Consider the following 57424-nt stretch of genomic DNA (forward strand, 5'->3'; position numbering starts at 1 on the left):
TGCCGGCCGCCGTGGCGAATTTGCACGCCGATCATTGGGACAAGGCCGCCCGCGCCATCATGACCACCGACACCTTCGCCAAAGGCGCATCGACGGTCGTCGAGATCGCCGGCCGGCCCGTCACCATCACCGGCATATCCAAGGGCGCCGGCATGATTCAGCCCAACATGGCTACGATGCTGGGCTTTATTGCTACAGATGCAAATATCGAGCAAACCCTGCTGCAAGAATGTTTATCGAATGCCGCGGAACTGTCTTTCAACCGCATTACGGTCGACGGCGATACCTCGACGAACGACGCCTGCGTGTTATTGGCCAGTGCCTGTAGCGATGCGCCGGAAATTACAGCGGACACTCCGGAATACGCCGTTTTTGCGGATGCGGTCACCCGCATTTGTAAGCGCTTGGCCGAACTGATCATTCGCGACGGCGAAGGCGCCACCAAGTTGATCCGGATTGCGGTGGAGCAAGCGTTAGATAACAACGAAGCCGTGCGGGTGGCCAAAACCATCGCTCATTCGCCGCTGGTGAAAACCGCCTTTTTCGCCAGCGACCCGAACTGGGGGCGCATCCTGGCGGCGGTGGGCAGAGCCGGCGTGGAAAACATGGCATTGGATAAAATCGAAATTTATCTGGGTACCGTATGCATCGTCGAAAACGGCGCCCGCTCGCCCGCTTATACCGAGCAGGACGGACAGCGCGTCATGAACCAAGCCGAAATTACCGTTACGGTGCGTTTGGGCCGCGGTGCCGCCCGCGAAGAAGTCTTAACCTGCGACTTTTCCTACGATTATGTGCGCATCAATGCCGAGTACCGTACCTAAATGACCGTAAACTCGGCCGTGCATGTTGCCGTCGGCGTGATCCGCGACGGCAACGGCAACATTCTGCTGACCCAACGCGCCAAACATGCCCACCAGGGCGGGCTATGGGAGTTTCCGGGCGGTAAACTGGAAGCGGACGAAACCGTCATTCAAGCCCTGCGGCGCGAATTACGGGAAGAGGTGGGCATAACGGTACGCACCGCCAAACCCTTGATTAAAATCAATCACCGCTATCCGGATTTACAGGTGTTGCTGGATGTCTGGCAGGTGTTCGAGTTTGCCGGCGCCGCCACGGCCCTCGAAGGCCAAGCCATGCGCTGGGTTGCGCCGCACCGGTTAAGCGATTACGCGTTTCCGGCCGCCAATGCGCCGATTATTACCGCCTCCCGCCTGCCCGACCGCTATGCGATTCTGGAAGGCCGCAATACGAAGCAAGTGTTGGCCAATCTCGACCGCATCATCGGCAACCGGGTTGATTTGCTGCAATTGCGGCTTAAAACGTTGCCCGCGGCGGAAATCTCCGCCGTTTATGCCGCCGTCCTGGCAAAATGCAGGGCACGCGGCATACAGGTATTGCTGAACTCCGATCTCACGTTGAGCGATCAAGCCGCCGACGGCCTGCATCTCAGCAGCCGGGCCTTGCTTGCCTGCCGATCCAGACCGGCAAACTATCCGTGGGTGGCGGCCTCTTGCCATAATTTGGCGGAACTGCGGCATGCCGAACATATCGGCGCGGATTTCGCGGTCTTGGCACCGGTTTTACCGACTTCTACGCATCCCGCCGCTCAGGCGTTGGGCTGGGAAACCATGGCGGGCCTGATAGCGCAAGTCAATCTGCCTGTATTCGCCTTGGGCGGTCTGAACCTGGATGACATGGACAGAGTGCTGCATGCCGGCGCTCAGGGTATTGCCGGTATTAGCGCTTTTTTGAGTTAGTTTTTCGGCTCTACTCGTCGCCGCCGAGCAAATCGGCATCAAAGTCCGTCAAAATCGGCTGGCCGGGAATTTTATGCGCTTCGGTGGCCCAATCGCCCAAATCGATCAATTTGCAGCGCTGGCTGCAAAACGGCTTGAACGGCTGCTCCGCCACCCAGGGCACGGGGGCTTTGCAGGTCGGACAGGCGACGATGGCGGTAGCCGGTTTGCTCATTACACCGCGCAACGGGACAAGGTAAAAGAAATATCCGCCTGTGTTTGGGTCGGCCGGTTTTCGTCATTCGACGGCATCATAAAACGGATGCTGAAGCGGTGTTTACCGCCGCTGATCTCGGCAAAACAAGCCACCGACGCCGGCACGCCTACCCGTAGCAACTGCACCGGATGGGTTTTATCCAAGGCCAGTTGAAAAAAGCCGGCCTGGGCAATTTCTTGTTTCGGCACGCTGCTTTGGCGGATAAAGCCCAAAATCAGATCGATAGCGATGCGGATATCCGCAAACGGCTGCGTCCATTGCTGAAAATCTTTTTGCTGTACGGCCCGGTCTTGTTCCAGCCAATAATGGAACGCCGGCAAATCGAACGAACAGGTGCCGCCGGGAATCGTGCTGCGCTGCGAAATGCTCTGAAACAAACCGCTTTCCATCACGCTGGCGCCGACTTTGCCGCTGGCATTATATAAATTCCGGCTGGCTTGGTTCAGCTCCAGCAGAATCGCCTGTAATTTTTGTTTATCGACATCCTGGCTGCTGCTCAACATCCCCAATACCTTGGCATGCCTATCCAGCTCCTTGATCAGTTCCGATTTTAAATCGCTGCGGCTGAATATGACCAAGACATCCAACAAGGTGTCGACAGCCGCGCGCTTATCGAAAACCGAATCCCCGGCCATGAAATGGCTGAGCTGTTGAAATAATTGCTCCAGGCGCATAAACACCCGAATTCGTTCGTTAAGAGGGAATTCGTAGGTCGTTTGTGTATTCAAGCCGATGTCGTCCCAGCGGTGGCTAATAAAAGATAGGAATTGTGCAGTCTTTTAACCTGTTCTGCAAGGCGCTCGGGGGCGGCGGTATTGTCAATCACATCATGCGCCAGCGCTAAACGCTGCTGGCGCGTGGCTTGCGCGGCGATGACCGCCATTGCCTGTTCCCGGCCGACCTTGTCCCGGCTCATGACGCGTTGAATTTGGACCTGTTCCGGGCAATCGACCAGCAGCATCCTATCCAGCGTATAGTTATTTTGCGTCTCCACCAGCAGCGGAATCACCAATAGGCAATATATCGCCCGCAAGCGGGTAATTTGGGCCTCCATTTCCTTAAAAATCAAGGGATGCATGATGGCGTCCAATTGCCGCTTATGCAGAGGATCGGAAAAAGCCAATTGCCGAAGCCTTGCCCGGTCGAGCGATCCGTCCGGATTGACGATCGCCGCGCCGAAAGCGGCCGCAAGCCGCGATAAGGCCGGCTGCCCGGGCTCCACCAACTGCCGGGCAATCACGTCGGTATCTATAATGGGCACGCTTAAGTCGGCAAACAACCGGCAAACGGTCGATTTTCCGCTGCCGATGCCGCCGGTTAAACCCACCTTCAGCATTAGCTACAACCCGGCGAAATTCAGATACAGACGGTTTAAATCGCTGCCCCAGATCAACGCCAGCCAACCGGCGGCGGCCAAGTAGGGACCGAACGGAATAGGCCGGCCGGCATCGCGTTGTCCGAACGCGATCATGGCGATACCGATAAGCGCGCCGACCAGGGAGGACAAGATAATGATCAAGGGTAAATACTGCCACCCCAACCACGCGCCCAGCAAAGCCAAAAGCTTAAAATCGCCGAAGCCCATGCCTTCCTTGCCCGTCAGCAGTTTAAACAGGCGGTAAACGCTCCAAAGGCTCAAATAACCGGCCACGGCCCCGATAATACTGGCATGCGCATCGGTATAAACGGAAAACAGACTTAAACACAAACCCAGCCACAAAACCGGCAAGGTGATCGAATCGGGCAGCAGCTGGTGATCGATATCGATGAAACTCAGCGCAATCAAACTCCAAGTCAGCACCAAACCGAACAGCATGGGCCAGCCATAACCGAAATGCCAGGCCACCAGCGCCGAACATAACCCGGTAAACGCTTCGATCAGCGGATAGCGCGGCGAAATAGGGGCCGCGCAATGTCCGCACTTCCCATGCAACCACAGGTAACTGAGTACCGGGATATTTTGATAGGCCCTGATCTCGGTCTTGCAAGCAGGGCACCGCGACCCCGGCCAGAGCAAATCGAAACGCTCGCCCTCGGGTTCCGCCGGCATTTGCAAATACGCCAGACAGTCGCGCCGCCAGCCGTTTTGCATCATGACCGGCAGCCGGTAAATCACCACATTCAAGAAACTGCCTATCATCAACCCCAATATTGAGGTCAACACGATGAGCAAAACGGGCGACTGCTGCAAGGTCGTTAGTAACATATTCAATTTAAAAAACAATGATTGAGCATTAATGCCGGGCAACCGGGCCCGGAATCGGGAGAATTGCTGTCTAGCCGACGGCGGCGCCGAGCTTGAAGATCGGCAGATACATCGCCACGATCAAGCCGCCCACCAAGACCCCCAGCACCGCCATAATGAGCGGCTCCATCAGGCTGCTGAGGTTATCGACCAGGTTATCGACCTCTTCCTCGTAAAAATCGGCTACCTTGTCCAGCATGCTGTCGATGGAACCGGATTCTTCGCCGATAGCCACCATTTGCACCACCATATTGGGGAACAAGCCGGTCTGAATCATGGAAAATTGCAGCTGTTGGCCGGTGGCGACATCGTCGCGCATTTTCATCACGCCGTCGTAAAACAGGATGTTTCCGCAGGCGCCCGCCACGGATACCAAGGCTTCCACCAACGGCACGCCGGCGGCCGACATGGTGGACAGGGTACGGGCAAAACGGGCTATGGCGGATTTTTCCAGAATCATGCCGACTACCGGAATTTTCAGCAAAGTCCTGTCCAAAAAGTGGTTAAACGGCCGCGAGCGTTTTTTGAAATAACCGAAGGTATAGCCTACGCCGCCAAGCACGCCGACCACGGCCCACCACCATTCCTGCACCCATTCCGACAAACTGATGACGAACTTGGTGAAAGCCGGCAAATCGGCGCCGAAACCTTTAAACAAATCCTCGAACACCGGCACCACGAAAATCAGCAAAATAGCCGTGACGATGAAGGCCACAACCAACACCGCAATCGGATAAGTCAGGGCTTTTTTGACCTTTTTCCGAATGGATTCGGTTTTCTCCTTGTAAGTGGCGATTTTGTCCAGCAAACCTTCCAACACCCCGGCCTGCTCGCCGGCGTTTACCAAATTGCAGAATAAATCGTCGAAATAGATAGGCCTTTTTCCCAACGCTTGGGCCAAGGTATCGCCGCCTTCGATATCGGCCTTAACCCCCAGCAGCAACTCCGCCATACTGGCATTGTCGTGGCCCTTGCCGATAATGTCGAAGGATTGCACCAACGGCACGCCCGCTTCCAACATGGTTGCCAATTGCCTCGCAAAAACGGCGATATCGCCGGTGCTGATTTTTTGAACTTTTTTGCCGAACAGCGGCTTGGGCTTGGGTTTGATCTTTACCACCCGGACGCCCATTTTCCTTAATTCGGTACGGGCGACAGCCTCGCTTTTGGCGCTGATCAGGCCGCCGGTTTTCTTACTCTGCTTATCGAGACCTTCCCAGAGAAAGTCGATTTGGTCTGTTTCTTTGGCCATGGTTTATTCCTTGGTGACGCGGTCAACTTCTTCCAGCGACGTGATCCCCAGGCGCACCTTTAACAAACCTGACGCCCTCAGGTCGTTAATGCCTTCGGATTTCGCCAGTTCCGCCATTTGCATGGCATTGCCGCCGCTTAAAATCAGTGCCCGCATTTTTTCGCTGATAGGTAAGACTTGATAAATACCTACCCGCCCCTTGTAGCCGTTGTTGCAATGTTCGCAGCCCACCGGTTCGTAGACTTTGAATGTGCCGATGTCTTCTTGGCTATAGCCCGCGGACAGCAATACGCTATCCGGAAAGTCGGCCTCTTTTTTACAATATTCGCAAAGCCGCCGCGCCAACCGCTGCGCCATGATCAAATTCACCGCCGAGACGATATTGAACGGTTCTATGCCCATTTGCATCAAGCGGTTGATGGTTTGCGGCGCATCGTTGGTGTGCAGCGTCGACAACACCAAGTGACCGGTTTGCGCGGCTTTTACCGCAATGCTGGCCGTCTCGAGGTCCCGTATCTCGCCCACCATGATAATGTCGGGGTCTTGCCGCAAGAAAGCGCGCAAGGCCTCGGCAAACGTCAGACCGGCCTTGGGGTTGACGTTAACCTGATTAATGCCTTCCACGGTAATTTCCACCGGATCCTCGGCCGTCGAGATGTTCCGTTCTATGCTGTTCAGAATGTTCAAACCGGTATATAAGGATACCGTTTTACCGCTACCGGTCGGCCCGGTCACCAGCACCATGCCGTAAGGCCGATGAATGGCGGATAAAAACAGTTTTTGCTGTACTTCTTCAAACCCCAATTTTTCAATGCCGATCTGGGCGCTGGAGGGGTCGAGAATCCGCATCACCACCTTTTCGCCGAACAGGGTCGGGCAGGTGTTTACCCGGAAATCGATGGCGCGATTTTTGGACAACTGCATCTTGATCCGGCCGTCCTGCGGCACCCGCCGTTCGGCGATGTCCATTTTGGACATCACCTTGATCCGGGAAATAATCCGGTTGGCGATGCCTACCGGCGGGCTGGCAATCTCCGACAATATACCGTCGGTACGGAAGCGGATGCGGAATTTTTTTTCGAACGGCTCCAAATGGATGTCCGAAACGCCTTTTTTAATCGAATCCAGCAGAATTTTGTTGACGAAGCGGACGATAGGCGCGTCGTCCACATCGGAGGTGACTTCTTCCGCCGGCCTTTCCTCGCCGCCGGAAATGTCGATATTGTCCAGATCCTCATCCAGCAGATTGCCCATGGACGTATCGACGGCTTCCAATGCCGCATCGATGGCCTTGATGAGTTTTTCCTCTTCCACCAGAATATTTTCGGTATTCAGCCGGGTATGAAATTTTATTTCATCCAAGGCCTGAAAATTAGTGGGGTCGGCGGTAGCGATAAACAGGCGGTTGCCGCGCTTGAATAAAGGCAAGGCATGGTGCTGGCGAATCAGTTTTTCGCTCACCAGCTTGATGGGGACGCCGCTTAAATCCACCGCATCCAGATCCAGCAGCGGCACCCCAAATTCAGCCGACGCCAAATTCGCCACGGTGCGGCTGTCCACCTGCTTGTTTTTGACCAAATAGCTGACAAAAGGCAGTTTATTTTTTTTGGCTTCCTCTACAGCGGCCGTTGCGGCCTCCTCCGTCAGCACGCCTTGCTGAATAAGGCATTTGGCCAAACCGCTAAAATGTATATTGGAAGGTGCTGTCGCCATGTGAAGTAATTTCTTTTAGTTATGCTGCAACTATAGATGAATTAAGGATTTTGTCCATACGCTTTAAGCGTAGACGGCGACACCCTGGCGCGCTTAATTCAACAATTGCATGATGAGCCGTTTGATGGACTGAGGCTCGAACGGTTTGTCTAAAACGGCCGAAACCCCCGCGTTCTCGATCGCGGCCAGACGATTTTGATTTTGTTCGCTGGTGACCATTAAAATCGGCACGGTCGAAATCTGCTCGGCATCGCCGCGTATCGCATTGACCAACTGCAGGCCATCCATCTCCGGCATATTAAAATCCGTGACTATCAGGTCGAAGAAATGCTCCTGAAACAACGCCAGGGCCTGTTTGCCGTCGTTGGCGCAGGTGATGCGCTCGATCCCGATATTATTCAATACCCGTTGAATGTATTTACGGGAAAACTCGCTATCGTCGACCAATAGGACGTGCAGTTCCTCCACATCGAGATGTTCGAGAGCGGCCTTTTCCGGATGCAAGTAATCCAGCGATGCGCACAGCGCCGTATCGAGAGCCTGCTGCGTAAACGGTTTGGGCAAAATCGCTATCGCCCCCGCTTGACGAATGGGCTCCAGGTATTGAATGTTGGTTTCGCTGGAAATCAATAAAAAAGCCATGTCATAGGATTCGCCGTCCTTACGGATGCTATGAATCAAGTCGACGCCCGTCATGTCGGGCAAATACATGCTGCTGATAATCAGATCCGGCTTGGCTTTTTTAAGCCGCGCCAGCATTTCGCCGCCGCTGGACACAAACGTCACCGCATGAATACCGCTGGCTTGCAAGTGCTGGTTAATGATGATCTGCTGAGTATGGGAGGGTTCTACTAGAAACACCTCCAGGGCGGCAATTCCGTTCTCATTCATACGTTAATGATGTTTCATCCGGTATAAGGTTAGTCCGATCTGTGCTTGTTTCGCAAAATGCTTGACCGCTGAAAAATCTTCGGCGGTCAACGCCTGATGTTCAAGCCCCCGGTCGCAATAAATCAAACCGATCGGCTTATTCTCCACCTGGATCGGAAACACAAAACATTCGTGCCGGCCAAACTGCGCTTCGATTTGACCGGTATAAAGCGCGCCGTGCTGGCCGGGCTTGAGCCAAAGCCCTTCATGATCGTACAAGGCATGAAATAGCAGATTACCCCCGGCATCCGTATTGTAGACGCGAATTTTTTCATTGGCATCGGACTTTTTCCAACCCAGGGAAATTTTTTCGTTTAGGGACTTTTTATCCGGCCCCAGCAACAGGAATACGGTTCTATCCATTTCCACTCCACGATACACCCCTTCCAACACCATCTCAAACAACACATTCAAATCGATGCTACCGCTGATATGCGCGGTAATATCCTGTAAAACCTGAAACTGAATTTGTTTTTTATCCGGTTGCGCCTCTTCCGGCATGGCAACAAACGGTTGGAGCCGCTCCGAACTGATATATTGCGACGCATCGTGGGCGCCGAATTGTTGGGCAATATCGACCGCCATCAAGGTATTGGCCCTGATTTTAGCCTTGATGCCGTCAAGGCTGCCGCCGCCGAGATGCTGCAATTTCCGCAAGCATCCCTCCATCTCTTCCGAGTCGATCCCGTGCCTGAGGGCCAGACAAATCCGGCTGCCCATGCACACGGTCTGGACCCGCTCATCCTGCGACTGCGGATGGCTGATGGCCTCATGAATCAGCCCGCCCAAATGCCAGGACTTACTGAGTTTCTTGCCCAAATCATTCAGGCAAAAACCCAGCACTTGCTTTTCGGCCTCCTCGCCTTCCAGACCGCTCGACGCCAATTTCTCATGCATGCCGGCGGTTTTCCGATTGCTGGAACACCAAAAAGCCACATGGCCGATATTATGCAGCAAGGCCGCCACGAACACCTCTTCGGGCGACTGGTCCCGTAAGGTAATGGCCAATTCGCGCGCTTGCACCGCCGCGTGAATAGCCTGGGCAATTTCCTTATTTGCCCGTTCCTTGTTGGCCGGCGACAAAATCGATTCGAAAAAAGAACAGGCCAGCGTCAGCTCGCGGATCATCTGCATCCCCAAAATCACAATGGCGCGCGACACGGTGCTGATCTTTTGCCGGGAGGGATTGTAGTACGGGCAATTGCCGACTTTCAGCAATTTGGCGGTAAGGCTGGGATCCTGCAAAATAATGGAAGCCAGTTCCATGGCCCCCTTCTTTCTATCGTCCATGGCGGAATAAATCTTTTGCGCGGTATTGGAAAAAATCGGCATTTCCTCTTCGCGCAACAGCTCGGCCCACGCCTCCAAACCCTGGGGTTGCATCTCGTTTAAAGCGCCCGCGTTCATTTACAGCGCTTTAATTTTGCCGTACTGCTCGTTGAGATTTTTCAACGACGACTGCAAGCTCGCCAGTTTCTCGCGCTCCTTGGCGATAACTTCCGGCGGTGCTTTATCGACGAATGCGGCGTTGTTCAGTTTGCCTTCGATGCGCGGTACTTCTTTCTCGATGCGCTGGATTTCTTTTTCCAGCCGCGCCAGTTCGGCATCTTTATCGATCAGACCGGCCATCGGGATCAGGATTTTCATGTCGCCGACCAGCGCAATCGCAGATTCCGGCGTATTGTCCGTTAGTCTCAACCAGGTAATGCTTTCCAATCGGCCCAGTTTCAGTAAGTAGCTTTCGGTGGCTTGCAGAGCTTCTTGGTCAGCCATGGAACCGTTTTGCAGCAACACATTTAAGGGCTTACCGGGCGCGATATTCATCTCGCCGCGAATCCGCCGAATACCAAGAATGAACTCCTTTACCCATTGGATTTGCTGTTCAGCGAAGAGGTCGATGGTTTTATCTGTCTCCATTTCCGGATAGGGTTGTAGCATGATGGTGGCGGCGGTGACGCCCGCCAGCGGTGCGACCCGTTGCCAGATTTCCTCGGTGATGAACGGCATAATCGGGTGCGCCAAACGCAGTACCGTTTCCAATACGCGTAACAGAGTTTGACGGGTGCCGCGTTGCAATAGCAAGTCATCGCTTTGCAAAGAGATTTTCGCCAATTCCAAATACCAGTCGCAGTATTCGTTCCAGGTGAATTCGTAGATGGCTTGCGCTGCCAAGTCGAAGCGGTAGGTTTTAATCGCGTCGTTGGTGGCGGCGATAGTGTGATTCAACTGCGCCAAAATCCATAAATCAGCTTTGCTGTATGTGCATTCCGCGCAATCGATACCGTTATCCTGCTCTTCGGTATTCATCAACACGTAGCGCGCCGCGTTCCACAATTTGTTGCAGAAGTTGCGGTAGCCTTCTGTACGTTGCAAGTCAAAGCGAATGTCGCGGCCGGTCGAGGCCAGCGAAGCGAAGGTAAAACGCAGCGCGTCGGTACCGTAGGACGAAATGCCGTCAGGGAATTGCTTGCGGGTGGCTTGCTCGATTTTTTTGGCCAGATGCGGCTGCATCATGCCGGAAATGCGTTTTTCCACCAAGGCTTCCAGATCGATACCGTCGATAATGTCGATAGGGTCCAGCACATTGCCCTTGGATTTGGACATTTTCTGGCCTTCGGCGTCGCGTACCAGGCCGTGGATATAGACTTCCTTGAACGGCACCTCGCCTTGAAACTTCAAGCCCATCATGATCATTCTGGCCACCCAGAAGAAAATGATGTCGAAGCCGGTCACCAGCACGCTGGTCGGGTAATGCGCGGCCAATTCCGGGGTTTTATCCGGCCAACCCAGCGTCGAAAACGGCCACAGCGCCGACGAGAACCAGGTGTCCAGCACGTCCTCGTCCTGGAATAGCGGGTAATCCGCCGCCAAACCGTGTTTTTCGCGGATTTCCGCTTCCGAGTGGCCAACATAAGTATTACCCAGATCGTCGTACCAAGCCGGAATCCGGTGACCCCACCAGATTTGCCGGGAGATGCACCAATCCTGAATGTTGCGCATCCATTCGAAATAGGTGTTTTTCCAGTTGTCCGGCACGAACTTGATGGCCCCGGTTTCCACGGCTTCAATGGCCGGCTTGGCCAGCGGGGCAATTTTGACATACCACTGGTTGGTCAAAAACGGCTCGATCACCGCGCCGGTACGGTCGCCGCGCGGCACCATCAATTTGTGGTCGGCGATTTTTTCCAGCAAGCCTTGCGCTTCCAGATCGGCAACGATTTTTTTACGGGCCTCGAAGCGGTCCAGACCGATATAGGCTTCCGGAACCAAACTAAAGCCGTCGTCGTTACCGCGCACGGCAGCGTCGACGGTAAAGATATTGATCAAGCCGCCGTGCGGCAAGTCGGCGATGGCCGAGATTTGTTTGTGCCGCGTCCAGACTTCGTAGTCGTTGAAGTCGTGGGCCGGGGTGATTTTTACAACACCGGTACCGAATTCCGGATCGACATACTCGTCGGCAATAATGGGAATCCGGCGGCCGGTCAGCGGCAGTTCGACGAATTCGCCCAGCAAATGCTTGTAGCGTTCGTCTTCCGGGTGAATCGCCACCGCCGCATCGCCCAGCATGGTTTCCGGCCGGGTGGTCGCCACCAAGATATGCCCGGAGCCGTTGGTCAGCGGATAACGCATATACCACATGGAGCCGTTTTCTTCTTCGGACAGCACTTCCAGGTCGGAGACGGCGGTGTGCAGCACCGGGTCCCAATTCACCAAACGTTTGCCGCGGTAAATCAGACCTTCTTCGTACAACTTGATGAACACTTCCTGCACCGCGGCCGACATGCCGTCGTCCATCGTGAAGCGTTCCTTTTCCCAATCCAGCGACGAACCCATGCGCCGCAACTGGCGGGTAATCGTACCGCCGGACTCTTCCTTCCATTCCCAGATTCTGTCGATAAACGCCTCGCGGCCGTAATCGTGGCGGGTTTTGCCGTCGGCGTTAATGATGCGTTCCACCACCATTTGGGTGGCGATACCGGCATGGTCGGTACCGGGTTGCCATAAGGCGTTATAGCCCTTCATCCGATGATAGCGGGTCAGCGCATCCATGATGGTGTCCTGAAACGCATGCCCCATGTGCAAACTGCCGGTGACGTTGGGCGGCGGAATCATGATGCAATAAGACGGCCCCCCGCGATTGGCCGCGAAATAGCCGCTGTCTTCCCAAAGTTGATACCAGCGTTGTTCGATTGCGTGCGGGGAATAGGTTTTGTCCATGTTCTATGTTTAATGCGCTTGGGTTTAAATTGAGGTTATTTTAACCGTAAAATGTCAGTAGAGAAGGATTATGGCCGGTTAGTCGCGAAGTCGATGAAGTTTTGCAAAACGTATATACTAGCCGAATATACACCGTTTTCAGGAGAGCAACCATGGCCACCGCCCGTATTTTTCAATCCGGTAACAGTCAAGCCCTACGTTTACCCAAGGAATTTCGTTTTAACAGCGACCGTGTGGAAATTTTCCGCCGCGGCGACGAAATCGTATTACGGGAAACGCCGGTTAGCGCGATCGCAATTTTCGATGCGCTGGCAGCGTTACCGGAGGACTTTATGCCAGATGGTCGAGAGGACCTGCCGCCGCAAGAACGCGAGTCGTTCTGATGCGCACACGTTATTTGCTCGATACCAATATCTGCATCTATATCGCCAAGCACAACCCTCCGGAAGTGCGGGAGCGGTTTGCTCGCCACTCCGCCAATGAGCTGGCGATGTCGGTCGTAACGCTGGGTGAGTTGATTTACGGTGCGGAGAAAAGCCAATCGAGGGAACGTGCTCTGGCAGTGATCCAAAATCTGACCAACCTAATCCCAATCCACAGCGTGCCGGAAGCCGCCGGTGAACACTACGGACAAATCCGCGCCGAGTTACAACGCCAAGGACAAATCATAGGCAACAACGACTTATGGCTGGCAGCTCATGCCCGGTCAGCGAATTGGATTCTGGTGACCAATAACGAACGAGAGTTTTTGAGAGTAGCTGGATTACAAGTGGAGAATTGGGTGGATGGTATTTGACTGATTTTTGCTTTTAAAATTGAGTCGCTATCGCGACCGGTTTGTTAGAAACATTTAGCCTGGATGGCGCATTTCTCCTGAACGCTGAAGTTAAAAACTGAAAATTGTTAGGCTTTCGCATAAAAGGCGGCACATGAAAAAAGTTCATTAGAAACTCTGATTAGCGATAGCGTAATCGGAGGAATGAAAGACTCCAAATTCGTGTGCATTTATGCTTTTTAGGGTAAATCGCAACTACCATATCGCCACCCAATCATGACTCTTCGCGAACTCACCCAACAATTCGCCTCGGAAGGCCGAATCGAAACCATCGTTTTACGTCCGGCGCGTGGCGAGCCAGCCGTTTTTGTCGATGAAGCGCGCGCGGAGCCGGGGCGAGGATTGCTTGGCGATAGACGGGCAAATACTGCGCGCTCCGGCAGGCAATCGACCAAGCGAGAACTGACTTTATTTCAGGCCGAGCATTTACCCGTTGCCGCCAACTGGTGTGGGCTTACGAAACTGGAGCCGACTCGTTTGCGACGTAATTTGGTAGTTTCGGGGCTTAATCTTATCGGTATGCGTTCACCGTTCCCGGATATGATGTTGGAATGGGCGGTGGGTGATGAAGTGATTATCGAAATCACCGGGCCTTGCGATCCGTGTTCGAAAATGGCTGCCGAATTGGGCTTGGGAAGTTACAACGCGTTGCGCGGCCACGGCGGCATGACGGCGCGAATCGTCTCCGGCGGCTTGATTCGTGTCGGTGACAGTGTGCGTTTAAATGCCATTCGGCAACTGGAACCCAAAATCGAATCACCCTGAACACAACGGAAAAACAATCAAGCCCGTTGCCGCTGCAATATCAAAGCGGTTTTGGTAAAGGCTTGCAATACCGGACCGGCGCCGGCAATCGCCACCGCATCCACCAGGCAATACCAAGCCGCCACGCCGCTGGGCGGGTTACCTTGCGGTAATTTCGAAGCGGGATCAATCGCGGCCCAGGCCCAAGTACCGGCACCGGTACCGACAATTTCCAGCCAGGATGTGATGAAAAATGCCCCCAAATACACCATGGGCGAGCGGCCTTTGAATAAGTAAATCAGAAACACGCCAAACAACACGGCGCCGATAATATCCTGCCGTTGCGACCAAGCGCTAATACCCCAGAACGCCCAGAAGCCGCAGACACTCACCACAAACACGGCAATACGCCGGGCATGGCGCATAAAAAAACCCGAACGCCCCAGTGCCACCGCCGTCAGGTAGACCAGACCGTGTCCGGCAGGCACGTATGCCGGCACATTCTCGAACCGGTAGATATAGCCTTTCATATAAATGGAGGCAAAATACTCGCCCACCACCGCAAATGCGACGGCAACCGCCACTTGGGTACGCACGTATTTGCATTCGCCGCGCAAAAAGGCGATCAAAAAAATCCAGCCGAAAAACGCCAATACGTATTGCATGAACCGCGGCGCAAAACCGTCGGTGGTCAAGCAAATCGTGGTGGTCACAAAAGTAAAGCCGGCGATAAAATAATCCCGCCGGTTATGCTCGGCGGCAACATTCGCAGGCGGAAAATGAGGCAGGGTAAAAAACGTCATCTGTGGTTTAGGTACAATTAAATAAATGCGTAAGCAACCGCAATATAACGCAGTGCCTTACCAAAAAAAATAGCGAGTATTGAAGAAAATAGCGACAGCCTCAGCCAGCCGGCGGCAAAACATAAACCGTCGCCCACGACGGGCAACCAGGAAAACAGTAGCGCCCAACTGCCCCACTGTCTGACTGTCCGCAAGGATTTACGCTGCTTGCCCGTCAACAAGGTTTCCGCGGGATATTTTTTTGCCGCCCACATCCCCAGCCACCAAGTGGTCAACGCCCCCAATGTGTTGCCGACCGTGGCGACCATCACCAGTTGCTCGACTGCATGCTGCCGGCTATTCACCAAATACGCCAATACCGCTTCCGAACCGCCGGGGGCTATGGTCGAGGATATGAATGCGCTGATGAACAACCCCGCCATGCCGAACGTCTCCAATTGCAATTTCTTTCTCCCATAAAAAAGCCCCTGAAACGCGGTGTTTCAGGGGCTTTAAATCGCTTAGTTTATTTATCGGGCAGCGGAATGGCTTTTTTGCTTGAAAGTTTTTTCAGCAATTTGCTTATGATATTTACCGCAAAACCGATGGCTTGGGAAATCCATTCGAATACCGTGGCGATAACTTCTCCCACGCTCATGCCTTTAAAGCGTTTTGCCAACAAAGGGGCAACCAAAACGCCGATGGCCAAACCCACCACGCTGACGCCCGACAGAAAAGAGTCGTCGGCCGCCGCGACGGTATCACCGCTCTGCGCTTTGGGCTGGGATGCCGAGGCCTCCAACGCCGCGGCCGCAACTCTGGCCGCCGCTTCTTGGGCCTCGAACGCTTCGGCCGAGAACGGTTTGCCGCTGTAATCGTCGGGAAAAACGCTGGCCGTCAGCCCTGGAATGCTGGGCAAATCTTCGGAGCCTTTACCCACTTTCAACTGAGCCTTCATACCCTTTTCCATATGCTGGGCAATATCGCAATGCACCAGATAGGTTTTATCGCCGGGCGGCAAAATCAGCGTACCGGACACACTGCCCGGGCCGCTGACTTCCAGGTGAAACATGCCTTTCGGATACAGATACTTGGGCAAACCATGCATCATCCATTGATGGCGGATTTCGTCATCGTTGATAAAATGCACGGTCAATTTCGTGCACGGTTCGAATTGATATTCCTGCTGATCGAAGGCCCACATGGTGCCGGGAAATTTTTCGGAATATTTATGCCCTGCATGCACCGTAAGTTCCTTGGTGCCCGCAATTTTGTCGCAGCCGCCGGGTAAAGTATCCGTGTTTTGCCCCATCACCATGCCGCCATCCATGTCCATCAAGTGGCCGTCGCCATGGTTCATCATGTTTTTGTGCTCCTGAAACTCTTTCGCGGAAACACCTGAAACAGAAAGCGCACAAACCAGGGCGGCAATCGATACTGTTTTGACCATTAGAGCAATTCCTCTATAACAAAGTCGAAATTTAAAAAATCATGAACAACATGCCGACAGACGGGCGCGGGATGCGGAAAAGGCAAATCGTTCATCCTGTCCGCATGTAATGACAGGATGAACGCCGATAAGTTTAAAGCTCTTTCGCTTTACCCATCAATTCATCCACTTTTCGTTTGAAGCCGGCATGAGACAAATAGGTGATGTAAAGACCCGCGAACAACACCAATGCGTATAAGCCATAGCTACCTTTACTGGTAGGTTGACCGCCGCCGGCCTTAAAGCTCATATGGGCATCCAGACGCTCGCCGCTGTCTTGGAGCAAAGTAATATGGATCAGATATTTACCGGCTTCCGGCACGCCGTTATCCAAATTCAAAATCACGGTGCCCGATTTGTGTTTTTTGGGCTCTTGATAGAAAACCCGAGTGCCTTCCGGCTCTTTGGTGACTTCAAACTCAATGGCTCTATCGCGGTAGCGCTGATCCTGATAATCGAATACCAGCTGGATCAATGAATCGGTGTCGGGAATATTGCCGCAGAATTCTTCCGCCGGATAGGCTTTGGGTTGGTAGGCGGTGTAATGAATCCAATGATCTTTTTCCAGTTCGAACTTACACTGGTCGGTATCCGTACCGGCCGCACCGCCATGCGCCCAGGCCGACGCGGAAAAAATCAGCCCGACGAGAGCAAAAAGACTATTTCTGAAAATACGCGTTGTTTTCATGTTTACCCTTCCCGTTGTTAATAATTTTATTATTATTCATGCCGTTAAGCATGATGCGATTTAGGATTGCGATCCTTAAACCTAGGACCGCAATCCCGCCAAAATCGGCTTTAACTCTAGCACATCGTCCATAGCAAATAAAGGTATTACTTATATGGCATTCCGCGCCCGCCCGCTTAACGGAATTTTTTTTGTCATCGGCAAAAGACAATCCTTATAATGTGGGAATGCTCTTTTTACTGCCCATAAGCCGGCATCTCCGAGGGCTCCCCTATCCGAGTTATCACAAAAAATATGTCCAAATTAATCGACTCTCCCGAATGGAACGCCGCCAAACAACATCACCAGGAAATTGCCGGCCAATTTTGCATGAAAGAGGCTTTTGCCAAAGACCCTCACCGCTTCGATAAGTTCTCCGTCACCTTTAACGACTTACTGTTCGATTATTCGAAAAACCTGATTACAGAGCAAACCATGCCTTTGCTGATCGATTTGGCAAACCGGGCCGAACTGCGCACCAAAACCGAAGCCATGTTTTCAGGGTCGATTATCAACACCACCGAAAAAAGGGCGGTATTGCACACAGCCTTAAGAAACCGCGGCAACAGCCCGGTGCTGTTTCGCGGCCAGGATGTGATGCCGGAAATCAATAAAGTTCTGGCAAAAATGCGGATTTTCACCGAACAAGTACGCTCCGGAGCCTGGACGGGCTTTACCGGCAAACGGATTACCGACATCGTCAATATCGGCATCGGCGGTTCCGACCTGGGCCCGAAAATGGTCGATACAGCCCTGGCGCCTTACGGCATGGAAGGCTTGAAAGCGCATTTCGTATCCAATGTCGATCAAACCGACATTGTCGAAACCTTAAAGCCTCTCAACCCCGAAACCACCCTGTTCCTGATTTCCTCGAAGACCTTTACCACTCAGGAAACCATGACCAACGCCCGTTCGGCGCGCAACTGGTTTTTGAATACGGCGAAAGCCCCCGCTCACATGTCGCAGCATTTCATCGCCATCTCCACCAACGAGGAAAAGGTCAAGGAATTCGGCATCGACCCCGGCAACATGTTCGAATTTTGGGACTGGGTGGGCGGACGCTACTCGCTGTGGTCGGTGATCGGCATGTCCATCGCCCTGTATATCGGCATGGATAATTTCGAGGAATTGTTGACGGGCGCCCATCTGGCGGACGAGCACTTCCGGCATGCGCCGTTCGAGGAAAATATCCCCGTCATCATGGGTTTGCTGGGCATTTGGTACAACAACTTTTTCGAGGCCGAAACTTACGCCATTCTGCCGTACGCACAATCGTTAAAGTATTTCGCCGATTATTTTCAACAAGGCGACATGGAAAGCAACGGCAAAAGCGCCACCATCAACGGCGAAAAGGTCGATTACAACACCGGACCGATTATCTGGGGCCAACCCGGTACCAATGGCCAGCATGCGTTTTTTCAGCTGATCCACCAGGGCACCAAATTGATTCCCGGCGACTTTCTGGCCGCGGCGCAAAGCCAGTACGATTTGCCGGACCATCACGACATTTTGATTTCCAACTTTCTGGCGCAAGCGGAAGCCCTGATGCGCGGCAAAACCGAAGCGGAAGTCAGACAGGATTTAAGCCACCAGCCCGAACTGGACGACGCCCTGATTGCGTCGAAAATTTTCGAAGGCAACAAGCCCTCGAATTCGTTTCTGTTCAAAAAACTGACCCCCAGAACCTTGGGCACATTGATTGCATTTTATGAGCACAAAATCTTCGTGCAAGGCGTGATCTGGAACATCAATTCCTTTGACCAGATGGGAGTGGAACTCGGTAAAGTGCTGGCCAAGGCCATTTTGCCGGAACTGAAAAACGAAGACGAAATCAACAGCCACGATAGTTCCACCAATGGTTTGATCAACACTTATAAAAAACTGCGCAAGGCGTGATCCGTTTTGTCCATTTGGATTGCGCGCCGTAACGCACGCACAAAAAACCCGGCCGAGCCGGGTTTTTAAATGCATTTTAAGCGAATGCTTAAGCCTTTTTACGGCGGGTCATCGGACCCAGCACACCCGCCAAACCGGCGCCGAACATCCATACCGCGGCAGGCAAAGGCACCACATGCACTTGGCTGTTGACATAATTCACATCAACCAAGGCACCACCCGGTAAAGTAAAGCCAGTATCATCAAAAGCGGGATTCCCGATGCTAATCGTTGTTTCCGAGCCCACGGCACCCAAAATGCCGAAGGTGAACGAGGCGATGGCAAAAGAATTTCCGGCATCGCCCGCCGTTAATTTACTTAGAAAAACGTAATCAATACTGCCTGAATTTTCATCGCTGACAAAAGCGCTATCCCATGGCGGATTGGCAACCGTACTACCGACATAACTCAAGACCAATGGATTCCAATTTAGCGAAAAGGCGGCCCCGTCAGGTCCTTGGGTAAAATTATATCCCCTTAGATCCAATGTCAACGTGTCGCCCTCGCTCGCGTTGATAACATTGCCTTGGCTGAACATCACGGTATTCGGCGCTAAAACGGTAGCCGAAACAGGGCCTGCAAACATCACAAGGATGACCAAGCCACTCACAATCGAAACAGGCTTCTTAAAAATTTCGTTCATATATTCTCCGAATTTATTTGATGTTGATGTATTCATTACAAATTTCTCTATTTGTGCAGGAATCGGCCCCGTGTCGCGGGCCGATCCCCTCGACAAAAATTAGGGTGCAACGCCCGACGGCCCCGGCATTTTCCCCAAATATCCCTTGGCGATACTCAAGTCGGTTGGGTCGACGATCCCATTTCCATTCAAATCTTCATGCCCATTTGGAGATACTTTTCCCAGCAAAGCCTTTTGTTTTGACAGATCGGTAGGATCAACCACCTTGTTCTGATTGAAATCCGCATCGCAAATATTGCCGTAGCCGTCCCCGTCGGTATCGCGCTGATTGGCGTTGGCCACCCGTTTGCAGTTATCCAGATTATCCGCCACGCCGTCGCCGTCGGTATCCGGCGCCGGCGGAGCGACAACCGAGCCGGCGAATTCGGCACTAGCGATTACCGTGGATTTTTGCGTGGACGCATCGAACATGGTTTTGAAATCCACCACTTCCGGCGTTGCAGTATCCGCAAACAAGTCCTCGGCATACGCATGCGACAGGGTTTGGTAAACCAATTCGGCCTTGACCGTGTAATCACCCGCCGGCAAACCGCCGATCCGATAGCCGATCTGGTCGCCGCCGCCGATGAAGTTGCTGTCGGACAAAGCGGCACCGACAACCCGCACGTCGGCAGGCGCAGCGGCTTTATCGAAGCCGGGCGGCAGAATGCGGTTGTCTTTCAGGTATTCCTTGCCGCGCAGCAGGGTGTAGGTCACTTCGCCTTCATTGTTGCCCATGATGGCTTCATAGACCTGTACTTGATCTTCCGCCGTGATTTGGTCGTAATGCGGCTCGAAGGTATTGCCGTTGTCGTCGGCATCGACGCCTTCGACGCTACCGTCGGCATTGACCTTGCCCGATTCCCAAACGATCCGGTTTTGCGGGTCGGTCACCGTGACGTGCAGAATGGCCCGCCTTGACGGATAGCTGGTCGGCAATTTGTGACCGGTGGTGCTGTTGATTTGCAAAGTAAAATCCAGCGCATTCGGCGTTGAACGTTGTTCGACCACACTGACTGTCGCCGCGCTTTTCAGCATCGCGTCGGTTTTGGCCAGGGTTTCGGCAAAATTGTTCGACAACACGCCGAGCTGGTTTTTGTTGTTATTCAAAATATCCAGCATCAACTTGTTGGCGCCGACCAAGTCGTGAATCGCGAAGTTGTTACGCAACCCGGACATGCCCATGGTGGAGATTTTCACCCCATCGGAACGGCTCATGTGGCAACCCTGGCAGCTTTTTTGGCCGACATAGCTGCTTTGTTCCCACTCCATATACGGGGTTTGTTCGGGAAACTCGCTTTCCGGCGTGGTGCTCAGCACGTTGCCGGCCGCATCGACATACGGCGTTTTCAAGTTATGGCAGGACGCGCACAGTTTGGAGTCCTTGGTATGCGCGCCATAGGTCGGCGTATAACCGGTATGCATCACCATCGGCATCGTGAACAGCGCGGTATCGCCCGGTCCGCCGTAAGGGCCGTAGATGGTTTTTGTATCGTTGATTGCATAGTTGCCGGACATGGTCGCCAGCGTGCCCAAAGCCGGCGTGGCCGGAATCTGGTGGCACAAGGTACAACTGACGCCGTCCATTGCCGCATTGTGTTTGGCGTGGCCGACATCCAGAATACCGCCGTCGAAAATGGTTTGGCTGGCGATGGTGTTGTCTTTTTTGGCTTGAGCATTAGCCATGGGCGCATGGCACTTGCTGCATTTGTCGTTAATGACGCCTTGCAACTCGGGATGACGCGCCATTTCGCTACGTACTTTGGCCCGCCAAAATGGATCTCGGCTGGAGTTCGCCATCATGGTCGACGACCAGTCGGTGACGATGGACACATCCTTGCTTTGATTGTCGACGATGCCGTTGTGGCACATCGCGCAATTTTGCGAACCCGAGAAATGGCTGCTACTGAAGGCCGGATCGCCCGCATCGGCCGGGTCGCCGGCAAAAGGATTAACCGGAACGCTCGGACCGGTGCCTTCTTCGACCACCACCGCATCAATGTCATAGGTCTTGTAATCGGGCGTCGGCGCACTGTTGAAAAACCTGAGTTCCGCCGCCGGATTGGTGGCACTGGCGGTAAAGGTATAGGCCAGCAATTGAAAGCTGCCGCTGACGTTGGAAAAAGCGGTATTGAAGCCGGCCACCGAGATTTCCAGCGGCGTATAGCCGGCGGTCGTGCCCTTGCGGGCCTGGAACGACAGCGTGTAAGTCACGCCGGCGGTGACCGGGAAGGTGGTTTTGATGCCGGAACCCTGATTGATCGCCATGGCATAAATGCCTTCGACGACTCGGCTGGTGTAATTGCCGCCGGGACGATTTTTGTTCATCAAATAGGGTCTTTCGCCGACCCCATCATCTATCGCGGTCCAGCCGGTAACGCTGGTGGCGTTATTGGATAGAAACAGATAGGTGGTGACGGTACCCGGACTTTCGAAGCCGCCGTTGTTTAATAGATTGGCGGCTGTTGCCGGCGATAACGGCAGTGCCGCCGCCAGCATCAGCAGGATGGTTTTTATAATTTTCATGAATTCTCTCGCGTCATAGTTGCCCGAATCGTCTTGGCCTTGCGCCTGAAAGCCGGTCGGCAAGCCGCTTCCGAGCCGGCTTTCACAAACGATCAAACGGCCGGACGATTACGTTTGCCCAGTGCCAGCAAACCCATGAAGCCGGACAAGAAAGTCCAGACGGCCGCGGGCACGGGAACCGGCGCCACATTGGCGGTGATTGTGAGGTTGTCGATGCCGACCGCGCTGTTGGTGGTTGGATTGGTACCGGTATTTTCGAACAAGCCGAAACTCAACCAATACTGGCCATTGGCGTCAGCCGCACCCAGACTGGCAACGGCCAAGGTGACGCTGTCGGGACCGTACACTTTGCCGACGCTAGCGATTGATTGGTCTAAAACCGTAACCGATGTGGTTAGCGGTGAATTGATATCGAAACCGGCACCGCCGATGCCGACCTTGAACCGGTCGGTGCTGCCGCCGGTTCCGCCCAGCACGAAGGCGCTGAAAACCCAATCGAAACCGACGGTAATATCGGTTGTGCCGCTCGCCAAGCTAAACGGCGTGGCAAAGCCGAAAGTTCCATCACTCGGCGAGCCGGCCAATTGCCCGCTATCGTCCCCCATAACCAGGAATTTATTCGTCGCGCTGTTATTAAAGAAAGTGGTTCCTGCGGCCAAGCTGAAACGTTGATTCGGATTGCCGGCGTTGTAGGTGTTTATCGTGTCCGTGCCTGATCTCAGGTTGACCGAAGTTCCAAGCGTCTGAGCCGAACTAGGCATGCCGGCATCGAAATTTTCATCCAGTAATGTCACCGTTTCGGCTTGCGCGGATGACCAGGAAAAAGCGCCCAGCATCAAGCCGGCAAGCAGTGTTTTTTTGATTAGCAATTGTTTCATTATTTTCCTCAATTAACTGTTAATAGGTTTGTTTACGTCTGCCGACGCCCACCAAACCGGCTAAAGCGCTGCCGAACAGCCAAACCGCGCCGGGCACCGGAACAGCGGACACGTTGCCGACCAGATTCAGTGTCAATTGATAAGTTTGCCGCGTGCTGCCGGCGCCCAAATCAGCATCGGACAGATTCAGCAGGTATTGCGCGCTGAAGGCGCCGGTATTGGCGGTCAGTAAATTGGCAACGAAGGCTTGGCTGCCGCCTTGCGCCAAGTCGGCGAAAGCGGACAAACCGGTTTCGAACGCAGCCGTGTCGCCGCTGCCGACAACGCCATCCAGATCCAGACCGATACGGTCGGCGTCGGCCATATTGAACAAAGCGAAATTCAGTGATGCCGCGCTATTTTGAGCAACGTTGCCGAAATCCAGCGTCAACACATTGGAAACCGAACTGCCGTCGAATGAAGCCGCTGCATGCAGCAAATAACTGTAATTGGCTTGCAAGTCGCCCGCCCACTCAACCGAATAATGGGTGGTGGAGCCGCTGGTTTGGCCTTGGGTTCTACTGAGAGTGGTTGTGGCTTGCAACGTAGGCAGAGATAAAGCCGCATTGACAGAGCCGTTACCAACATAATCATCCAGATTGGAATTTGCCACGCTTGCAGTCGCATTGGTAGCCGTTGCCGCGGATGAGTTTGGCCCCCAACTGCATTCGGTAAAGCCTGTCGGTCCCATGGCCAACGAACAGGCTCCGCCGGTTTGGGAAATGGCGGTAGAAAAATTGGCGGCCGCGCCAATCGCGGCCAAAGCAGCGGTACTGCTACCGCTTCCGCTTGCGTCTCTGCCGGGCCCATTATTTTTATAGCCGTACCCGTCGATGACTTGCAGGCGGTTTGAGGTCAATTGCAGATCAACCCCCGTCAATACACCGTTAGCCGCATTAAATTGTCCCAATGAAACATTGGCGATGGATGCATTATTGTTGCTATTGCTTGCCGATGCGACCGAAGTGCCGCTGGCGGACACCGAGGCCGATCCGCTAAAGCCGACCGCTCCGCTGGACGTGGTCAATGCCGCTTGCGAGATACCGCTTACCGCCAGCAAGCCGGCTACCGCCGTTAATTGAAAGTTTGTACTCATACCTTTTCCGTTTCTGGTTTCATTAAATTGAATGCGTGAAATATGGCCTATGCCGCGACAAACCGCCGGCCAGTCGCCATTAACAATATTCCAACGTTGTAATACTGTTACCCTTTAATAAACCAATATCCGTGCCAATTCCCCAAGTCCATGTAATTCTTTACTTACAACCCCATCAACCACTGGGATCGCTTGCATCCAATCGCCAAAAGCCGTGATTTGCCCTACTCGTTGTGGCATTTCCCTTACTTTCCCGCGCACTATTCCGGCGACTGCGTTCGAACGGCCGCCGCGATGCGTTAACTCGAACCGCTTGAATATCGACGCCGGCCGGCACGATCCGGCCCAAGCAGAGTCGATTGCCCGGACGTTAAAGCTACGAAAGAACGGATATTTCGACTATAATCCCGCCCCGTTTGCATGGCTTTTTGCCCTGCCCATCATTAATCCTTCTATCAATAACTACCTGATCAACATGCTGAATTTTCCCCGTGTGCCGGTTTGGTATGGAGTCTGCCGATATGGACATTGAAATACTGATCAAATCTCTCATCCTGGGGGTCGTCGAAGGCCTGACGGAGTTTCTGCCCATCTCCAGTACCGGACATTTGATTCTGGCCGGGGACCTGCTCGACTTTAACGACGATAAGGCCAAGTTGTTTACCATCGTCATACAGGTTGGCGCGATCCTGGCGATTTGCTGGGAATACCGCGGCAAAATCGCTTCGGTACTTGCCGGCCTGACTAGCGACAGGCAGGCGCAAAAATTCGTACTGAATCTGGCCGTCGCCTTCATCCCGCTGGCCAGCTTGGGTTTGCTATTCGGCAAACATATCAAAGCCTTGCTGTTCAAACCGGTACCGGTGGCGCTGGCCTTTATCGTTGGCGCTTTCGTCATTATCTGGGCGGAAAAACGCGAGCATAAAATCCGCGTGCACAGTGTCGACGACCTGAGCATGCTGGACGCCTTCAAGCTCGGCATCGCCCAGGCTTTTGCGCTGATTCCCGGCACATCGCGCTCCGGTTCCACCATCATCGGCGGCCTGTTGTTCGGCTTGTCGCGCAAGGCCGCGACCGAATTTTCGTTTTTCCTGGCCATTCCTACCCTGGTCATCGCCAGCCTGTACGATTTGTACAAACACCGAGATTTGTTGCATGTCGAAAGCGACGTAGCCTCGTTCGCCGTCGGCTTGGTCGCGGCCTTCATCAGCGCCTTGCTCGCCGTCAAAGGCTTGCTGCGCTACATCAGCCACCACGATTTCATCGTTTTCGCCTGGTACCGCATCGCCTTCGGCCTAATTGTGCTAGGCACCGCATACAGCGGCTTGGTGCAATGGACAGTCGACTGAACGCACATTTCCCACATTTTTTGTTTTTATAGGTAAGTTATGGCTTTGCCACTGTTGATGATCGTCCTGGGCTTAATCATTCTGGTCTGGAGCGCCGACTTGTTCGTCGAAGGCGCCGCCGCCATTGCCCGTCATTTAGGCATGTCGCCCTTATTAATCGGCATGGTGGTGGTCGGTTTCGGCACCTCCGCGCCGGAGCTGTCGGTATCCGCCCTGTCGGCCTGGCAAGGCAATCCGGGCATTGCACTGGGTAACGGTTACGGTTCCAACATCACCAACATTGCCTTGATTCTGGGCGTCACCGCGCTAATCAGCCCAATTGCCGTACATTCGCAAATCTTGAAAAAAGAATTGCCGATTTTGTTATTGGTGACCCTGTTTGCATTTATACAACTTCACGACGGCGAATTCTCCCGCCTGGACGGCGCGGCGGAATTGATCGTGTTCGTGGGCGTCATGGTCTGGATGATCGTACAAGGCATGAAACAACACCGTGCAGACAGCTTCGAACAGGAAGTCGAAGCCGAACTGGAGGCGCACGCCATGTCCGAATATCAGGCCTGGATTTGGTTGCTTGCCGGCCTGGTTTTGCTGGTAATCAGTTCGCGCATGCTGGTATGGGGCGCGGTATCGATAGCCACCGACCTGGGCGTCAGCGATTTAGTCATCGGCTTGACCGTGGTCGCCGTCGGCACTTCGCTACCCGAACTGGCCTCGTCGGTCATGGCCGCCCGCAAGGGCGAACACGATCTGGCGGTGGGCAACATCATCGGCTCAAATCTGTTCAACACCCTGGCCGTGGTCGGCGTGGCCGGCGTCATTCATCCCATGAACATCCCGGCCGACATTATCAACCGCGATTGGCCGCTGATGACATTATTGACGCTGGCTTTATTCGCCATGGGTTACGACCGTAACGGCAACGGCAACATCAATCGCTGGGAAGGCGGGATTTTGCTGACCGCATACACCGGCTACACCCTTTATCTGATCAATACCGTGGTGAGCCATTAAGCATGCCGAGGGAAATCCACTTACGCAATCTGGCCTTCCGCTGGAGTAACTGGCTGATGTATTCGCCGGCGTTATTGCTGGCGAGCGCCGTGCTGTTAGGGTATTTTGCCGTTCACTACACCAGCCGCCACCTGACGATAAATACCGATACCGCCGAACTGATCGCACCCGAGTCGGAGTTCCAGCAAAACCGCCGTAAATTCGAAAAAGCCTTCGGCCAGGACGTACATACCCTGTTGGTGGTCATCGATTCCACCAGCCCGGAACTGACCAAAGCCGCCGCCCACCGCCTGGGCCGCGAACTGCGCGCCGACACCGAGCATTTCAGCACTGTCTACCGTCCCGACGAAAATGCATTTTTTCACCGTAACGGCCTGCTTTATATAGATACCGACAAGCTACAGGATTTTTCCGTCACCCTGGCCCAGGCCCAGCCGTTTATCGGCCGCATTTCCCAGGACCCCAGCCTGAACGGTTTTTTTTCGATTTTTGAAGACGCGCTGAATGCGGAAAATCCGACCGGCGAAGTGCCGATCGATTTAATGTCCTTGATCGACAAAGTCAGCCTCTCGCTGCATAAAACCCTGAACGGCGAAACCGACTTGCTGTCCTGGCAAAAACTGATTGCCGAAAACAACATTAGCGAAGCCCAGTCGGACAAAGCCTTTATTTTCGTCACCCCTAAATTCGATTTCAGCCGGATTCTGCCGGCGGAACCGGCCATCAACGCCATTCGCAGCGCGGTCGCCAAAATTCAAGATCCCAATTTACCGACGGTCAAAATATGGATCACCGGCGAAGTGGGCCTGGAACACGATGAAATGGCCGGCATGAGCGAAGGCACGTTTACCGCCAGCATTTTCTCGCTGGTTTTGGTCTGCGGGATCTTGCTGATCGCCTACCGTTCCTGGCTGCTGATGCTGGCCACCTTGCTGACCCTGACTCTGGGCATGATTTTCTGCGGCTTGTTCGCGGCGGTGGCGGTCAAGGAATTGAACCTGATTTCGGTAGCGTTTGCGGTATCCAACATCGGCCTGGGGGTGGAATACGCCATCCACTTTTGCCTGCGCTACCGGGACAACCTGGACCTGCACGGCAAGGACAAACTCAGGGCCATACACTCGGCCGTGCTCGATACCAGTCCATCGCTGATTTTATGCGCCGGCACCACCTCGATCGGCCTGTACGCCTTTGTCCCCACCGACTACCAAGGCATCTCCGAGCTCGGCCTGTTAGCCGGCTCCAGCTTGTTCATTTGCTTGTTCATCACCCTGACCGTGCTGCCGGTTTTGCTGAAAATTCTGCCGACGCCCGCCATCCATCCCTTGCAACGCGGCGAGCACCCGGGCGCCTCGAAAATATCCTTGTGGCTGGCGGCTTTTACCCTGCATTACGCCAAACCCATTACCTGGGCCACCGCGCTGCTGACCGCCGCCGCCCTCTATCTGGTGTTTCAGGTCAAGACCGACTTCAATCCCATCAACTTGCGCGACCCGCATACCGAATCGGTGATTGCCTTTAAAGAGTTGCTGAAAGCCCGCGACACTTCGCCGATGACGCTGACAGTGTTGGCGTCATCGGCGGACGAAGCCAAATCCATGCAGGAAAAACTCGGCAATCTTAAAACGGTGGATAAAACCGTCAGCCTGTTCGATTTTGTGCCTGAAGACCAGGAAAACAAACTGGGCATTATCGACGACATGATGATGACGCTGGGCCCGCAGAGCCAGTCGTTCCCGCAGCTGAAAATGGGTACCGACCCCAAACCCAGCATTCTGCGCATGATCGCGGCTATCGACGCCAACCTGCCTAAAAAAACCGACCCGGCCGAAATCCGTTCCCTCCGCGCCTTCAAACAAGAACTTCAGGACGTACTGGTGGAACTCAATGCCCGCTTTCAACCCGATCGCGGCGTGTTTATCGAAAAAATCCAGACATCGTTGCTCGGCACCCTGCCCACCGTCATGAACCAGTTGCTGACGGGCTTTCAGGCCGAGGAAATCCAACCGGCCAGCATTCCGCCCGAAGTGAAGGAACGCTGGCTGAGTAAAGAAGGCTTATACCGTATCCAAATATTCCCCAAGGAAGATCTGAACGATCTACATCATTTGCGGAACTTTATTACCGACGTACAGGCCATCGCGCCCGACGCCACCGATTTGCCGGTCATGTATTGGGAATCCATGAAAGCCGTACTAGCCGCCTTTCAACAGGCCATCATCATTGCGCTGACGGCAATTGCACTGCTGCTGTTATTCATCCGCCGCAGCATCGTCGATACCCTGCTGGTGATGACGCCGCTGGTATTGGCCGGCCTGTTCACCATGGCCAGCACCGTATTTACCGGCACGCCGATCAACTTCGCCAATATCATCGCCCTGCCTTTATTGATGGGACTGGGCGTCGACAATGGCATACACATGGTGGAAAAATTGCACCACTCCCTGTCGGAAAACCAAAATATTTATCAGTCCAGCACGGCGCGCGGCATGTTTTACGGCGCCTTGACCACCATATCCAGTTTTATCGGCTTGGCATTCTCGCCGCATCAGGGCATCGCCAGCATGGGTTTGGTCATTACCATAGGCATTTTCTGGATCATGACCAGCACCTTTATTCTGTTGCCGGCCATTAGTAAACTGACGCTAAAACCGAAAGTGGCGCAACATCAAGTCGAGACCGCATAAGCTTCCCCGGTTCAACCACTGCCGAGCCGGCTTTTGGCGCTTGAATGTCCGAATATATCCCGCCACAATTATTTCGTCCCCTAGTTAGATTTTCCTGTTGAGGCCAGCATGTTCGTAATCTTGGGTTATGTAGTAATTTTAGGCGGCGTTTTGGGCGGATTCGCACTTGCCGGCGGCCACATCGGAGTGCTTTGGCAACCCGTTGAGGTCCTGATTCTGCTCGGTGCCGGCAGCGGCGCCTTTTTGGCCAGTAATTCGTTGGGCATCATCAAAGCCGCTTTGGCCGACAGTTTTGCCGCTTTAAAACCCAGCCCTTATGACAAAAACTTTTACCTGGAATTATTACTGAGTTTCAACGCTCTCTGCCAGAAGGCCCGAAAGGAAGGCTTGCTGTCGCTCGAAAAAGTGGTGGACGACCCGGATTACAACGGCATGTTCGGAGAACAAATAGCCGCCGATCGGCGCCTGATGGAATTTATTTGCGACAAGCTACGGCTTATTTTGACCGGCGTCGATGTCAACCATTTGGAGGATCTAATCGATGCCCAGCTTGAGGTGCATCTTGAAGAGGGGCATGTGCCGCTCAGAGCCGTGCAGCGGGTGGGCGACGGCATGCCCGCCTTCGGCATCGTGGCGGCCGTTATGGGGGTGGTGCATACCATGGAATCGGTAGGCATACCGCCCACTGAGCTGGGCAAACTGATTGCCGCCGCGCTGGTGGGCACCTTCCTGGGTATCCTGGTGTCCTACGGTTTCGTCAGCCCGATAACTGCCGTGATGGAAAACCGCCTGGAAGACCAGCTTAATGCCTACCGATGCGCGCAAACCGGCTTGCTGAATTGCGCCAAAGGCACCTCGCCGACCATGACGGTCGAGTTCATGCGTACCATCGTCCCGCATCATGCCCGTCCTGGTTTTATCGAAATGGAAGAACAGCTGAAAGCCGGCAAAGGGTAAGCCGCGATGGCCGAAACCCCGATTATCATCAAGAAAATCAAAAAGCGGCCGCGACACGCCCATCATGGCGGTGCCTGGAAAATTGCCTATGCCGACTTCGTCACCGCGATGATGGCGTTTTTTCTGTTGATGTGGTTGCTGGGATCCACCGACGACGCCACCAAAAAAGGCATATCCGAGTATTTCCACGACCCGTTCGGCGTCAACATCAGCAGTTCCGGCGAAGGCGTGGCCGATAGAGCCTCGCTGATCCAGGGCGGCGGATCCGATCTGGCTTCCAAGGATGACGGCCAAGTGCATATGGGCCAAACGTCCCCGCCGCCCATCGCCGAAATCACCCCGGAAGAAATAGCCAAACAGGCCGAACGGCAGGAACGGCAAACACTGGAAAAACTGGAAGGCAAAATAGAATCCATGCTGGACGCCAACGCCAAACTGGCCGAATACCGCGACCAAATCAAGCTGGAAACCACTCCCGAAGGCTTAAAAATCCAGATCATAGACGCCCAAAGCCGGCCCATGTTCAAACTGGCCAGCTCGGATATAGAAGATCACGCCAAGATGATTCTGCGCGAACTGGCCCCCGTCATCAATGAGCTGCCTAATAAAGTTACCGTCAACGGCCATACCGATGCGCTGCCCTTCCCTGGCAACAAATTCGGCTACTCCAACTGGGAACTCTCCAGCAACCGCGCCAACGTGGCCCGCCACCAACTGAACCAGGGGGGACTGGCCGAAGAAAAGATTTTACGGGTCGTGGGCCTGGCGTCCAGTATTCCGTACAACACCGACAACCCCGAAGACCCTATGAACAGGCGCATCTCGATCATCGTCATGAACAAAAAAACCGAAAACCAAGTGATTCATGAAGGTGCCGTGCCGGAAAAACATTGATCCCGCAACGGTTGAAATGTAGCCGGGTACTTATTCCGCACAAAACAACCGCTACCAACCCTGCCCAATTTTGAGCACCGGAGAATTATTAAAGGTTATCGGATACCGAACCTTCAGCGCATGACTGTCTGCGATAACACTTGGCGTAGCGGCTTTAGCTTCGTCGAAACCATTAAAATTTGAACGTCGATTATCGATATAGACTTGCCGAAATCGGCTAATTCACAGTTTCAGCCCATTGCGGACCGCGCTACGCGGGGCTAACAAATTATTGGCGATTACGGTCCTCAAGTAATTACCGTCGGCTCTGTCCGCCCCGTGCGTTTTTTTACTTCGCATAGCTGCTCGGCTATTTCGATCAACTCCGCAAGCGCAACTTGCGCATCTTGATCATACTTGAGGATGTCGCGTTCATAGCGCTCCAAATAGATTCGTAATGTCGCCCCGACAGTACCCGTTCCTGACAGGCGGAAGACGATTCGCGAGCCATTGGTAAATCCAATGCGTATGCCCTGATTGGCGCTTACGCTATTGTCGACCGGGTCGGTATAACTGAATTCATCGGCAAATTTAACGACATTCTCCCCCCAGCTTTTTCCGGGCAAACTGTTTAACTGGCTGCGCAGATGTTCGAGAATACCGTTGGCTATTTCCGTATCGACGGCTTCGTAATCGTGGCGGCAATAAATGTCCCTGCCGTATTTTTGCCAGTGCTCGTTTACGATGTCGGCAACGGCTTGGCGCTTGCGGGCAATTAAATTCAACCAGAACAGCACGGCCCACAGACCGTCTTTTTCCCGAACATGGTTGGAGCCCGAGCCGAAGCTTTCTTCGCCGCAAAGGGTAATTTTATCGGCATCCAAAAGGTTGCCGAAAAACTTCCAGCCGGTTGGGGTTTCGTAACAAGGCAAGCTCAGCTTGTCGGCAACCCTGTCAACCGCTTGGCTGGTTGGCATGGAGCGAGCTACCCCGCTGATACCTTTGGCATAGGCCGGAATAAGGCGGGCATTTGCCGCCATAATTGCCAGACTGTCGCTGGGCGTAACGAAAATATTCGCACCCATAATCATGTTGCGATCGCCGTCACCATCGGAAGCGGCTCCAAAAACAGGCGGATTGGCGCCGAACATGATTTCCGTCAGTTCGTGCGCATGCGCCATGTTGGGATCGGGATGACCTCCGCCGAAGTCTTCTAGCGGCACGGCATTAAACACGGAACCCGGAGCCGCGCCGAGCTGGCCTTCGAGAATTTGCTTGGCGTAAGGGCCCGTGATGGCATGCATGGCATCGAAGCGCAGGGTGATCAAGCCGGCGGCTATACTTTGTTTAATAAGGTCGAAATCAAATATTTTCGCCATCAGTTCCGCATAGTCGGCAACGGGGTCGACGATGCGAATCTTCAGGTCGCCAAGGTCCAATTCGCCAATGGTGTCCAGGTCGACGTCATCGATTTCGGCTATTTGGTAGGCGCTAATGGTTTTGGTATTGGCATACAAGGTATCGGTAAATTTTTCCGGAGCGGGGCCGCCGTTACTGACATTATATTTGATGCCGAAATCTTCATCCGGCCCGCCGGGGTTATGGCTGGCCGACAAAACGATACCGCCAAACGCTTGATATTTCCGGATAATATTGGAGGCCGCCGGCGTGGACAATAAACCTCCTTGGCCTATGATCAACTCTCCAAATCCATTGGCCGCGGCCATCTTAATGATCACCTGAATGGCTCGGCGATTAAAATAGCGACCATCGCCACCCAAAACTAGAATTTTTCCCTGAAAATCGTCTAAACTATTGAAAATAGACTGAACGAAGTTCTCCAGGTAGTTGGGACTTTGGAAAACTTTTACTTTTTTGCGTAGCCCGGATGTACCGGGTTTTTGGTCATCATAGGGAGTGGTGTTATGGGTTTTTATTTTTATTTGCATGTTCTACCCTTAATGCGACAATTTAAAGCCTTTAAGTTACACCAAAACACGTATCTTTAATAGACTTGCAGGTAGACTGATTGGTTATGAGACAGAAAATATTGTTTCGCAATGTTTTGTTAAGTTTTTGCCTTGCTCCGTGCCTTAGCGCGGCCGATCCCGACGTTAGATTAATTATCGATACCCAAACGCGCAACCTTGAAATCATAAAAGGCGAGGAAACGCTTGAGGTGCTGGAGCATGTGGTCATCGGCCGCAAAGGCGCAGGCACCAAAGAACATCGCGGCGACGATATTACGCCGCTGGGTAATTATCGGATCGGCTGGATCAATGAAAAAAGCGCTTTCCGTAAGTTTTTCGGCTTAACCTATCCGAATTTGGATCACGCCGAAAAGGCTTTACAAAATGGCAGGATTGATCAAGATACTTATGAAGCCATTGTCAAAGCGGAGTTCAGAGGTCAAATTCCGCCTCAGAATACCGACCTGGGCGGCCAAATCGGCATACATGGCTTAGGCAGCGGCAGCTTAAGCGTTCATGAGGTTTTCGACTGGACGCATGGCTGTATTGCTCTAACAAATGACCAAATTGACCGCTTGAGCCAGTATGTTGAAAAAGGCACACTTGTGACCGTTAAATAATGTTGGTAAATTCCAAAAAAATGTTGGAGAATTGCCACCGTATGTTCTTTTTTGTTTCTTAAACCACAATCAAGGGGAAAACCATGATGAAAGCTGTAAAATTATCCGCACTTGTTGCTGTTGCTGCTCTGGCTACTGGCTGCGCAAGCACTTCAGACATCGAAAACCTGCAAGGTCAAATCGATTCTCTGAAACCACAAGTTTCTGCCGCATCTGCTGACGCTGCTTCCGCAAAAGCTGCTGCCGCCGAAGCTGCTGCAAAAGCTGCTGCTGCTGAAGCTGCTGCTAACCGCGCCGCTCAATACGCTCAAGACACCAACAGCAAATTGGATCGCATGTTCAAAAAATCACAACACAAATAAGCTTTATTGCTGTTGTTGATTTTAAAGCCCGTGAGCTAAAAGACTCACGGGCTTTTTTTATGCCTCAGTTTTGTGCTGCTTGGCGGGTAGTTTGATTCTGGCGCTCAAAGATCGCAATCGGAAGGCCTGTCGGCTTTTCTAAGGCCAGTTTTAAGATGGAGCCCTTAATGACGGGCATTTGCCCGCCATTGGCTTGTTCGATCAAGTTGAGGGCCGAGTGCAGACGCTGTTCGAAAGTAGCAGGGGTTTCTTCCATTTCCGGATACACTTCCATGTACAGCGTATCGTGATACCAGCCCACTTTAATGGGTTGGTTGACAATATTGACCGGCGTACCCACTTTAACCATGGGAAAAAACTTTTCAATGTCTTCCGGGTACATTCTCATGCAGCCGTGACTAACGCGCATGCCTATGCCATTGGTTTTTTGCGTGCTATGAATCAGGTAACCGGGAATGCCCAGCCGAAAGGCGAATAATCCCAATGGATTGTCGGGGCCGGGCGGGTAGTATGGCTCTAAAGTATCGCCATCCGCTAAATGCTCCGCAATGATAGAAGGCGGCGGCGTCCATGAAGGATTTTCCATTTTGCCTGCAATCTGGGTTTTTACCAGAGGCGTTTTCCAGTTATTTTCCCGGCCGATGCCAATCGCATACGTGATCACTTGGCTGGCATTGGGATAATAATAAACCCGCATTTCCGGCAAATTCACCACAATACCTTGCCGCGGCGCATTCGGCAGAATAAAACTGGTCGGAATCCTCACCGGCGTGCCGGCACCCGGCAACCAACGGTCCACATTTTGATTGGCCAGTACGATCTCATCCTGACCCAGATGGTGTTCAACCGCAATATCGATCAACGTATCTTCATATTTGGCGGCCACATATTTAACCTCGTATGGCGGACTGCCGACGATGCCGTCTCCCGGGCGATCGGGCGCTGGCAATGTCAGCGCATATGCAGCGCTAGTCGCAAACGCCAGTAAACTCGATAATATGCTGCGTTTCATCAGACCTTACCCTCGACATTAAATAATTCAAGCAGACGCGGAAAGAATTGGGCAAGTTCCGCGCTCATAATAGAAAAATCCGCGTCAAACTGCTCGATGTCATCAAGCGCCTCAATATCGGTCGCCTGCTCCTGAACCAAATCCAGAAACTTCAAGCGCTTAACCGCCAAGCTCTCATCCAGCACAAACGACAACCTATCCGCCCAACTCATCGCCAACTTAATCACTTGCTTGCCGCTATCAAGATGGTTTTTGATTTCCGGCAGCGCCAAATCGTGACGCTTGCAACGAATAATCCCGCCTTCATCTTCCAATGAGCGTAGCTCGCATTCATCTTCAATCAGAATGTCCTTCGGCGCATCATGATTCAACAGCCATTGCGTCATAACGGCAGCAGGTTTGACGGCAGCGCCTATCGGTACGACGGGAAGCGAGCCCAGGCATTTACGTAGCTGGCTTAATACATCTTCGGCCTTTTTGGCCGATGCGGCATCGACCACAAGCCAACCGCCTTGGCTATCGATATAAGCGAATGTTTTTTTGGAAAAGGAAAAAGCTCTAGGCAGCAAATCAAAAATGAGCTCATCCTTGATACGGGTGCGTTCCTTGCCCGCTAATTTACGCGCTTCGCGCTCTTCGATTTCACTGATTTTATCTTGCAACATTTCATTGATCACGGAAGCGGGGATGACTTTTTCCTCTTTCTTCGCACAGATCATCATGAAACCGTTATTGGCATGCACTAAAGCATCCGAGGTCCTGCCCAGGGGGGCTGTCCAACCAAAACTAAACTCATCATGCCCGCCGCAAGGGCGAAACGCATGTTGCCGCAGTTTTTGCTCCAGATCCTCGGGCGACAGTGAAAAAGATTCCGTAAAACGGTAAATGGCAAGATTTTTAAACCACATGCATCAGCTCAACAAAAAGGAGAGGATTATCGCAAATTAATGTCGGAGGGAGAACCTATTCAAACAAATACTCCACCGCCGGTGTTTAAGCAGGGCCTTGAAATTTTTCTAAACATAGTTCAATTAAAAAGGTTTGCTAGAATGCCAATAAGCTTACTATGCCAACATTGTTCATCACACTAATAGGCCTTTTTAATGTCCAGCATGGAAATGGTTATTCTCGGCGCCATGACAATATTGCTGTTGTTTTGGCTGCGGCCCGGTATTAAAGCCGCCGTGGCGCGCGGCAAACAAGCCCCGGCCGATTGGCGGAGCCTGTTTTTGCCCCTCGGTTTGGTTGTGATGTTTGTGATTTTTTTAATTGCGATGGTTTGAAATGATTGACGAAGAATATTTTGAAGACGAAGAGATAGACGAAAGCGAGTTTTATGCGATTCGCCCCAATAAAACCCAAATAAAAAAGCAAATCGCCGCCATTTCCACAATGGCCGAACAGATTTGCGAGTTGGCCCCGGCGCAAATTGCCGAATTCAACCTGCCCGAGCGCATTGAGCAAGCACTCCTGGACGCTGGAAAAATGGGTAGAAACGCCGCCCGTAAGCGGTTATTGAAATACATCACCGCTCAATTTCGCACACTGGATATCGAAGCAATAGAGGAAAAGCTGGCGCGCATGAAAAATAAAAGCGCGCATGCCGTCCGAGAACACCATCAAGCCGAACGCTGGCGCGAGCAGTTATTAGCCGATACCGGCAATCATCAACTCACGCTATTCATGACCGAATACCCGGAAGCGGACAGCCAACATATCAGGCAATTGCAACGCAACGGGCAAAAAGAGGCCAAAGAAGGTAAACCGCCTAAGGCGTCGCGCCTGCTATATAAGTATTTAAAAGAATTAATTGCCGACCAACAAGTCTTTCCTTCGGATACTTTGCGGGAGGATGAGCTCTCGGACGAAGACGAAAGCGAGCAATAACCTTCACATCGGCAGGTTTTGCATCTGACGTTTAATCCAATCCTGCCGCCTGATTAAGTAAGAACTCGGTCTAGCGGCGTTTAATTTAAGCGGATTCGGTAACGTAGCGGCCAGTAGCGCCGCCTGACTGGCTGACAACTGCTTGGCCGAAATGCCAAAATAATGCCTGCCGGCGGCTTCTATACCGAACAAATGATCGCCAAATTCGGCGATATTCAGATATACCTCCAAAATCCTGGCTTTACTCCACAAGCTTTCTATCAAAAAGGTAAACCAGATTTCCAAGATCTTACGCCCAACATTTCTCGCCGGGCTTAAAAACAGATTTTTGGCGACTTGCTGACTGATAGTGCTGGCGCCGCGCAATTTACCGCCGCGCCTATATTGCCGGTATGCCTGGTATATCGCTTCAAAATCGAAACCGTGATGCCGATAGAAACGTTGATCCTCGGCGGCAATAACGGCCGCAAACATCTGTTTGGATATTTGGCTGCCGCTTACCCAGCTATGTTGAATCGGCCGATAGTGTTTGCCGGCAGCTAAGTCGTCGATATGGGCATGCAGCATAAATGCGGACGTGGGCGCCGGCACATAACGCAGCACGGCAACCAAAACGATTGAGGCCGCAAACAAAGCAAATCCGGCATATCCCGCAATCTGCAGCAGACGTTTCGGCATGTTTTGCCCTCTCTGTCGGTACTGGCTTGGTTGGCGGTAACGGTTGGATCGGCGCTGAGACTTCAAGGCATTAATAAGATTTGGAATTGACGGATAATTTGCGATAAATCATAAACGGAAAGTTCATTCCGGATAAAGGAAATCCAAAATCGGGTTATTTGACATACAAAAGACGGTAAATAACATAGTTTAGACGCTAGCAAACTCCTCTTCCGTAGGCATTCCTTGAAAAATCAATAACCTAATAATATGGCATGCGGATTGCTATATTAATATCAGGTGTCAGGGATTTTAAGTTCTCTCCCCCGTGAACATGGAAAATATAGACGCCAAGGAATATCCCGGATAATTGCATAAGGAATTGTGCATTTATCCGGGCAGGGACGGCCTCAATCCAGCCCGCCCACCTCCACCCCCTACCCAAGCAGCCGCCTGTTTCATGCCGACGTCGAAGCCTGCCAGGGTGTATCATATAAGCCGGTTCGTTTCTCCGCCCACAACTCGGTCCATGTCCAAAATTTTACTCATTGCCATCTATCTGTTGGGCGCCAATAGCCTGGCCGACTCATCGCCCCAGAATTGGGCAAAGCGCACCACCCCGACTCCGGATCCGGTCCCGCAAAGCATCGGCAACTATACCAGCGGCTGCATTAGCGGCGCGGTAGCGCTGCCATTATCGGGAAAAGGTTATCAAGTCATGCGCTTATCGCGTAACCGGTTTTACGGACACGCCACATTAATTCAGTTTATTCAGCAACTCGGACACGTTGCCGCCGACCGGCAATTGGGCACACTGTTGATAGGCGACCTGGGCCAGGCCCGCGGCGGACCGACGCCTAGCGGCCACCGCAGCCATCAGACCGGCCTGGATGTCGACATCTGGTTTTTGCTCTCCAAGCAAGCGGACCATCGCCTGTTAAGCGCCAACGAGCGGGAAAGCTGGAGCGCTCCGTCGGTAGTGAACGTGGATACAGACACCGTAGACTACCGGCAATGGACCCAGGCGCACGAAATAATACTGGAGGCGGCGGCGCTCCATCCGGAAGTCGACCGGATTTTCGTCAACCCCAGTATCAAACAAGAGTTATGCAATCATAAAACAACCTCATCCGCGGCTTGGTTGCGAAAAATCCGGCCGTGGTGGAAACACGACGACCATTTCCACGTGCGTTTGAGATGCCCGGACGCTAATCCGCACTGCCAAGGCCAGCCCGCGCTACCCGAGGCGGACGGCTGCGATGCCAGTTTGGCCTGGTGGTTTTCCGAAGAGGCCAAGACGCCAAGCAAGCCGAGCAAACCCGCCATTCCGCCGCCCTTGCCGGCTTTGTGCGAACAAGTCTTAAACCGATAGGATGAGAGCAGCTCGGACCAAGACCCGGAAATACCGCTTTATGCTCGTTACGGGAGAAAAATAGCGTCTTTTTTATCGTTCGGATGCAGTCTCCGCGGCCGATCCTCCGGATACCCCCGGACGAAGCAGTTGCCGCCGCTCCGCGTTGACCAGAATTTGTTGCCGTAACCGCGCATTCGCCCGCGACCAGCCGCATATTTCTTCTAAAGTGCGAAAACAGCCCAAGCAGATGTCTTGTTCGTTCAAGCAACAATTTCGAACGCAAGGCGACGGAATGTTTTCCGCGTCTTCATTCATGGCACGGACCCGCGAAAAAAGCTTGCGCCGCGCTTACGTCGCGAGCGATTTGCGCCTGCAGCGCCGGCAGGGAATCGAAGCGGACTTCATCGCGCAATCTGGCCTTGAAATGCACTTCGACATAGCGGCCGTAAATGTCCTGGCTGAAGTTAAATAAATGCGTTTCCAAAACCGCTGTTGCGCCGCCATCCACCGTGGGGCGATTGCCAAGATTTGCCACGCCGTATAATTCTCCGCCGTCCAATCCGGTCATCGTTACCGCAAACACCCCAACCAGCGGCGTATTTTTACGAAACATTTGCAAATTGGCGGTCGGAAACCCTAATTCCCGCCCCCGCTTATCGCCATGCGCCACCCGGCCGCATACCGAATAGTCGCGGCCGAGCAAGATTTTGGCCTGCGCTAAGTCTCCTTCTCCCAGCGCATCGCGGATTAACGTGCTGCTGATGCGCAAGCCGTCCAGTTCGAACGAATCGGTGGCTTCAACCGCAAAACCGTATTCCTCCCCCCGGTGCTGCAGCAAGGCGAAATTGCCGCGCCGGGCCTTGCCGAAGTGAAAATCGTCGCCAATCACCAAATGCTTGATGTTGAGCCTGTCCACCAAAATATCGCGGATAAACTGCTCGGCATCGTAATCGGCCAGCATGCGGTTGAAAGGCAACACCAGTAATTCGTCGATGGGCAGTTTGGCAAATTGAATCACTTTTTCCCTTAATCGAGTTAACCGCGTCGGCGCGTGGTCGCCCAGAAAATATTCCAAGGGCTGCGGCTCGAACACCATGGCCACCGTCGGCAACCGCAAGCGTTGGCCGTGCGCCGCCACCCGCTCGATGACGCGCCGATGCCCCAGGTGCAAGCCGTCGAAATTGCCGATAGTCAGCACGCAGCCGTCACGTAACGGCTCAAGATGATGTAATCCCCGAATTAACCGCATAGCATCCGTCATATTAAAAACCTTGGATTTTATCAGTAACGGACGGCGCGACCTATCGTCATTTATAATAGCTCGCTTATAAATCGCCCGGCCTTACCCCGAATGATAGACACGCTATATATCGAATCCGCAGTCGCCGAACATCCGCGTATTACAGCGATTCGGCGGCGTTTTCCGGCAGCCCGGGTGGTAAATTGCGAACGCTACGGCGAAGTATTCAACCCCAAAGCGCAAAATTTTCGCCTGCAAAAGCAAAAACCTGCCTTGATTATGGCCCGCAAGCACCAGAAATTCGTTTTGCCGGCCCCGGCCGGATACGGCATCGGCGGCGAGCGCAATTATTATTTCTCCCACATGCTCAACTGCCTGTACGATTGCCGCTATTGTTTTTTGCAAGGCATGTATCAGTCGGCCAACTATGTGCTGTTCGTCAATTACGAGGATTTTCAGCAGCAAATCCGCGACATTTGCCGGGAAACGCCCGAGGAAGCGATTTACTTTTTTTCCGGTTACGATTGCGATAGCTTGGCATTCGAGCCCGTCACCGGTTTTGCGGAGGCATTTTTACCGGTGTTTGCCGAATTACCGAATGCCTGGCTGGAACTGCGTACCAAAAGCACGCAGATTCGCGGTTTGCTGAATCGGCCGGCTTTACCGCGCTGCGTGGTGGCGTTTAGTTTGTCGCCGGATTCCGTCGCCAATAAAGTGGAAGCCAAAGCGCCGTCACCGGTAAAACGTATCGAAGCCGCAGCCAAGCTGCAACAGCAGGGCTGGCAAATAGGTTTGCGTTTCGACCCGCTAATTTATCAACATGATTACCAAGACCAGTATCGGCAATTATTTTCGCAAGTCTTCTCGGCAATCGATGCCGATGCATTGCATTCGGTGAGTCTGGGCGTATTTCGTTTGCCGGAGCACTTTTTTAAGAAAATGCATAAACTCTATCCAGAAGAACGCTTATTCGCCAGCCCGTTGCAAAACGCTTCCGGCATGGTGTCGTACAAAGCCGAACTGGAACAGGCCATGATGAACGACTGCGGCGAGATGCTGCTGCAATACATCCCGCGGGAGCGTTTTTTTCCGTGCCACCTATAACACGCACCGTACTGGTCACTGGTGCCAGTTCCGGCATCGGCCGAGCCATAGCTAAACTGTTATTAAACCAGGGCCATTTTGTACTGGGCTCAAGCAGGGACAGCCGACGCTTTTGTGTCGAACATCCCCGCTTCACTCCGATACAACTGGATTTAGCTAACCTTCGCGAGATCGAGCCTTGCTGCAAACGCCTGCAAAACGACTTTCCGCAACTCGATGCGGTTGTTTTTGCCGCCGGTTATGGCCAATTCGGCCATCTTGAACAATTTTCTTTTCCGCAGATCGAGCGTTTAATGACGGTCAATTTTACCGGGCAGGCGTTTATGACCAAGGCTTTGCTGCCCAAGCTCAAACAAAAACCGCACTGCAATCTGATTTATATAGGCTCGGAAGCCGCGCTCAAAGGCGGCCGCAACGGCAGTATCTATTGCGCCAGCAAATTTGCCTTGCGCGGCTTCACTCAGGCCTTGCGCGACGAATGCGGCAAAAGCGGCGCGCGCGTGTCCTTGGTTAATCCGGGCATGGTGGATACGGCATTTTTCGAAACGCTGCGGTTCAATCCCGGCCGACAGCCGGAGCACGCTTTGCAGGCGACGGATGTCGCCGAGGCTGTCGGCTATATATTGCATGCCAACCCGCATTGCGCCGTGGACGAAATCAATTTAAGCCCGCTGAATAAAGTCATCGAATTTAAGAAATAACCGGCCTATTGTGTACTTTTGTTATTGCATAAAAACCCGGACGCGGGAATGACCGGGGCTGATAAAATTATCGACCCGTATCAAATATGCGGTTGCAAGGCTTTTGGACGAAACGGCTTGAATTTAGCGGAAGCGGCGGTGTCGGAGATCTGCTTTTTACCCGCTACAGTGTCGGCCGGTTGGCGCTGAACTGGTATTACAATCCGATCCTAATGGGCGTATTAATAAACAAATTAACGATCGAATGCATTTTGCCGCCGCGGAAGAGAACGCAAAACTCAACGCCGGCGATATTTTGGGGCCCCTTCCTGGGGAATGAGAGCATTTAAAAAGACTTGAATGATGAACTTTGTAAAATTTAATCCTCGGCTTTGGTTTTTATTGGGTTTTATCGGCTGCTGTTCGTTACTGGCGGCCGGTGCTTACATGCAATTCGTGGCGGAATTGGAACCCTGCCCGCTTTGCATATCCCAACGTCTGGCCATTCTGGCTACCGGCGTCATTTTTTTATTCGCCGCTTTGCATAATAAAGCCCATAAAGCCTATGCGCTCGGTGCCGCTGTTTCCGCGCTGATCGGTGCCGGCATTTCGGCCCGGCATGTCTGGCTGCAACATTTACCCCCCGACCAAGTCCCGGAATGCAGTCCGGGGCTTGAATATGTATTTCGGCATTTCCCGTTAACCGAGACCATCAAGCTGATGCTGACCGGCACCGGCGAATGCTCGCAAATCGAAGGTATATTTCTGGGATTAACCGTCCCGGCGTGGACATTGCTCGCCTTTTTGATATTGGCGGTCTTCAGCTTGTTAACCATACGGCTGCAAGCAAAAGCGGACGAATCCCGGATTTGAAACCTTTTTCGGGGACCGTGCCCGGGCGTCGGTTTTCCGGCAAAACAGTATCGATTCGAAGCAGGGTCCAAACTGTTATGCACAAATTTGGGGCGATGGCAATTTCTAACATTCGTTTTCAGCCCCGGCATTTAACCCAGCTCAATTAAACGCGTAAGCCATTGAAATTATTAATATAGTTTTTGTGATTTAAAATTACTCAAGTTAACAAATCCGTAACAAAAACCGGCACTAAGCTCACTTAAGCCAATGTAATCCACAGAGTTATCCACAACTTTTGTGGGTAACTCGAATTCCTTAATCTCCGCAAATACTTAGGGTTGTAACATCAAAATAACATCACCAAGCATGGCTAAATGCAACACCTCGCGAACGCTCATTGCGCAAATTGCCATCCCGGTTCCGTTGCAGGGTTTGTTCGACTATTTACTGCCGGAGCCGGCGGACCCGCAAAGCATCCAAGCTGGCATGCGGGTATTGGTGCCGTTCGGCAAGGGGACAAAAACCGGGGTCATCTTAAATATAACCCACCTTGGCGACAGCCGGATAGACCCCCAAAAATTGAAACGGGTCGAGCAGATTATCGACTCCGTGCCGCTATTGTCCGCCAAGGATTTACAGTTGCTGAAATGGGCCAGCCGCTACTACCACCACCCATTGGGCGAAGTTCTGTCCACCGCGTTTCCGGCGGCACTACGGCAGGGAAAGCCCGCGATTTTGCCACACGACTATTGCTACAACCTGACCGAACAAGGCCGGCAAATCCTGCCGACAACCTTGAAACGCGCAAGCAAACAACAGGCTTTACTGACTGTATTTCAAGCCAGTCCGCTTGCTATTGCGGCAACCGAGTTAACCCGGCACAAGACCGCGTTAAAAGCCTTACAGGATAAAGGCCTTATTCGGAAAGACACCCGCCAAGACCATAGCCTTGCCTGGGACAAGCAAACACAAGCGTTAACGGCCAATCCGGAGCAGCAGCACGCTATCGATACCGTGCTATCCGGTTTAGGACAATTTTCCGTATCCCTGCTGCAAGGCGTGACCGGTAGCGGCAAAACCGAGGTGTATATGCAGATCATCACGGAAGCGTTATTGCGCGGCCTGCAGATATTGGTTTTATTGCCCGAAATAACCTTGACGCCGCAACTGGAACAACGTTTTCGCCGGCGTTTTTCCGCCCCCATCGTCTGCTTCCATTCCAAACTCAACGATAACCAGCGTCTGCATGCTTGGCTGAATATGCAGCAAGGCCATGCCGCCATCATGCTCGGCACCCGCTCGGCCTTGTTTACCCCGTTGAAAAATCCGGGCTTGATCATTCTGGACGAAGAACACGACAGCTCTTTCAAACAGCAGGAAGGCTTTCGTTTTTCCGCCCGCGATGTCGCCATTGCCCGCGCCAAAATATTAAATATTCCGGTATTGCTTGGCTCGGCGACCCCTTCCTTTGAAAGCCTGTTTAATGTCGCCCAACATCGTTACCGGTTATTGCAGCTGTCTATTCGGGCAGGCAATGCCGCGGATCCGGTATACCAATTGCTGGATATCCGTAACAAACCCATGCAAGCCGGATTATCGGAAGCGTTGATTACCGCTATCCGATCCACCCTGGCGCAAGGACAACAGGTGTTACTGTTTCTCAACCGGCGCGGCTTCGCACCGGTACAGATTTGCCATGGCTGCGGCTGGGTATCGCGCTGCGGCCGTTGCGACGCCAATATGGTGATACACGCGGCGGAACGCCGACTACGCTGCCACCATTGCGGCAGCGAACAGCCATTACCCAAGGATTGTCCGGCCTGTAAAACCGGCGAATTGCAACCGTTGGGCCTGGGCACCGAGCGCATCGAACAGATGCTGGCGGAGCTATTTCCCAACAACGCCATCATCCGCCTGGATAAAGACAGCACCCAACGCAAGGGTTCGCTGGAAGGTTATCTGGAACAAATTCATAGCGGCCAAGCCGACATTATTCTCGGTACGCAGATGCTGGCCAAGGGTCATCATTTTCCCGACGTGACCTTGGTGGCAATATTGGATATCGACAGCGGCCTGTTTAGCGTCGACTTTCACGCCGGCGAAAAGCTGGCGCAGATGATTGTGCAAGTCGCCGGGCGCGCGGGCCGGGCCGACAAGCGCGGTAAAGTGATACTGCAAACCCGGCAACCGCAACATCCTTTATTGACGACCTTGATCGAGAAGGGCTACCAGGCTTTTGCGGAAATTGCCCTGCGGGAACGCCGGCAAGCCGGCTTGCCGCCTTTTAGCTACCAAGCCCTGCTTCGCGCGCACGCCAACAATGCCCAGGCGCCGCAACAGTTTTTACAGGACGCGACAACTGCGATTCTGGGTTTTAATACCGGCAACACTCAAATTCTAGGACCGGTTGCCGCCCCGATGGCGCGCCGGGCCGGACAATTCCGCTTTCAATTGTTATTACAAAGCCCGCAGCGCAAGGATTTGCATCAATTGCTGGATCAAGCCATACCGAAGATTTCCAAGCTAAAACAAGCCGGCAAGGTCCGTTGGTCGCTGGATGTCGATCCGGTGGATTTATATTAAGTCATGGAAAACAAAGCCAAAGCCCCGGCTTTTTATGGGATAATTCCGCGCTTTTGTGGGTCAGGCCCGCACCGATAATCATAAAAATTACTGAGGGTATTGCAATGTGTTGGAGTGGAGAAGCGTCCGGCGTTTTAGCCGCCGCGGGTTTAACAACCGCCGTGTATGTGGCGTATAAGGGGGAATCAAAAGAACTATGGATTCCGTTGACCTATTTTGCCCTGATGGAGTTATTGCAGGCGGCCACCTATGTTTATATAAACTTGTGCGGTAATCCCAATAATCAGGTGTTGACCCTGCTTGGTTACCTGCACATCGCCTTCCAGCCGTTTTTTGTGAATATGGTGGCGATGTACTTCATCCCCGAGAGCGTCAAACTGAAAATACGCACCACGGTTTATGCTTTATGCTCGATTAGCTCACTGGCCATGTTGATCAAGATGTACCCCTTTGCCTGGGCCGGCGAATGCGTGCCGGGCGTGGAAGGCTTTTGCGGCGCGCAAACCTGTTCGGTCTCCGGCGCCTGGCATATCGCCTGGCAAATGCCGCTTAACGGCCTGATGTCGCAACCGGTTGAATGGTTATTCGGCTTTAACTGGGGCTTGCATGCATTTTCCTATATCCTGGCGGCGTTTTATCTGCCGATCATGTACGGCTCATGGCGCTTCGTTGGCTTTCATTATTTGATCGGGCCTTGGATTTCCGATATTACTACCGACGACCCGAACGAATATTGCGCGGTCTGGTGTTTGTTCTCGATTGCCTTATGCGTATCGGTGATCAAAACCCCGATCAGAAAACATTTGCACGTCAAAAAATGGCCGTTTTATCAGCGCGAAGTAGGCGATAGCTTATAAGCCGAGCCTATCAAAAACATTTCGGCAGGCTCACAAGCAATTCCAGGCCTGCCGAATGATCCATCAGGCAATCAGTTTAGGTTGCAAATATTTTCATCGCTAGTATTCAGCGATAAGCCCGATAAGAATTGAGGGCGCCTTACGGCCATAAATCGTTCCCGCCAATAGGGATTACGCAGACTGGACACCATCACCCGCCCGGTTCGGGCACTGGGCGCATGCACGAAGTCATCGTTACCGACGTAAATGCCCACATGGGAATAAGGCTTTTCGGTGTTGAAAAACAATAGATCGCCGGGCTGCCGCAGTTCGGGTTGCACCCCGGGCAGCCGTTGCACCAAGGACTGCGTAGTACGCGGCAGTTTTATCCCTTGTTGGTTGTAAACATACACCACCAAGCCGCTGCAATCGAAGCCTTCTTGCGGCGATTTACCTCCGTAAACATAGGGGTGGCCTTGTAACTGCAAAGCATCCAATGCCGCCCGCGTGTTCCCCCGCTCGGGAACGGACATATTTAAAGGCGCTTTATCCGTGCCGGCGCAACCGGACAGCAACCCCGCCAACAAGGCCATGGGAAATATCAGTTTAGGGCGAAAAAACGCTATCATCTGCTTCAAACGTCATAAGGAATATCACGGGCAATTATAGACGGGTTCCGTTACATTGTTTCCGCGGCGACAATAGTTAACTTCGTTAACAATTGCCTAACCGAATATTACAACAGGCTGAATAGATCCGTTTGCCGGTATTGGCCCGCCTCTTCGAATTCTTGCAGCGTAGATAAGCTCACCCCCAGCAATCGTACTTTTTTCTCCCCTATGGCCGTATTTTTTAATAAATCGGCCAGCAACAATTTGGTTTTGGAACCGTTCGCAATCGCTTGCGGCAGGGTGCGGCTGCGGGTTATTTGTACAAAATCCCTATATTTAATTTTAATGGTCAAGGTATGGGCGGCCAATTTCTTTTCCGACAATTTGCCCAATGCCTGGCTCAATAACAACTGCAGCTGGTGAATAATGACCTGTGCATCGCCGATATCCTCGGCAAAGGTGGTTTCAACGCCGATGGATTTTCGATCGCGGTGGGCTTTGACGGGTCGGCAGTCTATCCCGCGCGCAATATCGTAATAATGCCGGGCGGCCTTGCCGAAATGTTGCTGCAGCCTCGGCAGAGGGATTTGTTTTAAATCGTAACCGTTTTGAATGCCCAAATCGCGCATTTTCTTTTCCGTCGCGGGGCCTATGCCATGAAACTTGCCGATCGGCAATTTTTCTATGAATTGCGCCGCCTGCTCCGGGGTAATGACATGCAGCCCGTCCGGTTTGTCCAAATCCGAAGCGATTTTTGCCAAAAATTTATTATAGGAAATACCGGCCGAGGCGATTAAACGAGTCTGGCGACGAATGTCTTGTTTGATTTGCCTGGCCAGCAAGGTGGCCGAACCTTGGCAATACCCGCTGTTACTGACATCCAGATACGCTTCGTCCAAAGACAGCGGCTCGACGCAATCGCAATATTGGCTAAAAATATGGCGGATATTTTCCGACGCTTCCCGGTAGGCATCGAAGCGGGGGTTAATGAAAATAGCTTGCGGACAAAGCCTAACGGCTTGCGATGAAGGCATGGCGGAATGCACCCCGAACAGCCGCGCCTCGTAGCTGCAAGTGGCAACCACGCCGCGCGAATCGGGTTTACCGCCCACGATGACCGGTTTATTTCGATAGACGGGGTTGTCGCGCTGCTCCACCGCGGCATAAAACGCATCCATATCGATATGAATGATTTTGCGCGGCGAGTCTTGCATGGCTTAGGGTTTGTCGGGCGACTCCAGCTCGGCTGTCAAATTCCAGTCGGAAAAAGGAAACGGCAGCTGTTCGGTATTGAAAGTCAAAAATAACAGAATATGGTAATGATAGGTGGACAAGCTGCGGCCAAAACCCAAAATATTGGCATTCGTGGCGCCGGTTATCAACACCGAACCCACTTGCAGCAATACCACCAGCCACAACAACAGCTTGACAATGCTGTCGATTACAGCATAAATCAGCATAAAAATGATGCGCTTCCAGGTGGCGATGCTTTTCAGGTTTTCGTTGATTTGTTCCTGCACGGCGTTACCCCCTGTTCATTACGTCCCGCAAATCCAGCGCGGCGGCATTGGCGCGGGCAATATAATTGGCCATGGCCAAGGAGTAGTTGGCAAACAGACCGAATCCATCGCCATTCAAAACCACCGGGCTCAAGGTTGGCGTCAACGCATTTTCCAAGGCTTGAATCATGTTATCCAGCGTATTCATGGCCCGTTTGTCCAGCAGAATATCGGAAAAGTCGTGTTTAATGGCTTTTAAGATATGCAACAGCGCCCAACAGGCACCCCGCGCCTCGTAAAACACGTTATCGATTTCCATCCAGGGCGTTTGACCGATGGTTGGCATATTGATATCGACCGGATTGTTCGGGTCGCCGTGGGTGGCACCGGAAAACTTATCGGTACTGGCGGCCAAACGGGTAGACAAACCGCCCAGCCGTTTAATCACGACTTCGGTATATTGCCACAGGTTATCGGCCCGGGAGTGAAACTGGGCCGCTCTGGAGGTGGAAGTCGGATTTTGCAGGCGCAACATGTACTTATGCAGGGCCTCGACTCCTTTTACGTATTCTGCCTCCGTAGACGGCAAGGCCCACGAATTGTGCTCATAATAAAAATATGGCTCGGCCATGGCCAAATCGGGATCTTCGGCCGATTGCGATTGGTCGCGGGCAAAATGGTTGCGCAATGCGGTCGTGGCGTCCCGCAGCATAACCAGCGCGCCGTATTCCCAATTTTGAATGTTGTCGCAAAACAGGCCGGGGGGGGCCACGTCGTTGGTCAAATAACCGCCGGGTTTAAACAAAATCACATCGGCGATATGCGCCAAGGTATTGGCATAAACATAACCGATCGGCATTTGATCCGTATGGGTAACGTTCATGCGCTCGATGGCTTCGTCCTGAACATTGAACTGGGCCGGCTCCCGGCTCCACCATTCGCCCAGCACCAGCATAATAATTGCCACTACGCCTATCAGTGTGCCAAAACCCCAGAGTATGCCTTTAGACTTCGCGTCTTCGTAAGCTTGTGGACTATCCGACATGTATTGCATTCCTGATTGGACAAAATAATTTAAGCAAGCAATCGACCGCTTTTCCCATGCTTATGGTAGCACGGTTTATTAGGATGACATCCGATTTCAGTGCAGCTGATGATTGGCGACTCTTAACGCCGACGGCACCACAACCGGCGGCATCTGCACGTAAAACCCCTTATTTTCGAGGCTGGCGATAACCTTGACGGCATCTTCCCTGGCTAATTTACGTTCCGCGGACAATTGCAATTCCATCACAAATTGCAACGGCCCAAAACTATTGAATAAATTTTCCGGCAGCGCGGAAAAATCGTCTTTTTTATCCAGATATAAATAAAGTTCTTCTTTTTTTAAGCTTTTATAGATAAAACATAACATTGCGTTACCCCAAACAGACTACTGCTGCCAATTCTAACGGTTTTTCGATAAAATTTTCAGCTGGCTTTTTCCGACCTTTAATCTATCTCATGCCACACTCCACTCAATTAGCCGCTAATTTTTTTAGAGTGGCCTGTTATTTCGAGGCCGCACTTACCTTGGTGGCGCTTGCCTTAGGCTGGCTGGTCGATATAGACCCTTTTGCGAATCTTGTTTTGGATGAGCAAGCGTTGCTTCATGGCCTGCTGCTTACATTACCTTTATTGATGTTGTTTTTTGCCATGCAGGAGATTCCTCTCCAAGCCTTGGAAAAGATCCGAACTCTCTTGCTAGAGACATTAGGCCCTCGTTTATATCGCAATCATTGGACTGACTTATTGATACTGGCCGCTATCGCCGGATTTTCCGAAGAGGTCTTATTTCGCGGCACCTTACAGCCTTGGATGGAAAATACGCTAGGTATGACGGCAGGATTATGGATCAGCAATGCAGTATTCGCGCTTGTGCACGCGGTGACGCCGCTGTATGCGCTGCTGGCCATGCTGATGGGCCTATATTTGGGTATCAGCCTGGATTACGGAGGGGAACGCAATTTGTTGACACCCATTGTGATTCACGGCTTTTATGATTTCATCGCATTCCTTGTTATTTTACGCAACTATCGCAACAGCCTTTAAAGAATCCGCCATGCCCAATCCTCCGATAGAAAAGCCAAACGCCTTAATGCCTCACTGGTTGATCTGCTTAGCCATGCTATTATTTTTGTCGATTTACAACCTGATCTGCCACTTGTGGGGAGACGAAATCCGCCAGCCCTTGCAAGAGCCGCAACGGATACTGATTCGAACCGTTTTCTATGTCATAGCCATCGTCCTGTTCCCGCTGACTAACCTGCTGCGCTACATCCTGCTGCGACTGAACCAAACCATGCCCGGCGAAAGAACCGCCGAACAGCGCTATCTGATTACCATACTCGTCACGCAAGGCGCGATAGAAATCGTCAGCCTGTTCGGTTTAATCATGTTTATGCTGGGCGATGACTTTAATACCTTATACATTTTTACCTTGCTGGGCGTGGTGGGCATTTATCTGCACAAACCCAAGCGCGAGGAACTTCAAAGCATAATCGATGCCTTGGCGGTAAAAAACCCTTAAGCTCATACACCTAGAGCGTTTCCGTTTTTGTCGGCGTAGCGGTTAGGCTGTACAATACGCTGCTATTTAGAATTTTTAGCTCAGGTGTACTCATGAAAATTATTCAGGAAGCGCTCACGTTTGACGACGTTTTATTGATACCGGCGCATTCGGCTGTGTTACCGCGCGAAGTGGAACTGAAAACCCAGCTGACCAGAAATATCACCCTGAATATCCCTTTGGTATCCGCGGCGATGGATACCGTCACCGAGGCCCGTCTGGCCATTGCCATTGCTCAGGAAGGCGGTATCGGCATCATTCATAAAAACATGACCACCGAACAGCAGGCCGCCGAAGTCAGCCGGGTCAAAAAGTACGAAAGCGGCGTCATAAAAGACCCCATCACCGTGTCGCCTAATGTCACCGTCCGCGAAGTCATGGATCTGACCCGCGCCAAGAACATTTCCGGCGTGCCGGTAGTGGATGGCGAAGAGCTGGTCGGCATCGTCACCAGCCGCGACTTGCGTTTCGAGACCCGTCTGGACGAATCCGTCCGCTCGGTGATGACACCCAAGGAACGCTTGGTTACCGTTAACGAATCCGCCAGCCACAAAGAAGCCATAGAATTGCTGCATAAACACCGCATCGAAAAAGTGCTGGTCGTCAACGACGACTTTCATTTGCGCGGGCTGATCACCGTCAAGGATATTCAAAAAGCCAAGGACAATCCCTATGCCTGCAAGGATGAACAAGAACGCTTGCGGGTCGGCGCGGCAGTCGGCACCGGCGCCGGCACCGAAGAGCGTGTGGCTGCACTGGTTGCCGCCGGTGTCGACGTCATCATCGTCGATACCGCCCACGGCCATTCTCAAGGCGTATTGGACAGAGTCCGCTGGGTCAAACAAAACTTCCCGCAAGTACAAGTGATCGGCGGCAATATCGCCACGGCCGAAGCCGCCAAAGCCTTATTGGAAGCCGGCGCGGACGGCGTCAAAGTGGGCATAGGCCCCGGCTCGATCTGCACCACCCGCATCGTGGCGGGCGTTGGCGTCCCGCAAATCACCGCCGTCACCAATGTAGCCGCGGCCCTGAAAGGTACCGGCGTACCGCTGATTGCCGATGGCGGCATCCGGTATTCCGGCGATGTCGCCAAAGCCTTGGCGGCCGGCGCGCATGCCGTCATGTTGGGCGGCTTGTTTGCCGGCACCGAAGAAGCGCCGGGCGAAGTGGAATTATTCCAAGGCCGCTCCTATAAATCCTATCGCGGCATGGGCTCCCTGGGCGCCATGGCGCAGCAACAAGGCTCCAGCGACCGCTATTTCCAGGAAGCCACCGAGAACGTGGAAAAACTGGTGCCGGAAGGCATAGAAGGCAGGGTGCCCTACAAAGGAAGTGTGCTGGTCATCATCCACCAACTACTGGGCGGCGTCCGTTCCAGCATGGGCTACACCGGCAATGCAACGATCGAAAAAATGCACGAAAACGCCCAGTTCGTCAGAGTCACCAGCGCCGGCATGCGCGAGAGTCATGTACACGATGTGACCATCACCAAGGAAGCGCCGAATTATCATATGAATTGAGCGGTTAAACTCAACGCATACCTATGTCCTGCCTTAGGACCGCACTGTGGAGTAACTTCATGCAACAAAATCAGCCAGTAACATCTTCGATGCCGTGCAATTTGTGCGGCAGCCACGATGTTTCGGTTTTAGCCAATCACAGTAGAAACGGCGGCCCTTTGCGCACCGTTATCTGCAATCACTGCGGACTGGTGTGGAGCGACCCGTTTCCGCACGACCCTCGGCAGTTTTACGAGCACGATTATCGGGTCGAATATAAAAACACTTACGCGCCGAAACCCAAGCATATTTTGCGGGCCGGCAAAATCGCGCTGGACCGTCACGGCAAGATCAAACAATTTTTGGCCGGCAAGAAACACGTGCTCGACGTCGGCACCGGCGGCGGCGAATTTGCCTACCTGCTGAAATCGTTAGGCCATGAGCTGCAAGGCATCGAACCCAATAAAGGCTACGCGGAATATTCGGCGGCCGCTTACGGCTTAAATCTGCAAATCGGCTTTATTCAGGATGCCACATTACCGGATGAGCATTTCGATCTGATTACCATTTGGCACGTCCTGGAACACACGGAAGATCCAAGCTCTGTATTGAGTACGCTACGCAAGCTACTAAAACCCGAGGGGACTCTGGTGGTGGAAGTACCAAGTATAGAAGCCACCTGCCAAGCCCCGAAAAGCACCTTCCATGAAGCGCATCTTTACAATTTCAATTTGGCCACCTTGCGCAAAATGGGCGAGAAAGTCGGTTTGCGCGAACACAGCCATGTGTTTTCGGCGGACGGCGGCAATGTAACGATATTTTTCCGCCGCGCCGATTCTGAAAGCACTAACGCCGAGGACTTGCGGATAAACGGCAATGCCGCGCGCATTCAAGCCATAGTCCAAGGCCATACCAACCAGGCGCATTTTTTGACCGCCGCCCCTTATGAGCGTTTTGTCCGCCGGATGAGCAGGGCGTTGTCGGAAAAAATCGCTCTCAAGAACTTTGAGAATAATAAGGATTTGCTCGACCAACTCTACCGGTCTTGCAAATCGAATTAAAACTTACAATATACGCCGCCTAAACACACAGCCGAATATTGGCTTTAGGCGGCAGACTACTAATTAAGTAGTTAAATTTTTCATATCTTCGAAGGCCCGACCGTGACACAACCGCACGCCAATATCCATTCCGACAAAATTCTGATTCTCGACTTCGGCTCGCAATACACGCAACTGATTGCCCGCCGCATCCGCGAAATAGGCGTCTATTGCGAAATATACTCCTGCGACAGTTCCGCGGACGACGTCAAAAGTTTCGACGCAAAGGGAATTATTCTGTCCGGCGGCCCGGAAACGGTTACCAGCAGCGATACGCCCAGGGCTCCCGCTTGCGTCTTCGAACTCGGCATTCCCGTGCTGGGCATCTGTTACGGCATGCAAACCATGGCCGAGCAATTGGGCGGCAAGGTCGAATCCTCCGACCACCGCGAATTCGGTTATGCGCAGATTCGGGCTCGCGGGCATTCCAAACTGTTACTGAATATAGAAGACCACGCATCGCCGGAAGGTTACGGTCTTTTGGACGTGTGGATGAGCCACGGCGACCGGGTCGTCGAATTGCCGACCGGTTTTAAATTGATCGCCAGCTCCGACGGCGCGCCGATTGCCGGCATCGCCGACGAAGATAGAAACTTCTACGCCCTGCAATTCCATCCGGAAGTCACCCACACCAAACAAGGCGGCCGGATTTTGAGCCGTTTCGTGTTGGAAATTTGCGGCTGCCAGGCACTATGGAATGCCAACAACATTATCGAAGACAGTATCACTGCCGTTCGCGAAAAAGTCGGAACCGACCAGGTGATTCTGGGCTTGTCCGGCGGCGTCGATTCATCGGTAGTCGCCGCCCTGTTGCACAAGGCCATAGGCGAGCAACTGACCTGCGTATTCGTCGACACCGGCCTGCTGCGCTTGCACGAAGGCGACCAAGTCATGGCGATGTTCGCCCAACATATGGGCATCAAAGTCATCCGCGTGGATGCGGAACAACGTTATCTGGACGCCTTAGCCGGCGTCAACGACCCGGAAGCCAAACGTAAAATCATCGGCGGCCTGTTCGTGGACATTTTCGACGAGGAAGCCGGCAAACTCACAGACGCCAAATGGCTGGCGCAAGGCACCATCTACCCGGACGTGATCGAATCGGCCGGCGCCAAAAGCGGCAAGGCCCATCTGATCAAATCGCACCATAACGTCGGCGGCCTGCCGGAAAACATGACCTTGAAACTGGTCGAACCGCTGCGCGAACTGTTCAAGGATGAAGTGCGTAAACTGGGCCTGGAACTGGGCCTGCCGGCCGACATGATCCACCGCCACCCCTTCCCCGGCCCCGGACTGGGCGTGCGCATCCTGGGCGAAGTTAAAAAGCAATATGCCGATTTATTACGTCAGGCCGACGCCATCTTCATTGAGGAACTTTACCGCCACGAGTTGTACGACAAGGTCAGCCAAGCCTTTGCCGTGTTCCTGCCGGTCAAGTCTGTCGGCGTGATGGGCGACGGCCGCAAATACGATTACGTCATCGCCATCCGCGCCGTGGAAACCATTGACTTCATGACCGCGCGCTGGGCGCATTTGCCGTATGATTTTCTGGATTTGATCTCGCGGCGGATTATCAACGAAGTGAATGGGATTTCAAGGGTGACTTACGATATTTCCGGCAAGCCGCCGGCTACGATTGAGTGGGAATAAAAATAGGCGAAAGGCGCAAGACTAAAATCCCGTCGTTAACACGCTCCGCGTGGTAACGACTCCTCCTCAAATCGAAAAAGAATCTATGACACAACAAAATACCAGTAGCGGTGAATTCTCCGGCTATGTTTTATTCTCTCAATATAAAGATGATGTAGATGGAAAGAGAATTTTAATCTTTATTGAAGAAAGCGAGGATCTGGCTAAAGTTGAAGAGCGTAAGGCTGAGCTAAATAGAGAAATGCCCGTTCCAATTAAAGACGCAACGGTAAGCGTGGGAATGGCTACCTTTCATCCTCACCCAGAAAGCGAAGAAAAGGATTACATGTTAGTTACTCCAAGAGACGGCACGGAGCCTTTCTTCTGGAATCAAATGATCGATGTAAAAGAGATTTTGGAATTTGCGAAAGATCGAAAAATATAGCAGTACGATTACGTCGATTGAAGGAATTTTTCTTGACTTCGTTCCCCCGTCGAAAAAAGAAAGATGAAAAGCATTTGTAGAAAACCAATTATTTAATGTTTAAAAATAAAGTCATAGAAAGAATTACCAAGGAATTCGGTACACCGTCCCGCCAAACTGTGAAAGTCACAGCGTGGGAAATTGGTAGCAATTTGGGAGTGGTTGTACAGACTGATCAACCAAATAAAGAAGATCAGGCTTTTGTATGGCTTCCATATCCTCCAGATTCTGAGTCTGTTCCTGAAATAGCTTTAGAGTACGCAGCAGAATCAGGGCGCCATAGTAATACATATCCTTCGGCCGGTTTGGAGCGAGGAAAGCCAGCGCTAAAATTGATTGTTACTAGTACACAGGAGCTAGACGACCTTATTTCTTACATCCAGGCATTTAAAGCCTTTGCCCCTCTGCCAAAGGTAAAAGCAAATCCAGAAATAGACCAAAGCAGTGAATCAATCACTACTGACACTTTAATTCCTGTGGATGTTTCATCAATGCCTAAGGCGAAACCTGTGAAACCTCGACGGGAAGCAATTCCACGGTCCGTACAGCGTGAAGTTTGGCAGCGAGATGGAGGCAAATGTGTAGAATGCGACTCAAAGGCTAAGTTATGTTTTGATCATATCGTTCCTTTTTCTAAGGGTGGTAGCAACTCGGTTAGAAACCTTCAATTGTTGTGCGAAAGTTGCAATCTTTCAAAAGGTAATCGTATATAAGGTCAACAGGGCTGTAGGTGTCAACGATAGGAAGCGCATCGATCGCGAATGATGCGCTTCATTTTATTCAGCACATCCTACGTTTTTAAATTTCAAAGAAACCGAGGTGGTATGTAATGGGTAGCCAGGAAATTCTTGAACAAGCATTGCGACTAAGACCGGACGAACGCTTTACGCTGATTGAGGGCTTGCTCCGTAGCCTGGACGAACCGGATAAACAACTTGATGCTATTTGGGCGGATGAGGCTGAAAAAAGACTCAAGGCCTATAGGGAAGGACGTTTGGAAGCGATACCGATGGAGGATATATTTAGGGATGCAACATGAAGGTATTGTTCTCGGAATACGCCCGGCAAGAATTATTGGGTGCCGTGTGCTACTATGAGCTTGAGTACCCAGGGTTAGGCCGAAGATTCAAGGAAGAAGTCGGGAAAGCCGCCTTAAGAATTTCCGAATACCCCCTAGCATGGTCGCTTGAGCGCGGAGAAGTCAGAAAATGTTTACTCCATAAATTTCCTTACAAATTACTCTATTCGATCGAGAATAATCATATTTTAGTGTTGGCTGTGGCGCATCAACACAGGAAACCGGATTACTGGGTCGGTCACGATGAGGAGTGAAAACCTTTTCTTCTCACTTGCTTCTTTTTCCTGAGCCTAATGCCCCCCGAACAATTCCAGCAAAAAATTCTAGCTTGGTTCGATGAACATGGCCGCAAGGACTTACCCTGGCAACAAGACATCAATCCTTACCGGGTTTGGGTGTCGGAAATCATGTTGCAACAGACTCAGGTGGCCAGCGTTATCGATTATTTCAATCGATTCATGGCGCGCTTCCCAAATGTTCGAAGCCTGGCGGACGCCGAGTTGGACGAAGTCTTGCAACATTGGGCCGGACTGGGTTATTACGCCCGCGCCCGCAATCTGCATAAGACCGCACAACGGGTCGCCGCCAACCAAGGTCGGTTTCCGCAAACAGTGGAAGACTTGAGCGCCTTACCCGGCATCGGGCGTTCCACCGCCGGGGCGATACTCAGTATCGCTTGCGGCCAAAGCCAATCCATACTTGACGGCAACGTCAAACGCGTATTGGCGCGTTTTCACGCCGTGCATGGCTGGCCGGGCGACAGCAAGGT

Annotated in this window: 60 protein-coding genes (1 of these 60 cut by a window edge); 32 read left to right on the forward strand and 28 right to left on the reverse strand. The window is 52.6% G+C overall.

Annotated features, from left to right (window positions below; all coding sequences use genetic code 11):
• Both argJ and NP596_RS03085 read left to right on the forward strand, forming a co-directional pair.
• A partial coding sequence (gene argJ, locus NP596_RS03080) for a bifunctional glutamate N-acetyltransferase/amino-acid acetyltransferase ArgJ (protein ID WP_256613753.1) occupies positions 1-824 on the forward strand: 824 nt, incomplete at its 5' end.
• A complete protein-coding gene (locus NP596_RS03085) occupies positions 825-1760 on the forward strand; it encodes a Nudix family hydrolase (protein WP_256613754.1) in 936 nt (311 codons plus the stop codon). It abuts the gene before it with no gap.
• 10 nt (positions 1761-1770) lie between these two features.
• Here the strand turns inward: NP596_RS03085 and yacG are convergent, their stop codons facing one another.
• The 9 genes from yacG to NP596_RS03130 all read right to left on the reverse strand — a co-directional run bounded on the left by yacG (position 1771) and on the right by NP596_RS03130 (position 12374).
• Complete coding sequence (yacG, locus tag NP596_RS03090; RefSeq protein WP_256613755.1) at positions 1771-1974, reverse strand: DNA gyrase inhibitor YacG; 204 nt, start codon at positions 1972-1974, stop codon at positions 1771-1773.
• The gene (zapD, locus tag NP596_RS03095; RefSeq protein WP_256613756.1) at positions 1974-2744 is read right to left on the reverse strand and encodes a cell division protein ZapD; all 771 of its coding nucleotides are present in this window, start codon (positions 2742-2744) and stop codon (positions 1974-1976) included. The genes yacG and zapD overlap by 1 nt, the downstream gene beginning before the upstream one ends.
• Positions 2741-3352, reverse strand: coding sequence for a dephospho-CoA kinase (gene coaE / locus NP596_RS03100; RefSeq protein ID WP_256613757.1), 612 nt, complete (start codon positions 3350-3352; stop codon positions 2741-2743). The genes zapD and coaE overlap by 4 nt, the downstream gene beginning before the upstream one ends.
• 3 nt (positions 3353-3355) lie before the next feature.
• Positions 3356-4222: a prepilin peptidase gene (locus tag NP596_RS03105; protein WP_256613758.1), complete on the reverse strand. Its 867-nt coding sequence runs from the start codon at positions 4220-4222 to the stop codon at positions 3356-3358.
• A gap of 70 nt (positions 4223-4292) precedes the next feature.
• Positions 4293-5513 carry a type II secretion system F family protein gene (locus NP596_RS03110; RefSeq protein ID WP_256613759.1) on the reverse strand — a complete coding sequence of 407 codons (1221 nt, stop codon included), beginning with the start codon at positions 5511-5513 and terminating at the stop codon, positions 4293-4295.
• A gap of 3 nt (positions 5514-5516) precedes the next feature.
• Entirely contained in the window at positions 5517-7226 is a 1710-nt protein-coding gene (pilB, locus tag NP596_RS03115; RefSeq protein ID WP_256613760.1) for a type IV-A pilus assembly ATPase PilB, read from the reverse strand.
• A 93-nt stretch (positions 7227-7319) separates the two neighbouring features.
• Positions 7320-8117: a response regulator gene (locus NP596_RS03120; RefSeq protein WP_256613761.1), complete on the reverse strand. Its 798-nt coding sequence runs from the start codon at positions 8115-8117 to the stop codon at positions 7320-7322.
• Between the two features lie 3 nt (positions 8118-8120).
• The gene (locus NP596_RS03125) at positions 8121-9563 is read right to left on the reverse strand and encodes an HDOD domain-containing protein (protein ID WP_256613762.1); all 1443 of its coding nucleotides are present in this window, start codon (positions 9561-9563) and stop codon (positions 8121-8123) included.
• Entirely contained in the window at positions 9564-12374 is a 2811-nt protein-coding gene (locus NP596_RS03130; protein ID WP_256613765.1) for a valine--tRNA ligase, read from the reverse strand. It abuts the gene before it with no gap.
• Positions 12375-12526: 152 nt separating this feature from the next.
• Here NP596_RS03130 and NP596_RS03135 point away from each other — a divergent pair, with 152 nt between their 5' ends.
• The 3 genes from NP596_RS03135 (at position 12527) to NP596_RS03145 (ending at position 13974) form a co-directional block, all read left to right on the forward strand.
• A complete protein-coding gene (locus tag NP596_RS03135; RefSeq protein WP_256613767.1) occupies positions 12527-12757 on the forward strand; it encodes an antitoxin in 231 nt (76 codons plus the stop codon).
• Positions 12757-13170: a type II toxin-antitoxin system tRNA(fMet)-specific endonuclease VapC gene (gene vapC, locus NP596_RS03140; RefSeq protein WP_256613768.1), complete on the forward strand. Its 414-nt coding sequence runs from the start codon at positions 12757-12759 to the stop codon at positions 13168-13170. Before NP596_RS03135 ends, vapC begins: the two co-directional genes overlap by 1 nt.
• A gap of 255 nt (positions 13171-13425) precedes the next feature.
• On the forward strand, positions 13426-13974 hold the full coding sequence (locus NP596_RS03145; RefSeq protein WP_256613769.1) for an MOSC domain-containing protein: 549 nt from the start codon (positions 13426-13428) through the stop codon (positions 13972-13974).
• A 17-nt stretch (positions 13975-13991) separates the two neighbouring features.
• On the opposite strand, the gene NP596_RS03150 is transcribed toward NP596_RS03145, so the two are convergent.
• From NP596_RS03150 to NP596_RS03165, 4 genes are all read right to left on the reverse strand, one after another.
• Entirely contained in the window at positions 13992-14756 is a 765-nt protein-coding gene (locus NP596_RS03150; protein ID WP_256613770.1) for a hypothetical protein, read from the reverse strand.
• Between the two features lie 17 nt (positions 14757-14773).
• Positions 14774-15199, reverse strand: coding sequence for a YqaA family protein (locus NP596_RS03155; protein WP_256613771.1), 426 nt, complete (start codon positions 15197-15199; stop codon positions 14774-14776).
• Between the two features lie 62 nt (positions 15200-15261).
• Complete coding sequence (locus NP596_RS03160; protein ID WP_256613772.1) at positions 15262-16185, reverse strand: cupredoxin domain-containing protein; 924 nt, start codon at positions 16183-16185, stop codon at positions 15262-15264.
• A gap of 133 nt (positions 16186-16318) precedes the next feature.
• The gene (locus NP596_RS03165; RefSeq protein ID WP_256613773.1) at positions 16319-16912 is read right to left on the reverse strand and encodes a hypothetical protein; all 594 of its coding nucleotides are present in this window, start codon (positions 16910-16912) and stop codon (positions 16319-16321) included.
• 294 nt (positions 16913-17206) lie between these two features.
• On the opposite strand from NP596_RS03165, the gene pgi reads away from it, so the two are divergent.
• The gene (pgi, locus tag NP596_RS03170; RefSeq protein ID WP_256613774.1) at positions 17207-18847 is read left to right on the forward strand and encodes a glucose-6-phosphate isomerase; all 1641 of its coding nucleotides are present in this window, start codon (positions 17207-17209) and stop codon (positions 18845-18847) included.
• Between the two features lie 88 nt (positions 18848-18935).
• Here the strand turns inward: pgi and NP596_RS03175 are convergent, their stop codons facing one another.
• The 4 genes from NP596_RS03175 to NP596_RS03190 form a co-directional block, all read right to left on the reverse strand.
• Positions 18936-19565: a VPLPA-CTERM sorting domain-containing protein gene (locus NP596_RS03175; RefSeq protein WP_256613775.1), complete on the reverse strand. Its 630-nt coding sequence runs from the start codon at positions 19563-19565 to the stop codon at positions 18936-18938.
• Positions 19566-19628: 63 nt separating this feature from the next.
• The gene (locus NP596_RS03180; RefSeq protein ID WP_256613776.1) at positions 19629-22094 is read right to left on the reverse strand and encodes a DUF642 domain-containing protein; all 2466 of its coding nucleotides are present in this window, start codon (positions 22092-22094) and stop codon (positions 19629-19631) included.
• A 92-nt stretch (positions 22095-22186) separates the two neighbouring features.
• On the reverse strand, positions 22187-22972 hold the full coding sequence (locus NP596_RS03185) for a hypothetical protein (RefSeq protein WP_256613778.1): 786 nt from the start codon (positions 22970-22972) through the stop codon (positions 22187-22189).
• A gap of 19 nt (positions 22973-22991) precedes the next feature.
• Positions 22992-24107, reverse strand: coding sequence for a hypothetical protein (locus NP596_RS03190; RefSeq protein WP_256613779.1), 1116 nt, complete (start codon positions 24105-24107; stop codon positions 22992-22994).
• A 313-nt stretch (positions 24108-24420) separates the two neighbouring features.
• Between NP596_RS03190 and NP596_RS03195 the strand changes: the two genes are divergently transcribed.
• The 6 genes from NP596_RS03195 (at position 24421) to motB (ending at position 31008) form a co-directional block, all read left to right on the forward strand.
• Entirely contained in the window at positions 24421-24639 is a 219-nt protein-coding gene (locus tag NP596_RS03195; protein ID WP_256613780.1) for a hypothetical protein, read from the forward strand.
• On the forward strand, positions 24629-25456 hold the full coding sequence (locus NP596_RS03200; protein WP_256613781.1) for an undecaprenyl-diphosphate phosphatase: 828 nt from the start codon (positions 24629-24631) through the stop codon (positions 25454-25456). Before NP596_RS03195 ends, NP596_RS03200 begins: the two co-directional genes overlap by 11 nt.
• Positions 25457-25495: 39 nt before the next feature.
• On the forward strand, positions 25496-26470 hold the full coding sequence (locus tag NP596_RS03205; RefSeq protein ID WP_256613782.1) for a calcium/sodium antiporter: 975 nt from the start codon (positions 25496-25498) through the stop codon (positions 26468-26470).
• Between the two features lie 2 nt (positions 26471-26472).
• Positions 26473-29157, forward strand: a complete 2685-nt coding sequence (locus NP596_RS03210) for an MMPL family transporter (RefSeq protein ID WP_256613783.1) — start codon at positions 26473-26475, stop codon at positions 29155-29157.
• 108 nt (positions 29158-29265) lie between these two features.
• Positions 29266-30114 carry a flagellar motor stator protein MotA gene (gene motA, locus NP596_RS03215; RefSeq protein WP_256613784.1) on the forward strand — a complete coding sequence of 283 codons (849 nt, stop codon included), beginning with the start codon at positions 29266-29268 and terminating at the stop codon, positions 30112-30114.
• Between the two features lie 6 nt (positions 30115-30120).
• Positions 30121-31008, forward strand: coding sequence for a flagellar motor protein MotB (gene motB, locus NP596_RS03220; RefSeq protein ID WP_256613785.1), 888 nt, complete (start codon positions 30121-30123; stop codon positions 31006-31008).
• 287 nt (positions 31009-31295) lie between these two features.
• On the opposite strand, the gene NP596_RS03225 is transcribed toward motB, so the two are convergent.
• Positions 31296-32936, reverse strand: a complete 1641-nt coding sequence (locus tag NP596_RS03225) for an alpha-D-glucose phosphate-specific phosphoglucomutase (protein ID WP_305891667.1) — start codon at positions 32934-32936, stop codon at positions 31296-31298.
• An 86-nt stretch (positions 32937-33022) separates the two neighbouring features.
• Here NP596_RS03225 and NP596_RS03230 point away from each other — a divergent pair, with 86 nt between their 5' ends.
• Positions 33023-33577, forward strand: coding sequence for a L,D-transpeptidase family protein (locus NP596_RS03230; RefSeq protein WP_256613786.1), 555 nt, complete (start codon positions 33023-33025; stop codon positions 33575-33577).
• An 83-nt stretch (positions 33578-33660) separates the two neighbouring features.
• Positions 33661-33939: an Lpp/OprI family alanine-zipper lipoprotein gene (locus tag NP596_RS03235; protein WP_256613787.1), complete on the forward strand. Its 279-nt coding sequence runs from the start codon at positions 33661-33663 to the stop codon at positions 33937-33939.
• A 64-nt stretch (positions 33940-34003) separates the two neighbouring features.
• Here NP596_RS03235 and NP596_RS03240 read toward each other — a convergent pair whose 3' ends face one another.
• Both NP596_RS03240 and rdgC read right to left on the reverse strand, forming a co-directional pair.
• The gene (locus NP596_RS03240) at positions 34004-34951 is read right to left on the reverse strand and encodes a L,D-transpeptidase family protein (protein WP_256613788.1); all 948 of its coding nucleotides are present in this window, start codon (positions 34949-34951) and stop codon (positions 34004-34006) included.
• Positions 34951-35859 (reverse strand): recombination-associated protein RdgC, encoded by a 909-nt coding sequence (gene rdgC / locus NP596_RS03245; RefSeq protein ID WP_256613789.1) that lies wholly within the window; start codon positions 35857-35859, stop codon positions 34951-34953. The genes NP596_RS03240 and rdgC overlap by 1 nt, the downstream gene beginning before the upstream one ends.
• 195 nt (positions 35860-36054) lie before the next feature.
• Between rdgC and NP596_RS03250 the strand changes: the two genes are divergently transcribed.
• Both NP596_RS03250 and yjgA read left to right on the forward strand, forming a co-directional pair.
• Positions 36055-36234 carry a hypothetical protein gene (locus tag NP596_RS03250; protein WP_256613791.1) on the forward strand — a complete coding sequence of 60 codons (180 nt, stop codon included), beginning with the start codon at positions 36055-36057 and terminating at the stop codon, positions 36232-36234.
• A gap of 1 nt (position 36235) precedes the next feature.
• Positions 36236-36838: a ribosome biogenesis factor YjgA gene (gene yjgA / locus NP596_RS03255; protein ID WP_256613792.1), complete on the forward strand. Its 603-nt coding sequence runs from the start codon at positions 36236-36238 to the stop codon at positions 36836-36838.
• 3 nt (positions 36839-36841) lie between these two features.
• On the opposite strand, the gene mtgA is transcribed toward yjgA, so the two are convergent.
• The gene (gene mtgA / locus NP596_RS03260; RefSeq protein WP_256613793.1) at positions 36842-37516 is read right to left on the reverse strand and encodes a monofunctional biosynthetic peptidoglycan transglycosylase; all 675 of its coding nucleotides are present in this window, start codon (positions 37514-37516) and stop codon (positions 36842-36844) included.
• A 508-nt stretch (positions 37517-38024) separates the two neighbouring features.
• Between mtgA and mepA the strand changes: the two genes are divergently transcribed.
• A complete protein-coding gene (mepA, locus tag NP596_RS03265) occupies positions 38025-38867 on the forward strand; it encodes a penicillin-insensitive murein endopeptidase (protein WP_256613794.1) in 843 nt (280 codons plus the stop codon).
• Between the two features lie 72 nt (positions 38868-38939).
• On the opposite strand, the gene NP596_RS03270 is transcribed toward mepA, so the two are convergent.
• Positions 38940-39164 (reverse strand): DUF1289 domain-containing protein, encoded by a 225-nt coding sequence (locus NP596_RS03270; RefSeq protein WP_256613795.1) that lies wholly within the window; start codon positions 39162-39164, stop codon positions 38940-38942.
• Positions 39157-40098, reverse strand: coding sequence for a bifunctional riboflavin kinase/FAD synthetase (gene ribF, locus NP596_RS03275; protein WP_256613818.1), 942 nt, complete (start codon positions 40096-40098; stop codon positions 39157-39159). Before ribF ends, NP596_RS03270 begins: the two co-directional genes overlap by 8 nt.
• 102 nt (positions 40099-40200) lie before the next feature.
• On the opposite strand from ribF, the gene NP596_RS03280 reads away from it, so the two are divergent.
• The 5 genes from NP596_RS03280 (at position 40201) to NP596_RS03300 (ending at position 46168) form a co-directional block, all read left to right on the forward strand.
• On the forward strand, positions 40201-41193 hold the full coding sequence (locus NP596_RS03280; RefSeq protein WP_256613796.1) for an SPL family radical SAM protein: 993 nt from the start codon (positions 40201-40203) through the stop codon (positions 41191-41193).
• Positions 41181-41894 carry an SDR family oxidoreductase gene (locus NP596_RS03285; protein WP_256613797.1) on the forward strand — a complete coding sequence of 238 codons (714 nt, stop codon included), beginning with the start codon at positions 41181-41183 and terminating at the stop codon, positions 41892-41894. The genes NP596_RS03280 and NP596_RS03285 overlap by 13 nt, the downstream gene beginning before the upstream one ends.
• A 342-nt stretch (positions 41895-42236) precedes the next feature.
• Complete coding sequence (locus tag NP596_RS03290; RefSeq protein WP_256613798.1) at positions 42237-42746, forward strand: disulfide bond formation protein B; 510 nt, start codon at positions 42237-42239, stop codon at positions 42744-42746.
• Between the two features lie 348 nt (positions 42747-43094).
• Positions 43095-45311: a primosomal protein N' gene (locus NP596_RS03295; protein ID WP_256613799.1), complete on the forward strand. Its 2217-nt coding sequence runs from the start codon at positions 43095-43097 to the stop codon at positions 45309-45311.
• Between the two features lie 104 nt (positions 45312-45415).
• Positions 45416-46168, forward strand: coding sequence for a DUF5765 domain-containing protein (locus NP596_RS03300; RefSeq protein WP_256613800.1), 753 nt, complete (start codon positions 45416-45418; stop codon positions 46166-46168).
• A gap of 71 nt (positions 46169-46239) precedes the next feature.
• On the opposite strand, the gene NP596_RS03305 is transcribed toward NP596_RS03300, so the two are convergent.
• The 5 genes from NP596_RS03305 to NP596_RS03325 form a co-directional block, all read right to left on the reverse strand.
• Positions 46240-46776: a C40 family peptidase gene (locus NP596_RS03305; protein WP_256613801.1), complete on the reverse strand. Its 537-nt coding sequence runs from the start codon at positions 46774-46776 to the stop codon at positions 46240-46242.
• A gap of 107 nt (positions 46777-46883) precedes the next feature.
• Positions 46884-47972, reverse strand: a complete 1089-nt coding sequence (gene dinB, locus NP596_RS03310) for a DNA polymerase IV (RefSeq protein ID WP_256613802.1) — start codon at positions 47970-47972, stop codon at positions 46884-46886.
• Positions 47973-47975: 3 nt separating this feature from the next.
• Entirely contained in the window at positions 47976-48278 is a 303-nt protein-coding gene (locus tag NP596_RS03315) for a DUF4389 domain-containing protein (RefSeq protein ID WP_256613803.1), read from the reverse strand.
• 4 nt (positions 48279-48282) lie between these two features.
• Positions 48283-49302 (reverse strand): DUF2333 family protein, encoded by a 1020-nt coding sequence (locus tag NP596_RS03320; protein WP_256613804.1) that lies wholly within the window; start codon positions 49300-49302, stop codon positions 48283-48285.
• A gap of 96 nt (positions 49303-49398) precedes the next feature.
• The gene (locus NP596_RS03325) at positions 49399-49671 is read right to left on the reverse strand and encodes a YcgL domain-containing protein (protein ID WP_256613805.1); all 273 of its coding nucleotides are present in this window, start codon (positions 49669-49671) and stop codon (positions 49399-49401) included.
• Between the two features lie 89 nt (positions 49672-49760).
• On the opposite strand from NP596_RS03325, the gene NP596_RS03330 reads away from it, so the two are divergent.
• The 10 genes from NP596_RS03330 to mutY all read left to right on the forward strand — a co-directional run.
• Positions 49761-50348, forward strand: coding sequence for a CPBP family intramembrane glutamic endopeptidase (locus NP596_RS03330; RefSeq protein ID WP_256613806.1), 588 nt, complete (start codon positions 49761-49763; stop codon positions 50346-50348).
• Positions 50349-50358: 10 nt separating this feature from the next.
• Positions 50359-50826 carry a hypothetical protein gene (locus NP596_RS03335; RefSeq protein WP_256613807.1) on the forward strand — a complete coding sequence of 156 codons (468 nt, stop codon included), beginning with the start codon at positions 50359-50361 and terminating at the stop codon, positions 50824-50826.
• 92 nt (positions 50827-50918) lie between these two features.
• Positions 50919-52385 (forward strand): IMP dehydrogenase, encoded by a 1467-nt coding sequence (guaB, locus tag NP596_RS03340; RefSeq protein ID WP_256613808.1) that lies wholly within the window; start codon positions 50919-50921, stop codon positions 52383-52385.
• Between the two features lie 59 nt (positions 52386-52444).
• The gene (locus NP596_RS03345; protein WP_256613809.1) at positions 52445-53425 is read left to right on the forward strand and encodes a class I SAM-dependent methyltransferase; all 981 of its coding nucleotides are present in this window, start codon (positions 52445-52447) and stop codon (positions 53423-53425) included.
• A gap of 102 nt (positions 53426-53527) precedes the next feature.
• Positions 53528-55114, forward strand: a complete 1587-nt coding sequence (gene guaA / locus NP596_RS03350) for a glutamine-hydrolyzing GMP synthase (RefSeq protein ID WP_256613810.1) — start codon at positions 53528-53530, stop codon at positions 55112-55114.
• Positions 55115-55199: 85 nt separating this feature from the next.
• Entirely contained in the window at positions 55200-55538 is a 339-nt protein-coding gene (locus NP596_RS03355; protein ID WP_256613811.1) for a hypothetical protein, read from the forward strand.
• Positions 55539-55633: 95 nt separating this feature from the next.
• A complete protein-coding gene (locus NP596_RS03360; RefSeq protein WP_256613812.1) occupies positions 55634-56290 on the forward strand; it encodes an HNH endonuclease in 657 nt (218 codons plus the stop codon).
• 116 nt (positions 56291-56406) lie between these two features.
• Positions 56407-56616, forward strand: a complete 210-nt coding sequence (locus NP596_RS03365; RefSeq protein ID WP_256613813.1) for an addiction module protein — start codon at positions 56407-56409, stop codon at positions 56614-56616.
• Positions 56613-56909: a type II toxin-antitoxin system RelE/ParE family toxin gene (locus NP596_RS03370; protein ID WP_256613814.1), complete on the forward strand. Its 297-nt coding sequence runs from the start codon at positions 56613-56615 to the stop codon at positions 56907-56909. Before NP596_RS03365 ends, NP596_RS03370 begins: the two co-directional genes overlap by 4 nt.
• Positions 56910-56948: 39 nt before the next feature.
• Positions 56949-57424: the beginning of an A/G-specific adenine glycosylase gene (gene mutY, locus NP596_RS03375; protein ID WP_256613815.1), read on the forward strand. 592 nt of this gene lie beyond the right edge of the window; the window shows 476 of its 1068 coding nt (coding positions 1-476); its start codon is at positions 56949-56951; its stop codon lies off the right edge, out of view.

The organism is Methylomonas rivi, assembly GCF_024505165.1.
Classification (GTDB): Bacteria; Pseudomonadota; Gammaproteobacteria; order Methylococcales; family Methylomonadaceae; genus Methylomonas; species Methylomonas rivi.

Coding starts and splice junctions, on each gene's coding strand:
- NP596_RS03175 (WP_256613775.1), bottom strand. CDS start 19,565: ATGAATACATCAACATCAAATAAATTCGGAGAATATATGAACGAAATT.
- NP596_RS03355 (WP_256613811.1), top strand. CDS start 55,200: ATGACACAACAAAATACCAGTAGCGGTGAATTCTCCGGCTATGTTTTA.
- NP596_RS03120 (WP_256613761.1), bottom strand. CDS start 8,117: ATGAATGAGAACGGAATTGCCGCCCTGGAGGTGTTTCTAGTAGAACCC.
- NP596_RS03250 (WP_256613791.1), top strand. CDS start 36,055: ATGTCCAGCATGGAAATGGTTATTCTCGGCGCCATGACAATATTGCTG.
- NP596_RS03290 (WP_256613798.1), top strand. CDS start 42,237: ATGAACTTTGTAAAATTTAATCCTCGGCTTTGGTTTTTATTGGGTTTT.
- NP596_RS03365 (WP_256613813.1), top strand. CDS start 56,407: ATGGGTAGCCAGGAAATTCTTGAACAAGCATTGCGACTAAGACCGGAC.
- NP596_RS03295 (WP_256613799.1), top strand. CDS start 43,095: ATGGCTAAATGCAACACCTCGCGAACGCTCATTGCGCAAATTGCCATC.
- motB (WP_256613785.1), top strand. CDS start 30,121: ATGGCCGAAACCCCGATTATCATCAAGAAAATCAAAAAGCGGCCGCGA.
- vapC (WP_256613768.1), top strand. CDS start 12,757: ATGCGCACACGTTATTTGCTCGATACCAATATCTGCATCTATATCGCC.
- guaB (WP_256613808.1), top strand. CDS start 50,919: ATGAAAATTATTCAGGAAGCGCTCACGTTTGACGACGTTTTATTGATA.
- NP596_RS03330 (WP_256613806.1), top strand. CDS start 49,761: ATGCCACACTCCACTCAATTAGCCGCTAATTTTTTTAGAGTGGCCTGT.
- NP596_RS03300 (WP_256613800.1), top strand. CDS start 45,416: ATGTGTTGGAGTGGAGAAGCGTCCGGCGTTTTAGCCGCCGCGGGTTTA.
- NP596_RS03325 (WP_256613805.1), bottom strand. CDS start 49,671: ATGTTATGTTTTATCTATAAAAGCTTAAAAAAAGAAGAACTTTATTTA.
- NP596_RS03270 (WP_256613795.1), bottom strand. CDS start 39,164: ATGAATGAAGACGCGGAAAACATTCCGTCGCCTTGCGTTCGAAATTGT.
- NP596_RS03370 (WP_256613814.1), top strand. CDS start 56,613: ATGAAGGTATTGTTCTCGGAATACGCCCGGCAAGAATTATTGGGTGCC.
- NP596_RS03225 (WP_305891667.1), bottom strand. CDS start 32,936: ATGCAAATAAAAATAAAAACCCATAACACCACTCCCTATGATGACCAA.
- NP596_RS03085 (WP_256613754.1), top strand. CDS start 825: ATGACCGTAAACTCGGCCGTGCATGTTGCCGTCGGCGTGATCCGCGAC.
- NP596_RS03280 (WP_256613796.1), top strand. CDS start 40,201: ATGATAGACACGCTATATATCGAATCCGCAGTCGCCGAACATCCGCGT.
- dinB (WP_256613802.1), bottom strand. CDS start 47,972: ATGCAAGACTCGCCGCGCAAAATCATTCATATCGATATGGATGCGTTT.
- NP596_RS03360 (WP_256613812.1), top strand. CDS start 55,634: ATGTTTAAAAATAAAGTCATAGAAAGAATTACCAAGGAATTCGGTACA.
- NP596_RS03110 (WP_256613759.1), bottom strand. CDS start 5,513: ATGGCCAAAGAAACAGACCAAATCGACTTTCTCTGGGAAGGTCTCGAT.
- pgi (WP_256613774.1), top strand. CDS start 17,207: ATGTCCAAATTAATCGACTCTCCCGAATGGAACGCCGCCAAACAACAT.
- NP596_RS03180 (WP_256613776.1), bottom strand. CDS start 22,094: ATGAAAATTATAAAAACCATCCTGCTGATGCTGGCGGCGGCACTGCCG.
- yjgA (WP_256613792.1), top strand. CDS start 36,236: ATGATTGACGAAGAATATTTTGAAGACGAAGAGATAGACGAAAGCGAG.
- rdgC (WP_256613789.1), bottom strand. CDS start 35,859: ATGTGGTTTAAAAATCTTGCCATTTACCGTTTTACGGAATCTTTTTCA.
- NP596_RS03165 (WP_256613773.1), bottom strand. CDS start 16,912: ATGAAAACAACGCGTATTTTCAGAAATAGTCTTTTTGCTCTCGTCGGG.
- mepA (WP_256613794.1), top strand. CDS start 38,025: ATGTCCAAAATTTTACTCATTGCCATCTATCTGTTGGGCGCCAATAGC.
- NP596_RS03125 (WP_256613762.1), bottom strand. CDS start 9,563: ATGAACGCGGGCGCTTTAAACGAGATGCAACCCCAGGGTTTGGAGGCG.
- NP596_RS03345 (WP_256613809.1), top strand. CDS start 52,445: ATGCAACAAAATCAGCCAGTAACATCTTCGATGCCGTGCAATTTGTGC.
- NP596_RS03210 (WP_256613783.1), top strand. CDS start 26,473: ATGCCGAGGGAAATCCACTTACGCAATCTGGCCTTCCGCTGGAGTAAC.
- motA (WP_256613784.1), top strand. CDS start 29,266: ATGTTCGTAATCTTGGGTTATGTAGTAATTTTAGGCGGCGTTTTGGGC.
- NP596_RS03305 (WP_256613801.1), bottom strand. CDS start 46,776: ATGATAGCGTTTTTTCGCCCTAAACTGATATTTCCCATGGCCTTGTTG.
- NP596_RS03185 (WP_256613778.1), bottom strand. CDS start 22,972: ATGAAACAATTGCTAATCAAAAAAACACTGCTTGCCGGCTTGATGCTG.
- NP596_RS03160 (WP_256613772.1), bottom strand. CDS start 16,185: ATGGTCAAAACAGTATCGATTGCCGCCCTGGTTTGTGCGCTTTCTGTT.
- pilB (WP_256613760.1), bottom strand. CDS start 7,226: ATGGCGACAGCACCTTCCAATATACATTTTAGCGGTTTGGCCAAATGC.
- NP596_RS03320 (WP_256613804.1), bottom strand. CDS start 49,302: ATGTCGGATAGTCCACAAGCTTACGAAGACGCGAAGTCTAAAGGCATA.
- NP596_RS03190 (WP_256613779.1), bottom strand. CDS start 24,107: ATGAGTACAAACTTTCAATTAACGGCGGTAGCCGGCTTGCTGGCGGTA.
- NP596_RS03145 (WP_256613769.1), top strand. CDS start 13,426: ATGACTCTTCGCGAACTCACCCAACAATTCGCCTCGGAAGGCCGAATC.
- NP596_RS03235 (WP_256613787.1), top strand. CDS start 33,661: ATGATGAAAGCTGTAAAATTATCCGCACTTGTTGCTGTTGCTGCTCTG.
- NP596_RS03230 (WP_256613786.1), top strand. CDS start 33,023: ATGAGACAGAAAATATTGTTTCGCAATGTTTTGTTAAGTTTTTGCCTT.
- NP596_RS03335 (WP_256613807.1), top strand. CDS start 50,359: ATGCCCAATCCTCCGATAGAAAAGCCAAACGCCTTAATGCCTCACTGG.
- NP596_RS03130 (WP_256613765.1), bottom strand. CDS start 12,374: ATGGACAAAACCTATTCCCCGCACGCAATCGAACAACGCTGGTATCAA.
- NP596_RS03105 (WP_256613758.1), bottom strand. CDS start 4,222: ATGTTACTAACGACCTTGCAGCAGTCGCCCGTTTTGCTCATCGTGTTG.
- NP596_RS03200 (WP_256613781.1), top strand. CDS start 24,629: ATGGACATTGAAATACTGATCAAATCTCTCATCCTGGGGGTCGTCGAA.
- NP596_RS03150 (WP_256613770.1), bottom strand. CDS start 14,756: ATGACGTTTTTTACCCTGCCTCATTTTCCGCCTGCGAATGTTGCCGCC.
- NP596_RS03205 (WP_256613782.1), top strand. CDS start 25,496: ATGGCTTTGCCACTGTTGATGATCGTCCTGGGCTTAATCATTCTGGTC.
- NP596_RS03135 (WP_256613767.1), top strand. CDS start 12,527: ATGGCCACCGCCCGTATTTTTCAATCCGGTAACAGTCAAGCCCTACGT.
- NP596_RS03240 (WP_256613788.1), bottom strand. CDS start 34,951: ATGAAACGCAGCATATTATCGAGTTTACTGGCGTTTGCGACTAGCGCT.
- ribF (WP_256613818.1), bottom strand. CDS start 40,098: ATGCGGTTAATTCGGGGATTACATCATCTTGAGCCGTTACGTGACGGC.
- coaE (WP_256613757.1), bottom strand. CDS start 3,352: ATGCTGAAGGTGGGTTTAACCGGCGGCATCGGCAGCGGAAAATCGACC.
- yacG (WP_256613755.1), bottom strand. CDS start 1,974: ATGAGCAAACCGGCTACCGCCATCGTCGCCTGTCCGACCTGCAAAGCC.
- mtgA (WP_256613793.1), bottom strand. CDS start 37,516: ATGCCGAAACGTCTGCTGCAGATTGCGGGATATGCCGGATTTGCTTTG.